Annotated in this window: 44 protein-coding genes, 4 tRNA genes and 2 other RNA genes (1 of these 50 running past the window's edge); 32 read left to right on the forward strand and 18 right to left on the reverse strand. The window is 36.6% G+C overall.

The window, feature by feature from the left end:
• The first annotated feature begins 297 nt into the window (after positions 1 to 297).
• The 7 genes from ABYT26_RS04265 to ABYT26_RS04295 all read left to right on the forward strand — a co-directional run bounded on the left by ABYT26_RS04265 (position 298) and on the right by ABYT26_RS04295 (position 12,067).
• Positions 298 to 954 carry a transcriptional regulator gene (locus tag ABYT26_RS04265; protein WP_372751660.1) on the forward strand — a complete coding sequence of 219 codons (657 nt, stop codon included), beginning with the start codon at positions 298 to 300 and terminating at the stop codon, positions 952 to 954.
• Positions 955 to 974: 20 nt separating this feature from the next.
• Positions 975 to 2,492 (forward strand): alpha/beta hydrolase, encoded by a 1,518-nt coding sequence (locus ABYT26_RS04270; protein WP_372751661.1) that lies wholly within the window; start codon positions 975 to 977, stop codon positions 2,490 to 2,492.
• Between the two features lie 75 nt (positions 2,493 to 2,567).
• Positions 2,568 to 4,091 carry an alpha/beta hydrolase gene (locus ABYT26_RS04275; protein ID WP_372751662.1) on the forward strand — a complete coding sequence of 508 codons (1,524 nt, stop codon included), beginning with the start codon at positions 2,568 to 2,570 and terminating at the stop codon, positions 4,089 to 4,091.
• 46 nt (positions 4,092 to 4,137) lie between these two features.
• Positions 4,138 to 5,667 (forward strand): alpha/beta fold hydrolase, encoded by a 1,530-nt coding sequence (locus tag ABYT26_RS04280; protein ID WP_372751663.1) that lies wholly within the window; start codon positions 4,138 to 4,140, stop codon positions 5,665 to 5,667.
• Positions 5,668 to 5,735: 68 nt separating this feature from the next.
• Positions 5,736 to 8,849, forward strand: coding sequence for a WD40/YVTN/BNR-like repeat-containing protein (locus ABYT26_RS04285; protein ID WP_372751664.1), 3,114 nt, complete (start codon positions 5,736 to 5,738; stop codon positions 8,847 to 8,849).
• A gap of 33 nt (positions 8,850 to 8,882) precedes the next feature.
• A complete protein-coding gene (locus ABYT26_RS04290; protein WP_372751665.1) occupies positions 8,883 to 10,451 on the forward strand; it encodes a sulfatase in 1,569 nt (522 codons plus the stop codon).
• Positions 10,452 to 10,495: 44 nt separating this feature from the next.
• Complete coding sequence (locus tag ABYT26_RS04295; RefSeq protein WP_372751666.1) at positions 10,496 to 12,067, forward strand: sulfatase; 1,572 nt, start codon at positions 10,496 to 10,498, stop codon at positions 12,065 to 12,067.
• 335 nt (positions 12,068 to 12,402) lie between these two features.
• Here ABYT26_RS04295 and ABYT26_RS04300 read toward each other — a convergent pair whose 3' ends face one another.
• Complete coding sequence (locus ABYT26_RS04300; protein ID WP_372751667.1) at positions 12,403 to 13,632, reverse strand: type II toxin-antitoxin system HipA family toxin; 1,230 nt, start codon at positions 13,630 to 13,632, stop codon at positions 12,403 to 12,405.
• Positions 13,633 to 13,634: 2 nt separating this feature from the next.
• Positions 13,635 to 13,910 (reverse strand): helix-turn-helix domain-containing protein, encoded by a 276-nt coding sequence (locus tag ABYT26_RS04305; protein ID WP_372751668.1) that lies wholly within the window; start codon positions 13,908 to 13,910, stop codon positions 13,635 to 13,637.
• A 264-nt stretch (positions 13,911 to 14,174) separates the two neighbouring features.
• Here ABYT26_RS04305 and ABYT26_RS04310 point away from each other — a divergent pair, with 264 nt between their 5' ends.
• The 6 genes from ABYT26_RS04310 (at position 14,175) to ABYT26_RS04335 (ending at position 21,179) form a co-directional block, all read left to right on the forward strand.
• A complete protein-coding gene (locus ABYT26_RS04310) occupies positions 14,175 to 14,741 on the forward strand; it encodes a TetR/AcrR family transcriptional regulator (RefSeq protein WP_372751669.1) in 567 nt (188 codons plus the stop codon).
• Positions 14,742 to 14,894: 153 nt separating this feature from the next.
• On the forward strand, positions 14,895 to 15,974 hold the full coding sequence (locus tag ABYT26_RS04315) for an efflux RND transporter periplasmic adaptor subunit (protein WP_372751670.1): 1,080 nt from the start codon (positions 14,895 to 14,897) through the stop codon (positions 15,972 to 15,974).
• A gap of 4 nt (positions 15,975 to 15,978) precedes the next feature.
• The gene (locus tag ABYT26_RS04320) at positions 15,979 to 19,020 is read left to right on the forward strand and encodes an efflux RND transporter permease subunit (protein ID WP_372751671.1); all 3,042 of its coding nucleotides are present in this window, start codon (positions 15,979 to 15,981) and stop codon (positions 19,018 to 19,020) included.
• A gap of 18 nt (positions 19,021 to 19,038) precedes the next feature.
• Positions 19,039 to 19,551 carry a hypothetical protein gene (locus ABYT26_RS04325; RefSeq protein ID WP_372751672.1) on the forward strand — a complete coding sequence of 171 codons (513 nt, stop codon included), beginning with the start codon at positions 19,039 to 19,041 and terminating at the stop codon, positions 19,549 to 19,551.
• Between the two features lie 9 nt (positions 19,552 to 19,560).
• The gene (locus ABYT26_RS04330; RefSeq protein ID WP_372751673.1) at positions 19,561 to 19,815 is read left to right on the forward strand and encodes a hypothetical protein; all 255 of its coding nucleotides are present in this window, start codon (positions 19,561 to 19,563) and stop codon (positions 19,813 to 19,815) included.
• 11 nt (positions 19,816 to 19,826) lie between these two features.
• On the forward strand, positions 19,827 to 21,179 hold the full coding sequence (locus ABYT26_RS04335; protein WP_372751674.1) for a TolC family protein: 1,353 nt from the start codon (positions 19,827 to 19,829) through the stop codon (positions 21,177 to 21,179).
• A 241-nt stretch (positions 21,180 to 21,420) separates the two neighbouring features.
• Here ABYT26_RS04335 and ssrA read toward each other — a convergent pair.
• Positions 21,421 to 21,821: a transfer-messenger RNA gene (ssrA, locus tag ABYT26_RS04340) on the reverse strand.
• A gap of 312 nt (positions 21,822 to 22,133) precedes the next feature.
• On the opposite strand from ssrA, the gene ABYT26_RS04345 reads away from it, so the two are divergent.
• A complete protein-coding gene (locus ABYT26_RS04345) occupies positions 22,134 to 23,366 on the forward strand; it encodes an NAD(P)-dependent oxidoreductase (RefSeq protein ID WP_372751675.1) in 1,233 nt (410 codons plus the stop codon).
• A gap of 83 nt (positions 23,367 to 23,449) precedes the next feature.
• Here ABYT26_RS04345 and rpe read toward each other — a convergent pair whose 3' ends face one another.
• Together rpe and ABYT26_RS04355 are read right to left on the reverse strand one after the other, a co-directional pair.
• Positions 23,450 to 24,100, reverse strand: a complete 651-nt coding sequence (gene rpe / locus ABYT26_RS04350; RefSeq protein WP_372751676.1) for a ribulose-phosphate 3-epimerase — start codon at positions 24,098 to 24,100, stop codon at positions 23,450 to 23,452.
• Positions 24,101 to 24,216: 116 nt separating this feature from the next.
• Positions 24,217 to 25,083, reverse strand: a complete 867-nt coding sequence (locus ABYT26_RS04355; protein ID WP_372751677.1) for an RNA polymerase sigma factor RpoD/SigA — start codon at positions 25,081 to 25,083, stop codon at positions 24,217 to 24,219.
• Positions 25,084 to 25,395: 312 nt separating this feature from the next.
• Between ABYT26_RS04355 and rho the strand changes: the two genes are divergently transcribed.
• The 13 genes from rho (at position 25,396) to ABYT26_RS04420 (ending at position 46,397) form a co-directional block, all read left to right on the forward strand.
• Positions 25,396 to 27,207, forward strand: a complete 1,812-nt coding sequence (gene rho, locus ABYT26_RS04360) for a transcription termination factor Rho (protein ID WP_372751678.1) — start codon at positions 25,396 to 25,398, stop codon at positions 27,205 to 27,207.
• Positions 27,208 to 27,490: 283 nt separating this feature from the next.
• Positions 27,491 to 28,678 carry an AAA family ATPase gene (locus ABYT26_RS04365; protein WP_372751679.1) on the forward strand — a complete coding sequence of 396 codons (1,188 nt, stop codon included), beginning with the start codon at positions 27,491 to 27,493 and terminating at the stop codon, positions 28,676 to 28,678.
• A 53-nt stretch (positions 28,679 to 28,731) separates the two neighbouring features.
• Complete coding sequence (gene nifJ, locus ABYT26_RS04370; RefSeq protein WP_372751680.1) at positions 28,732 to 32,274, forward strand: pyruvate:ferredoxin (flavodoxin) oxidoreductase; 3,543 nt, start codon at positions 28,732 to 28,734, stop codon at positions 32,272 to 32,274.
• A 303-nt stretch (positions 32,275 to 32,577) separates the two neighbouring features.
• Positions 32,578 to 33,591 carry a dihydroorotate dehydrogenase-like protein gene (locus tag ABYT26_RS04375; protein ID WP_372751681.1) on the forward strand — a complete coding sequence of 338 codons (1,014 nt, stop codon included), beginning with the start codon at positions 32,578 to 32,580 and terminating at the stop codon, positions 33,589 to 33,591.
• Between the two features lie 323 nt (positions 33,592 to 33,914).
• Positions 33,915 to 36,632, forward strand: a complete 2,718-nt coding sequence (ppdK, locus tag ABYT26_RS04380) for a pyruvate, phosphate dikinase (RefSeq protein WP_372751682.1) — start codon at positions 33,915 to 33,917, stop codon at positions 36,630 to 36,632.
• Positions 36,633 to 36,754: 122 nt separating this feature from the next.
• The gene (locus ABYT26_RS04385) at positions 36,755 to 37,306 is read left to right on the forward strand and encodes a PepSY-associated TM helix domain-containing protein (RefSeq protein ID WP_372751683.1); all 552 of its coding nucleotides are present in this window, start codon (positions 36,755 to 36,757) and stop codon (positions 37,304 to 37,306) included.
• 182 nt (positions 37,307 to 37,488) lie between these two features.
• Positions 37,489 to 37,911 carry a Holliday junction resolvase RuvX gene (ruvX, locus tag ABYT26_RS04390; RefSeq protein ID WP_372751684.1) on the forward strand — a complete coding sequence of 141 codons (423 nt, stop codon included), beginning with the start codon at positions 37,489 to 37,491 and terminating at the stop codon, positions 37,909 to 37,911.
• A gap of 28 nt (positions 37,912 to 37,939) precedes the next feature.
• Entirely contained in the window at positions 37,940 to 38,494 is a 555-nt protein-coding gene (def, locus tag ABYT26_RS04395) for a peptide deformylase (protein ID WP_372751685.1), read from the forward strand.
• A gap of 165 nt (positions 38,495 to 38,659) precedes the next feature.
• On the forward strand, positions 38,660 to 39,691 hold the full coding sequence (locus ABYT26_RS04400) for a DUF6588 family protein (RefSeq protein WP_372751686.1): 1,032 nt from the start codon (positions 38,660 to 38,662) through the stop codon (positions 39,689 to 39,691).
• 123 nt (positions 39,692 to 39,814) lie between these two features.
• Positions 39,815 to 41,887 carry a ComEC/Rec2 family competence protein gene (locus tag ABYT26_RS04405; protein WP_372751687.1) on the forward strand — a complete coding sequence of 691 codons (2,073 nt, stop codon included), beginning with the start codon at positions 39,815 to 39,817 and terminating at the stop codon, positions 41,885 to 41,887.
• Between the two features lie 170 nt (positions 41,888 to 42,057).
• Positions 42,058 to 43,398: a Trk system potassium transporter TrkA gene (gene trkA, locus ABYT26_RS04410; RefSeq protein WP_372751688.1), complete on the forward strand. Its 1,341-nt coding sequence runs from the start codon at positions 42,058 to 42,060 to the stop codon at positions 43,396 to 43,398.
• 75 nt (positions 43,399 to 43,473) lie between these two features.
• Positions 43,474 to 44,922, forward strand: a complete 1,449-nt coding sequence (locus tag ABYT26_RS04415; RefSeq protein WP_372751689.1) for a TrkH family potassium uptake protein — start codon at positions 43,474 to 43,476, stop codon at positions 44,920 to 44,922.
• A 137-nt stretch (positions 44,923 to 45,059) separates the two neighbouring features.
• Positions 45,060 to 46,397, forward strand: coding sequence for a TrkH family potassium uptake protein (locus tag ABYT26_RS04420; protein ID WP_372751690.1), 1,338 nt, complete (start codon positions 45,060 to 45,062; stop codon positions 46,395 to 46,397).
• A gap of 12 nt (positions 46,398 to 46,409) precedes the next feature.
• Here the strand turns inward: ABYT26_RS04420 and ABYT26_RS04425 are convergent, their stop codons facing one another.
• Positions 46,410 to 46,877, reverse strand: a complete 468-nt coding sequence (locus ABYT26_RS04425; protein ID WP_372751691.1) for a hypothetical protein — start codon at positions 46,875 to 46,877, stop codon at positions 46,410 to 46,412.
• Positions 46,878 to 47,377: 500 nt separating this feature from the next.
• Between ABYT26_RS04425 and ABYT26_RS04430 the strand changes: the two genes are divergently transcribed.
• Positions 47,378 to 47,653, forward strand: coding sequence for a hypothetical protein (locus tag ABYT26_RS04430; protein ID WP_372751692.1), 276 nt, complete (start codon positions 47,378 to 47,380; stop codon positions 47,651 to 47,653).
• A gap of 67 nt (positions 47,654 to 47,720) precedes the next feature.
• Here the strand turns inward: ABYT26_RS04430 and ABYT26_RS04435 are convergent, their stop codons facing one another.
• The 7 genes from ABYT26_RS04435 to ffs all read right to left on the reverse strand — a co-directional run bounded on the left by ABYT26_RS04435 (position 47,721) and on the right by ffs (position 49,988).
• Positions 47,721 to 48,332, reverse strand: coding sequence for an L-threonylcarbamoyladenylate synthase (locus ABYT26_RS04435; RefSeq protein ID WP_372751693.1), 612 nt, complete (start codon positions 48,330 to 48,332; stop codon positions 47,721 to 47,723).
• A 192-nt stretch (positions 48,333 to 48,524) separates the two neighbouring features.
• Positions 48,525 to 49,181: a fructose-6-phosphate aldolase gene (gene fsa / locus ABYT26_RS04440; RefSeq protein ID WP_372751694.1), complete on the reverse strand. Its 657-nt coding sequence runs from the start codon at positions 49,179 to 49,181 to the stop codon at positions 48,525 to 48,527.
• A 166-nt stretch (positions 49,182 to 49,347) separates the two neighbouring features.
• A tRNA-Thr gene (locus ABYT26_RS04445) sits at positions 49,348 to 49,421 on the reverse strand.
• A 90-nt stretch (positions 49,422 to 49,511) separates the two neighbouring features.
• Positions 49,512 to 49,583 (reverse strand) — tRNA-Thr (locus ABYT26_RS04450).
• Positions 49,584 to 49,620: 37 nt separating this feature from the next.
• Positions 49,621 to 49,694: transfer RNA gene (locus ABYT26_RS04455), tRNA-Thr, on the reverse strand.
• 91 nt (positions 49,695 to 49,785) lie between these two features.
• Positions 49,786 to 49,859, reverse strand: a tRNA-Thr gene (locus ABYT26_RS04460).
• Between the two features lie 30 nt (positions 49,860 to 49,889).
• Positions 49,890 to 49,988: signal recognition particle sRNA small type (gene ffs, locus ABYT26_RS04465), an RNA gene on the reverse strand.
• 249 nt (positions 49,989 to 50,237) lie between these two features.
• Here ffs and ABYT26_RS04470 point away from each other — a divergent pair.
• The 4 genes from ABYT26_RS04470 to ABYT26_RS04485 are packed head-to-tail and all read left to right on the forward strand — an operon-like array spanning position 50,238 to position 53,563.
• On the forward strand, positions 50,238 to 50,801 hold the full coding sequence (locus tag ABYT26_RS04470) for a DUF4199 domain-containing protein (RefSeq protein ID WP_372751695.1): 564 nt from the start codon (positions 50,238 to 50,240) through the stop codon (positions 50,799 to 50,801).
• Between the two features lie 9 nt (positions 50,802 to 50,810).
• Positions 50,811 to 51,758: a glycosyltransferase family 2 protein gene (locus tag ABYT26_RS04475; RefSeq protein WP_372751696.1), complete on the forward strand. Its 948-nt coding sequence runs from the start codon at positions 50,811 to 50,813 to the stop codon at positions 51,756 to 51,758.
• 19 nt (positions 51,759 to 51,777) lie between these two features.
• On the forward strand, positions 51,778 to 52,551 hold the full coding sequence (locus ABYT26_RS04480) for a methyltransferase domain-containing protein (RefSeq protein WP_372751697.1): 774 nt from the start codon (positions 51,778 to 51,780) through the stop codon (positions 52,549 to 52,551).
• 4 nt (positions 52,552 to 52,555) lie between these two features.
• On the forward strand, positions 52,556 to 53,563 hold the full coding sequence (locus ABYT26_RS04485; protein ID WP_372751698.1) for a glycosyltransferase family 2 protein: 1,008 nt from the start codon (positions 52,556 to 52,558) through the stop codon (positions 53,561 to 53,563).
• Between the two features lie 38 nt (positions 53,564 to 53,601).
• On the opposite strand, the gene miaA is transcribed toward ABYT26_RS04485, so the two are convergent.
• From miaA to gap, 5 genes are all read right to left on the reverse strand, one after another.
• Positions 53,602 to 54,513 carry a tRNA (adenosine(37)-N6)-dimethylallyltransferase MiaA gene (gene miaA / locus ABYT26_RS04490; RefSeq protein WP_372751699.1) on the reverse strand — a complete coding sequence of 304 codons (912 nt, stop codon included), beginning with the start codon at positions 54,511 to 54,513 and terminating at the stop codon, positions 53,602 to 53,604.
• Positions 54,514 to 54,622: 109 nt separating this feature from the next.
• On the reverse strand, positions 54,623 to 55,198 hold the full coding sequence (locus tag ABYT26_RS04495; RefSeq protein ID WP_372751700.1) for a hypothetical protein: 576 nt from the start codon (positions 55,196 to 55,198) through the stop codon (positions 54,623 to 54,625).
• A 4-nt stretch (positions 55,199 to 55,202) separates the two neighbouring features.
• Entirely contained in the window at positions 55,203 to 56,276 is a 1,074-nt protein-coding gene (locus ABYT26_RS04500) for an acyl-CoA reductase (protein WP_372751701.1), read from the reverse strand.
• A 282-nt stretch (positions 56,277 to 56,558) separates the two neighbouring features.
• Positions 56,559 to 56,861: a DUF2752 domain-containing protein gene (locus tag ABYT26_RS04505; protein WP_372751702.1), complete on the reverse strand. Its 303-nt coding sequence runs from the start codon at positions 56,859 to 56,861 to the stop codon at positions 56,559 to 56,561.
• A 93-nt stretch (positions 56,862 to 56,954) separates the two neighbouring features.
• On the reverse strand, positions 56,955 to 57,671 hold the 3' portion of the coding sequence (gap, locus tag ABYT26_RS04510) for a type I glyceraldehyde-3-phosphate dehydrogenase (RefSeq protein ID WP_372751703.1). 291 nt of this gene lie beyond the right edge of the window; only the last 717 of its 1,008 coding nucleotides appear in the window; the start codon falls outside the window, past its right edge; the stop codon is at positions 56,955 to 56,957.

Raw genomic sequence — 57,671 nt, forward strand, 5'->3', positions numbered from 1 at the left:
ACTCAATTGATTATCCAAATAATGGATTCATTTTGGCTATTGGTGAAGATGAGATGGAAGTTAATGATAATATGGTGCAAAATGATGGCTATTAAAAGCTGTAAATAGTTAGTAAAGATAAAAGCCCTGCCCACTGGGTGGGGCTTTTTCATCCCTTATAAATTAGTTTGTTATTTTTGCTGTCAGGATTTTGTTAAATTCATAGATAATTTAACCTTCTCAACTAAAACAACGAATTTTAACGAAGTATATTCTTACAAATTAATAATGAATTTATAGGTACAGAAACACATAATTATGAAAGAACAAGAAATAAACCCTGCTTTAAAGCCATATGTCTCAGTTGCAAATATGATCGGATCTAGTTTTGGGAATAATTGTGAAGTTATTCTTCACGATTTGTCCATCCCTCAAAAATCAGTGGTTTATGTGGTTAATGGACATGTTACTGGGCGTAAAGTAGGACAGCCTTTCGATCATCTCTTGAGTATAGTCTTATCATCAAAAGATTTTAAGGATGATTATCTTTCAAATTATGAAACAGATACAGCCGATGGAAGGAAAATTAAAGCTTCTACCGCATTTATTAGAGACGATAAAAATTATGTTATTGGAGCTTTGTGCATCAATTACGATATCTCAATGATGGAATCCATTCAGACCTTTATTAATGATTTTAAGTTAACCGCGGCAACTATCGAAAGAGAATCAAAACCAGATGCTTACGAAAGTGTTACGGATACAACTAACCAATTAATTAAGCGAATTATAGGAAATGCAGACATCAAGTGTCTGAAGAGAAAAGGGAAAATTTCCCTTATTCAATTCATGAAAGAAAAAGGTGTTTTTCAGATAAAAGGCTCCATTGACATGGTTGCCGAATTAATGAATATCTCGAAAGTTACTGTTTATAGCTATCTCGACGAAGTGAAAAAAGAGAAAGTAAAAGTATAAATCAAAAAATAATTCATAAAATGAAAAAACAAATATTGTTTTTGATGCTGATACTTGGTATTAGTTGCATATCTCATGCACAAAAAACATCATTTCACACTTCAAAAGCCCCAGCTCCTGAAGCTGGAACTATGTTTATTTATCCGGAGCGGATCCATTTAGAAAATGGGGATTTTTATAATGCCGAACGAGCAAGCATGTTTGTGCCTCTTAATCGATCTGTTGAAAATAGTGATGTAATATCATTAGATGTATATCGTTTTAAAGCAACTGAAAAAGCAGATCCGAATACTCCACCTATATTTTTTCTTCATGGAGGGCCTAATTTTCTAGGATTAGAAGATATGCTGGACGAACCTGGTTTTTTTGAAAAAAGATGGAAGTTCATGCTAGATGTTGCCGATGTTGTTGTGGTAAGTCAACGTGGAATTGGTCCATCAAAACCAACAACCCTAATCGAGAATAAAATTCCGGCTTTATCTCCTGATAAGGCTTACAATGAAGAAGAGGCAGTTGAGCAACTTCAAACTATGCTTACCAAGGGAAGAAAAACATGGGAAGACCTAGGGGTTGACCTTAACGGATTTACTGTATTTGAAGCGGATGAAGATATTAATGACGTGAGAAAAGCTTTTGGCTATGATAAAATTACGATTTGGGGCGGAAGTTTCGGATCGCATTGGGGAATGACATTAATGCGTTCACATCCTGAAATCATCGAGAGAGCCATCTTAAGAGGTATGGAAGGGGTAGATCATACCTATGATCACCCTGGACACACATGGAATGTGTACAAACGTATGGCTAAAGAAGCAGAAAGTTCTGAAGAGCTAAAAGGATACATTCCTGAATGTGGACTTATTAGAGCGGTAGAAATTATCGTAGAACGTCTTACTGAAAATCCTGTAACTGTAAAAGTTAAAAATCCTGTTACCAATAAAATGCAAAAAGTTTTATTTGATGGACATTCGGCTAAACAACTTTCTCGTGGATATTCAAATAGCTTAGAAGCATGGCCATCGGATATTATCACCATGTATAATGGAGATTTTACAAAAGCTGCTGAAAAAGCGGTGAAAAAATATAATAATAGTGGACGTAGTTTTAAAACTGCAAGTTACTATATGCTAGATTGTGGTTCTGGAATTACCGCGGAACGACTAAAAGAATATATGGCAGATCCTGCTAATAAAGTTCTTGAAACAGGTTGGGGATATAGAAATGGTTGTCCTTGTTGGGAAAGTGATAATGGGGATGAATTCAGAACAAATTTTGAGACAAATATTCCTACTTTAATTGTTCAGGGTACTTGGGACAGAAGTACTCCCTATGAGAATGCTCTTGAGTTAGCACCTTACTTTAAAGATTTAAAGTTTGTTACCTTAAAACGAGGACCTCATGGAGCAATTCGAGCCGCTTATGATTATTCAGAAGAATTTAAAGCAGGAATTTTGAAATTTGCCGAAAGTGGTGATAGTTCTGGTTTGGATGACGAAATGGAGCTTCCTAAGTTAAAGTGGGTTATCCCCGAAAAATAATACAAGATTAAAGATGCGCTCCTGAGTTGATAACTAGGGGCGTGTTGTTTATATAATCACCTAAATGTAGAGAGAATGCACCAAGTAAAATATATGTTATGTATTATCCTAATCTTTAGTAGTAGTACTTTAGTATTTTCTCAAAAGACCACATTTCATACAGCAAAAGCATCAGCTCCTGAAGCTGGAAGCATATTTATTTTTCCGGAGAGAATTCTTCTGGAAGATGGTAGTTTTTTTAATGCTGAAAGAGCTAGCATGTTCGTTCCCATCAATCGTTCGGAAAAAAACAGCGATGTTATTTCATTGGATGTTTATCGTTTTAAAGCTTCCGAAAAAGCAAATCCTGATACTCCTCCTATATTTTTTCTTCATGGTGGACCTGCTTTCCAGGGACTTGAATCCGCATTTAGTGTGCCGGGAACTTTTGAGAAGTACTGGCAATTTATGACCGATGTGGCCGATGTTGTAGTTGTGAGTCAGCGTGGAATTGGGACTTCGAAACCAACCACTATTATTGAAAGCAAAAAACCTTCTACAACCTTTGATAAAGCCTATAACGAAGAAGCTGAAATAGAAGCACTACAGAAAAAACTTACAAGTGAACGAAAAGTTTGGGAAGACTTTGGTATTGATTTAAAAGGGTTCACAGTGCTAGAAGCTGCCGAAGATATAAATGACGTAAGAAAAGCATTGGGTTACGATAAGATTACTTTGTGGGGTGGTAGTTTTGGTTCGCACTGGGGAATGACACTTATGCGTCAACATCCCGAAATTATTGAGCGGGCCATTTTAAGAGGAATGGAAGGAGTTGACCACACTTACGATCATCCCGGACACACCTGGAATGCTTACAAAAGAATAGCCGAAGAAGCCGAAAATTCGTCAGAATTAAAAGGTTTGATTCCTGAAGGAGGACTGATTGCTGCCGCCGAAACCATTGTAAAAAGACTAAGTGAAAACCCGGTAACAGTTGAGGTTGAAAATCAATATACCGGAAAAACAGAGAAGGTACTAATTGATGAGCATTGGGCGAAGCAGTTTTCCAGAGGGTATACCAGTAGAAGTGAAGCTACTTGGCCGGCAGATATCATTACCATGTATAATGGTGATTTTTCAAAAGCGGCACTAAAAATTATTGAAAAAGCCTACAAGCAAAATTCCCGCCCCTTAACGGCCAGCTATTACATGCTCGATTGTGGCTCAGGAATTACTCCGGAACGTTTAAAGGAACATTTGGCCGATCCGGCAACCAGGGTGCTTGAATACGAATGGGACTATAGAAATGCCTGCCCTTGCTGGGATAGCGATTTGGGTAACGAATTCCGTACAAATTTTGAAACCGAAATTCCAACTGTAATTGTTCAGGGAACCTGGGACAGAAGTACACCCTACGAAAATGCCCTGGAACTGATGCCATATTTTAGGAACCTGAAGTTTGTTCACCTAAAACGCGGACCGCATGGCGCCATAAGAGCTGCCTACCTCTATTCTGCTGAATTTAAAAAGGCGCTTTTGAAATTTGCCGAATGTGGCGATAGTTCAGATTTAAAAGACCATATGGAATTACCAAAGGTAAAATGGGTGGTACCGGAGTAAATAAAAGCTTGTAAAGAAGAACAGAACAGTAAAAAAACAAATCATTATGATTTCAAAAAAAATAGCACTATTAATTGGATTGGTATTTTGTTTGGGGGCTGTAAGTAAAGCTCAAAACCTTACCATACACACTGCAGTTGCGCCTGCACCTAAAGCAGGTACAATGTTTATTTTTCCGGAAAGAATGTTGTTGCCCGATGGTGAATTACTGACTGCGGAAAGAGCAACGATGTTTGTTCCCTTAAATCGTTCGAATAAAAATACGGATGTGATTGGCCTTGATGTTTATCGTTTCCAGCGTAATGAAAAAGCAAATCCGGAAACGCCACCAATTTTCTTTCTTCATGGTGGGCCAAGTTTTCAAGGCGTGCCATCTCGGTTAACATCGCTGGATGCTTTTCAGAAAAAATACGGTTACCTGTTAGATGTGTCTGATGTTGTAATTGTTAGTCAACGAGGAATTGGTACTTCAATGCCAAAAACTATTGTAAATAAAAACGATTACAAAACAGCGCCAGACGAAGCGTACAATGAGGAAAAAGCCGTTGCACACCTAAAAGAATTGCTTACAAAAGAACGTCAGGTTTGGGAAGATTTTGGGGTAGATTTAAAAGGCTTTACTGTCTTAGAAGCTGCCGAAGATATTAACGACGTTCGAAAAGCATTGGGCTACGATAAAATTTCGCTGGCGGGCGGAAGTTTTGGTTCGCATTGGGGGTTTACGCTAATGCGTGAACATCCGGAAATAATTTCGCGTGTTGTGTTTACAGGTTGCGAAGGTCCAGACCATACCTACGATGATCCTGGTTACGCATGGAACGTTTTTAAAAGAATGGCCGAAGAAGCCGAAGAAGCGGAAGAATTGAAAGGCTTAATTCCGGAAGGTGGTTTAGTGGCTGCTGTAAAAACAATTATCAAGCGTGCAAAAGAAAAACCTTTTACCGTAGAAGTAACAAATCCTGCTACTAATAAAGTTCAAAAAGTACTTATTGATGAGCACGTGGCTAAAAAATTAGCGAGAGGTTATTCAAACGACTATACAGCATGGCCGGCAGATATTATCAAACTTTATAATGGAGAATTTGATGAAGCTGCCAAATCTATTGTAGATAAATACAACAAAGGAACGGCTAAATATAGAACAGCAAGTTACTTTATGCTCGATTGTGGTTCTGGAATTACTCCCGGGAGATTGGCGAAACAGTTAGCCGATCCAGCCAATGAAATTCTCGGAAAAATGAATTGGAATTACATTAAAGGCTGCGATTGTTGGGACAGCGATTTGGGAAATGATTTCCGCCAAAATTTCGAGTCGGAGATTCCAATTGTAATTATTCATGGTACCTGGGATAGAAGTACTCCTTTGGAAAATGCACAAGAGCTGGTGCCTTACTTTAAAAATGCAACTTTTATTCCGCTAAAACGTGGCCCACATGATTCTTTAAGTGCAGGAATAGATGTTTCAAAAGAATTTAAAACGGCTCTACTGAAATTTCTTGAAACAGGAGATGCTTCAGGAATAGATACGAATATGGAGCTTCCTCCTGTAAAATGGATAGTACCCGAATTGAAGTAGTTTTTTTGAGAAAAAATAGAATATCTAATCTTCATAAATTAGTTTTAATTGTTAAACAATGCCTTAGTATGAAAAGTACCAATATTTCAAAAATGAATAAGGTTCTGAAGGCTACTCATAGAATGAGTGGGATATTTATTCCACTCATTTTTCTTTTTGTAGCGCAGTCTTTATATGCCCAAAATACAAGTGAGGAAATCAATTCTGATTTATTTAAAAATCTGGAATGGACGAATATAGGACCTAAGCGGGGAGGTAGATCCATTGCTGCAGCTGGTAGTTCGAAACGACCAAACGAATATTATTTTGGTGCTACCGGTGGTGGTTTATGGAAAACTGTTGATGGTGGAAATTCCTGGAATCCGGTAACCGACGGAAAAATAAACAGTTCTTCAGTTGGTGCACTTGCTGTTTGTCAGTCTAACCCTGATATTGTTTACATGGGAATGGGGGAAGCTCAGCTGCGCCAGAATGTATTGCAGGGAGATGGAGTTTATAAAACTACCGATGGAGGAGAAACCTGGGAACATTTAGGATTGGAAGAAACACAGACCATAAGTCGTGTTCGAATTCATCCTACCGATCCCAATCGTGTATATGTTGCAGCACTTGGTCATCCTTTTGGTGAAAATAAAGAAAGAGGAATTTATCGAACGAAAGATGGTGGTGAATCATGGGAACAGGTTCTTTTTAAGGATAATAAAACAGGTGCTATTGATTTGTCTATGGATCCCAATAATCCTGATGTGTTGTATGCAACCATGTGGGAGGTTTATCGCAAGCCATGGCTTCTTTGGAGTGGTGGCGAAGGTTCTGGTTTATACAAATCGGTTGATGGTGGAGATACCTGGACCGAACTAACCAGAAAACCAGGTTTACCTAAAGGTATTTGGGGAAAAAGTACGGTTTCTGTTTCTGGTGCCGATTCCAATCGCGTTTATGTAAATATTGAAGCCGAGAACGGTGGTTTGTATCGTTCCGATGATGGTGGAGAAACATTCGAATTAATTAATAATCATAGGGATTTGTGGCAGCGTGCCTTTTATTTCCTGCGTATTCAGGCCGATCCGGTTGACCGTGACCTAGTATATATTCTTAGCTTTAAATTGATTAAATCGGAAGATGGCGGAAAAACTTTCCACTATTTACCACCTAGTCATAACGATCATCATGATTTATGGATTGACCCCGAAAATCCGAAACGTATGATTAATGCCAATGATGGTGGAGCTGTGGTTTCTGTAACTGGCGGTCAAACCTGGACGGGTTTTCGTTATGCAACTGCTCAAATGTATCGCTTGAGCGTTACCAACGATTTTCCTTATCACGTAGCAGGGGGGCAGCAGGATAATTCTACTGCAGTTGTTCCCTCTGATGGAGGTTTCCTTAGAAACATGAGAATAGCACCAGGCGAAATGATGTATGCTGCCGGCGGAGGTGAGAATGGTTTTGTAGTTCAACATCCAACGAAATTGAATATTTTTTATTCTGGAAAAACAAATGCTTTAGAACGATATGATAGAAATACGGGTCTGATTACCGATGTGCAACCTTTCCCAAGAATTGTTATGGGAGAAGCTGCTAAAGTAATGCCGGAACGTTGGAATTGGAATTATCCGATTGTTGTATCAAGTGCCGAACCTGATGCTTTATTTGTTGGTTCGCAGTACCTTTGGAAATCAAAAGATGAAGGAAAGACCTGGGAAAAAATTAGTCCCGATCTTACCCGCGCTGATGAAGTAACCATGGGTGATTCAGGTGGTCCGATTGTTTTTGATCAGGATGGTCCTGAAATATATGCGACTATTTATAGCATTGAGCCTTCTCCTCTTAAAAAAGAAGTTATCTGGGTAGGTTCTGATGATGGATATATTAACCTAACGCGCGATGGCGGTAAAACATGGGTGAATGTAACGCCTGAAGGTTTACCAAAAGATAGTAAAGTAAGTGGAATAAAAGCATCTTATCATAATGCCGCAGTAGCTTACGCAACAGCGCGTAGATACGAAATGGATGATCGAAATCCGTATGTATATAAAACGGAAGATTACGGAAAAAGCTGGACTAAGATTGTGAGTGGAATTAAACCAAATGATTTTGGTCATTCTATTACTGAAGATCCAGTAAAAGAAGGCTTGGTTTATTTGGGAACAGAAAATGGCGTTTATGTTTCTTTCAACGGAGGCAGCAAATGGCAAAGTCTTTCGAATAATTTGCCGGTTACGCCCGTAATGGGAATCGCGGTTAAGCAAAACGATCTTATTATTGCAACGCACGGTCGCTCGTTTTGGAAAATCCAAAATATTGAACTGCTTCGTCAGCTTTCCGAAGCAAACATCAGTAAGGAACAATTTCACTTGTTTACGCCGGCCAATGCAATCAGAAGAGCAACTCCAGCAACCATCGACTTCTTTGTTAAGGAAAAAGATAGTCAGGTAAAGCTCGATATTGTGGATGATAAAGGCGATTTTGTGCTTCAGGTAGTGGATGAAAAATTTACGAACTCAGGAATGTTCAGATTAAACTGGAACCTTCGCTACGAAGGCGCTACAAGTTTCGAAAATATTATTCTGGAAGGTGGTAAGCCAGACAGAGGACCGTGGGCTACTCCAGGAACTTATTCTGCAGTTTTAACTGTAAACGGACAAACGCAAAGCGTGAAATTCGAAGTGGAAAAAGATCCTAGATTGACTGATGTTTCAGTTGAGGATATGAAAGCACAATTCGATTTGGCTGTGAAGATCAGAACTTGTGAGAGTGCAGCTAACGAAGCGGTAATCCTTTACAGAAAATTAAAATCGGATATCGAAAATAGTTTAGAATTGTCTGCGAATAAAAGCCTTCAGAAGCAAGCGGCTTTATTTTTAGCAGATCTTACTTCGGTGGCCGATAAATTTTATCAGCTGAAAAATCAAAGTCCAAAAGATAAAATCGCATTTCCAATTCGTTTAAATGACCGTTTAACCGGATTGAGAAGTCATTTAGAAGTAGGTGACATGAGACCAACGGTAGCTTATTTGAAAGTGTACGACGAGCTTTCTGCAGAATTAAAAATGCACCTTGATGAGTTAACTGATGTTTTGGAATCTGATTTGCCAAAACTGAATAAAAAGCTGAATCAGTTAAACTTGAAGACTGTTAGTGCTGTTCAAACTAAGAATATGATCGAGTTTCAGGATTAACAAGATTAAATGAATCAATAAACAGAAATAAATATGAAACGATTTCAACTGTTTAGAACACTGCCGCTCTTTTTTTTAGGAGCGGTACTGTTTACTTCCTGTTCATCAAAAGATGGAAGTAAGGATGAAAAAATAGTACAACCCAATATCCTATTTATTCCGGTAGACGATTTGCGCCCGGAACTTGGTGCTTATGGCAACGATTATATCCTAACTCCCAACATCGACCGAATGGCCAAACAGGGGATTACTTTCACTCGTGCCTACTGTCAGCAATCGGTTTGTAATCCTTCCCGAGCTAGTTTTATGACTGGGCTTCGTCCAGATTCTCTGCGTGTTTGGGACAACCATACTAAATTCAGAAATACGCTTTCCGATGTGCTTACTCTTCCTCAGTATTTTAAAGAAAATGGCTATCACACGGTTGGTTTTGGGAAAGCTTTCCACAATAATGATCCCGATACCATTTCCTGGTCTGAAGTTCCGGAGCATCTCGATGGTTTCCCATTCGATCCGGATGCTGTTTATTTAACCGATGAAAATATCAAAATTCAACAGGAAAAAATTGAGAGGTTGAAAGCAGCCGGAAGATCAAAGATTGATCAGTTAGGTCATTGGTATGTGAAAGCAAAAGCGACTGAAATAGCCGATGTAGAAGATGACGCATATTACGACGGTGCGCAAACAACCCGTGCAATTGAGGTGATGGAACGATTGGCAAAACAGGATGAACCTTTTTTCCTATCGGTAGGATATTACCGACCACACTTGCCCTTTAATGCGCCAAAAAAATATTGGGATTTATACAAACGTGATGAAATTCCATTGGCCGAAAATCAATTTGTACCCGAAGGGACTCCTGCATTCTTGGTTCATGGTGATTCTGAACTTCGCAAAAGTTATACCGATTGTCCCGACCTTCCTTTGCCCATTGATGGTCCCTGGGCTGAAGAGCGTCAGCGCGAGATTAAGCATGGTTATTGTGCCAGTGTTTCGTACACCGATGCACAAATTGGAAGGCTGCTTAATGCTTTAGACAGCTTGGGATTGAGCGAAAATACCATTGTGGTGCTTTTGGGTGACCATGGTTGGAAACTGGGAGAACACAATGGTTGGGGGAAGAAAAGCAATTATGAAATCGACTGTCGGGTACCTATGATTTTTAGTGGAGCAGGAGTAAATGCCAAAGGCAGGAAATCGAAGGCATTGACTGAGCTTGTAGATGTATATCCTACCTTATGTGAACTTTCTGGTCTTGAAATTCCGGAATCTTTACAGGGTACAAGTATGGTTCCTTTGCTGTCCGATCCTGATCAGGAATGGGATCAGGTAGCTTTAAGTCAGTTTTTACTTGGGCGTGATCGTCGTACTACTAACATCGATGAAGAACAGATGGGATATGCTATGCGCACCGATCGTTATCGTTATGTGGAATGGTACAAATGGATCGCTCAGGATAGTACGAAAGGCGCCTATTTACGTACCGAGTTGTTCGATCATGAAAATGATGCTCAGGAGAATACAAATCTGGCTAATGATCCTAAATACAAGGAACTAGTTGATTCTCTTTCCGAACAACTTAAACAAGAATATTTTAAATAAAAGGGGAAATAATCCGAGTTTAAAATCTAAAAAAACCTAAACAGATGAAACGAACCAGAGTACATTGGAATTTACTGGTAGCAAGTTTAGTTTTGCTATCTAGCTGTGCATCTCCGTCGAAAGATCAGGGAAATGGAAAAACCAAACAACCCAATATTCTATTTATTCCGGTAGATGATTTGCGCCCGGAATTTGGTGCTTATGGAAGCGATTATGTAATCACTCCGAATATGGATCGATTGGCCGATCAGGGCGTAACTTTCACCAGAACCTATTGTCAGGAAGCAGTTTGTAACCCTTCTCGTGCTAGTTTACTTACCGGTTTACGTCCCGATTCAATTAAGGTGTGGGATTTGCAAACAGAGTTTAGAAAAACCATGCCCAATGTGGTTACCTTACCGCAATATTTTAAACAAAATGGTTACCATACGGTAGGCTTGGGAAAAGCATTTCATAATAACGATCCTGATACGATTTCCTGGTCGGAAGTGCCACAACATCTTGCAGGCTTTCCTTTCGATCCAGATGCGGTATACTTAAACGATGAAAATCTGAAGATTCAAAAAGAGAAAATTGAAGCTTTAAAAGCAGCAGGAAAATCAAGAATCGATCCATGTGGACACTGGTATGTGAAAGCAAATGCAACAGAAATTGCTGATGCCGACGATGATGCCTATTACGATGGTGCACAAACAACTGAAGCAATCGAGATTCTTAAAAGGTTAAAATCAGAAGAAAAACCATTCTTCCTTTCGGTAGGATATTACCGTCCTCACCTTCCTTTTAATGCACCCAAGAAATACTGGGATATGTACAATCGCGATTCAATTCCTTTGGCCGAAAATCAGTTTGTACCCGAAGGCGTGCCAGGATATCTTATCCATGGGGAAGCCGAATTGAGAGGATATTCCGATACTCATGATTTGCCATTGCCAAGTGAGGAGCCCTGGGATGAGGATCGCCAGAGAGAAATTAAACACGGTTACTATGCGAGTGTTACTTATACCGATGCTCAAATTGGTCGTCTTTTAAAGGCTTTAGATGAATTGGGATTAGCAGAAAATACTTTGGTTGTTCTTTGGGGCGATCATGGATGGAAACTAGGAGAACACAACGGCTGGTGCAAGCAAACTACCTACGAAATTGATACCCATGTTCCAATGATTTTCAGCGGTGCTGGTGTGAAAGCAAAAGGCAAGGAGACTAATGCTCTTACCGAGTTTGTTGATATCTATCCTACTTTATGTGATATGGCTGGTATCAAGATTCCAGATTACCTACAAGGTACCAGTGTGGCCCCTCTTTTAGAGAATCCTGATTTGGAATGGAAATCTGCAGCATTCAGTCAATTTCTTTTAGGTCGCTACGGACGTACAAAGACGATTCCATTCGAACAAATGGGTTATGCCATGAGAACCGACCAATTCCGTTATGTGGAATGGTACAAGTGGGTTGATGACAAGAAAGGTGAATATCTGCGAACTGAATTGTACGATCACGAAATAGATCCTCAGGAAAATAAAAACAGAGCCGAAGATCCAAAATACAAAAAGACAATTGAAGAATTGGCTAAACAATTAAAAGCGGGTTGGAGAAATGCCAAACCAAAAAATTAAATAGTAGCTTTTAGTGTAGAATTTAAAGAGGAGAAGTACCCAAATTGTTGGGTGCTTCTTTTTTTTGCTTCTGGCATTCATGTATTGGTTTTATTTGCCTTTAATTGATTTTAAAAACAAACAAAAAAGAATCATAGTAAGTGGAGTTCTAAGAAGTCAAGATTCTTGAATAAATAATTGTAAAAGAGAGCGTTTCTTGGTTTTCGAATAAGGGGCTGGTGGTGGAATCGAAATTAATTTTGAAGTTGGAACCCTTTTAAGGATGCGAAAGTTTGATGAAACATTCTTATTCAATTGAGAGGGAGATGGTTCTCAGGATGATTAGTTTCTCATTTCTAAAATCTTGATCTAATGGTTTTCAAACTTGTTTCTATGGTTTTTATTGAGGCTTTGGAAACTCCACATGATTTAGCATACATTCTCCAGGCATCGATAATATCTTTTATCTCATCGATAATGAAATTTGCTTTGTTGATCGAGAATAAATTTGCTAATTCCAGTAATTCTTTCCTTCCCGGATCTACATAGTTTTTAGCGCAAGCTGTACTATGGAATCCCTGAGAAGATGAAGAGAATGTCAAGTCATATGCAGGTGCAAGCGACCATATTCCTTTAGCATCCATTAGGAAGGCAAAGTTTTTAGAATGATCATCGCGGTTATGTGCCAGAACATTAAAAACAGCCCTACGAAACATTTGTTCAGCCGCTTGCGCGTTATTTGTTAGCTTTTTTGCCTGGAAGATTAGATTCCCATAGTCAAGAGTGCTGTGTTCATAGTCATCATGAAGAAGTCCTGCAGCTGAGAGCATATGAAGTTTATCATTCCCAGACCTATCAAATCGTTTGGTTCCAAAATAGCTGTTCCCAGCATCACTGCTAAACACTCTACACTCAGACATTTCAATTCCTGAATCTACAGCCATTTTAGAATAGGCTAGTTCCGTATTGGCGATATCCCTAGAATCTTCACTTGCTGCAAATTTAATAATCCAGTGTTCATATCCTTCTGGAAGATTTGCAATGCCACTGATGAGAGAATCTGTTTTTGGATTGTATCCTGCATAAATTTTGGGTCGTGCTCCACCAGGACTTCCTCCTCTTCCGAAGATCTCATCAATTACGACACTACTTTCGCCTTTGAGTACATCAGAAATATTGTTATTTAGTTTATCTAGATTCATTTCTATCGCTTCTTGGTTCGACTCAACACTCGGTTTGTACTGTAGTGCTCCCAGGCTATTTTTTCCGGCAAAAGTTAGGTGATCTAAGGCATTTAAAGATTCGATAGCAATTTGATCAGCACTGAGACGCTTCCTGATTAGCAAGTATCCCCAGGCATCTGGTAAAGAGTCAGCGAATACACCAAATAGACCACTGAATGGTTTTTCTTTAGTCGTCTGAGGATTATCGTCAAATATTAATTGATTGGGCGATAGATTCGCTCCCGATTTTAAATAAGCATCACTATATTTAAACAATATTCTCCGACCATCTATAATCAGCTGACCTACTAATTCTTCCTGTTCAGAAAATTGGATGTACACGTTAAGTTTACTTGTCGCCATAATCAATAATCAAATAGGTCTTTTTTCTGTTTTATATCGTTGGGTAGCAATATTGATTCAAAGTCTGTCAGACGATGCAGAACCTCACAGATCTTTAGGAGTGATTCAAGAGAAATAATACCTGTCGACTCGAATTTCCGAATACTAGCGTAGGCTACTCCAGATCTTTCTGATAATTTCTTCTGAGACATCTTCTCCTGTTTTCTTAAGGTTATGATCTTTTTTGATAAAAGAATCATTACTTCTTTAGGTGAATTTTGATCTCCATACTCTCCCATATCTACTGTCCATTTAGAATATAAAGATAGGTAATTTGCATGTGAATTGCTATTGTAGTAGCAATTTCTTACTAAAAATGGAACATATTGCTACTGGGATAGCTGTTTCTGGCGAATCATTCTTTGGGATTTGGATGATTGATAGTGCTTTTGTTCAAGGATGAATAAAATAATGTAAAAAATTCGAAAATTACTTGGAATGATAAAATTACGAACCTATTTTTGCGCCAAATAAACTAAAATAATACATAGAGTTTACTACTTATGAAGTTTGGAAACGAGAATATAGAGAAAATTGTTTTTGAAAGCACTAAAAATATTTTACTCAAACGAGGTGTGAAGGGGTGGAATATGGATGATCTGGCAAAAGAATGCGGAATGTCTAAAAGAACACTCTATAAAATAATAGGTAGTAAGGAAGATCTATTGTACAAATGTTATGAGGAGACATTCAATTCATATACAGAGAATTCCAGAGAGTTTATGAAGCAGGATGTTGATTATTACACATTGCTTGATAATTTGACGGATCAGATTGCAAATGGAATTGATGAGTATGTGATTGCCAATTCGATGAGTATTAGAACAGAGTATCCGCAAATATCAAAAATGATTGATGAGAAAATTAATATTCAACATGAATTAATAATTGCATTTATTGAAAAGGGATGTAGTAAAAATTTATTAAGAGATCATGTGAATCCTAAAAACATTAACCATATCGTTGAGGCTTTAATGAATTATAATATTACAAACAGTAAGGATAAGGCTGATTTTGAGGTCAAAATAAAGGAGCAGTTAAAATTTTTATTTGAAATAATAAAAAAATAGAGATAGTTAATATGCTTAGAAACTCTGGGTAGACTTGTGCATGGAAATGCAATAAGTGCCCATATTTTTTTGAATATAGATAAACTAAAGAAACGTATATGGTTTACTCAGAGTCTACTGTAAGTTAATTAAAAAAACACTAATGTTTAAGTAATGAGGTATTTAAAAGGAATCAGCTGTTTGCTGATAGGAATGTTGATTTTTGTTGCTTGTAAAGAAAAAGCCAAAGAAAAAGTACATGTGAGATCAGTAAAGGTGCTGAATGCAAGTATTAAAGAAAGTAGATGCAATGTGATTACTGTACCTGCAAGTATTAATGAAAAGCGGGAAACCAAGCTAGCGTTTCGAGTAAATGGACCCTTGGTAAAGTTAAACGATATCATTGGTGATTATGTGCCAAAAGGACAGGTCATTGCTAAGATCGATTCTCGTGATTACAAAATCGCCGTTGAATCGACTCAGGCAGCTTATAAATTAGCCAGTGCAGAATATGAGCGCTATAAAACTTTGCTGGAAAGAGAAAGTGTATCTGCTAGTACATATGATCTTATGGAGTCAAACTATACTGCTGCAAAAACTGCGTATGAGTCGGCTAAAAATGCATTAGAAGATACTGATCTGAAAGCTCCATTTTCTGGATACATTAGCGATGTATACGTGAATAATTTTGAAGAGGTAAATCCCGGACAACCTATTGTTTCGTTTATTGACCTTTCAAAATTTGAAGTAAATGCATGGATTTCCTTAGAGGATTTAGATAAAATTAATGATAGAACTCAATATGCATGCCTGGTAGAAGTAGGAAATAAAAAAGTTAGAGTTCCGGGAACATTAAAAGAAATAGGACACAAAACCAGTATGTCAAAACAATCCTACCCAATATCAATATTGATTGATGTACCGGAAAATCTTAATCTACGTGCAGGAATGACAACCCACCTGGAGATCACCGAAAATGGAGTTAATTCTGTAGCTTCTATGGAAATACCAGTTACTTGTGTATTTACGAAGGGAAGCAAAACATACGTATGGTTATTTAACGAAAGTTCAAATACAGTTTCTGCTAAAGAAGTGGTCAGCGGAAAAATAGTTGCTAACGATATGATAGAAATAAAAAGAGGATTGAAGGGTGGAGAGAATATTGTTAGCACGGGAGTTAATTACCTGTTTGAAGGCCAAAAAGTAAAGAAGTACGAAGGATTTTCAAGAACAAACGTAGGGAACAAATTGTAAGAAAATGAATTTAACAGAATACTCACTGAAGAACAAGATAGTAGTGTACTTCTTGTTACTGATTGTGCTGGTGGGAGGAGTATCTTCCTACTTTAGCATGGGTAAACTCGAAGATGCCGTGTTTACCATTAAAACGGCTTTGGTTGTCACACAATATCCGGGCGCATCTCCTCATGAGGTGGAACAGGAAGTAACCGAGGTAGTAGAGCGTGCAGCTCAAAGTATGGACAATATCGATGAGATATTTTCGAGTTCATACGCAGGTCTCTCTATTGTTGAAATTGAACTGGAAGAAAAGTTGCGCTCAAAAGAAATGCCCCAGGTTTGGGATATTCTTCGTAAAAAACTAAAAGATGCGGAAGGAGATCTGCCTTCAGGAGCAGGAACTCCCCAAGTAATTGATGACTATGGAGATGTATATGGAATGTTTTATGCGATTACCGGCGATGGCTTTACTTACGAAGAACTAAACGATTATGCTCAGTATTTAAAGCAGGAATTGCTACCGGTTGCCCAGGTTGGTAAAATTACCTTGTTCGGAAATCGTACCGAAGTAGTGGATGTGATCATCAAGGAATCAAAAAAATCGGAGCTGGGAGTTAATCCGGGTATTATTGCTCAGGCATTTAATTCACAGGCTGAGATTGCTGCTGCTGGTAATATTGAAATAAACGACCGCTATATAAGAGTCTCAGGGAACAATGCTTTTAAAAGCCTTGAGGAAATTAAAAACACCATTGTTCAGGTTGGAGAAGAACAGTTCTACTTAAAAGATGTAGCCGAAATTAAAAAGTCTTTTCTGGAACCGGCGCAAGGTCTGATGAAAAGAAATAAACAGAATGCAATTGGTTTAGGTATTTCTACCACCAAGGGGGGAAATGTATTGACACTAGCTGAGAATATTAATGCCAAGTTAGATGTTATCAGACCTAATTTGCCTTTAGGACTGGAAATAACATCTGTATACAGTGAGGCCAAAGAGGTGGAGAAAGCCAACGATGGTTTTATCGTAAACCTGATCGCATCGGTAGCTATTGTTGTTATTGTATTGTTATTATTCATGGGCTTACAATCTGGAATTTTAATTGGTAGCAGCTTAATTTTCTCTATTCTGGGAACCTTAATTATCATGAACATGATGGATATAAGTCTGCACCGCACATCACTTGCCGCTATTATTATAGCCATGGGAATGCTGGTAGATAATGCCATTGTAGTAACCGACGGTGCTTTGGTTTCCTTGCAAAGAGGAATGAACCGCAGAAAAGCCATCGTGGATATTTCTAGTTCAACTGCAATACCATTACTGGGTGCCACTTTTATTGCCATACTGGCTTTTCTACCAGTTTTTCTTGCCCCTACTTCAGCCGGCGAAATATGCCGGGATCTATTTCTGGTTTTAGCTATTTCTTTAACATTGAGTTGGTTGTTTGCGATGACACAAACTGCCATAACCAACGAAAGATTCCTAAAAGCGCCTAAAGAAATAAAAGATCCGTACGGAAGTAGGTTCTACCAGGTGTTTAAAAGTTTTCTGATAAGTTCACTAAAACGCAGGTGGATGTCTTTAGCGGGTGTAATTGCATTTCTGATTATTTCAATATTTGCTTTTGTCAACTTAAAACAGGCATTCTTTACCCCTATGGAAAAATCATATTTTGTTATTGATTATTGGTTGCCTGAAGGGAGTTCTGTTAGTAAAGTTGAAAATGATTTGACAATTGCGGAAAAACAACTTTTCGAGAACAATCCCGAAATTGTGAATATAGTTACCAGTATCAGTCAAACACCACCACGTTATATATTAATGGCTCATGCTGAAAATTATAATACCAGCTTTGGTCAATTTTTAGTTGAAACACACAATTCTGAGGAAACCGATGAGTTGGTTCCGAAGCTTACAGAATACTTTAACGATAATTATCCACAGGCCCGTGTTAGGGTACAAAAGTACCTCGCAGGACCACCAATTGACTATAAAGTAGAAGGACGTTTTATTGGCCCCGATCCAGCAGTATTAAGGGATTTATCGGAGCAAGCCAAAACAATAATGCACAACACACCTGAATGTGGTGATATATGTGATGATTGGCGCAACAAAGTGTTAACCTGGGCTCCTCACTATTCACAACTAAAAGGTTCTCGTTGTGGTATATCCAGAAGCGATTTGGGAAATACGATCCAACAATTAACCAGTACAGGTTTAAGCATCGGTCTTTACCGCGAAAATGAAGAAAAATTGCCGGTCATGCTAAAAGTAGACCAGAAGGCTAAAAACAGTATGGATGCAATTGAGAATACAAGTGTCTGGTCGCAAACAGGTGCCTATTCTGTACCTCTAAAAGAAGTGGTTGACAGTATTTCCTTATCATGGGAAAACAGCGTTATCAAACGCTATAATCGTCAGCGTGCCATTACTGTACAATGCGATCCTGCCGATCCGGATATGACAGGCACAACACTATTAGCTAAAGTGAAAGACCAAATTGAAGCCATTCCGCTACCAGCAGGTTATAGCCTAATGTGGGACGGAGAGCTGAAACCTTCTGTGGAGTCTCAGGAAGGTACTGGTAAATTCTTTCCAATGGCCATGCTTTTAATGATCTTTATTATTGTGATGCTTTTTAATAGCGTACGTCAGTCGTTGGTTGTAATTGCCATTATTCCATTATCGATTATTGGAGTTGGAATAGGACTATTTGTAACAAATAGTGCCTTTGGTTTTATGGCTATTGTAGGATTTTTAGGACTGATAGGTATGGTGCTTAAAAATGCAATTGTACTGATGGATCAGATTAATATAAATCTTGAATCTGAAGGCATGCAAGCTTTTCCTGCTGTTGTAGATGCGGCCGTTAGTCGTTTACGTCCGGTATTCTTGGCAGCCATTACTACAATTTTAGGGATGACTCCAATTATTACAGATGCAATGTATGGTTCTATGGCAATTACTATCATTTTCGGCTTACTGTTTGCAACAGTTCTTACTCTGATTGTAGTGCCTCTGCTTTATGTGATTTTCTACAGAATCGAAGTAAGTGAATAACTTTAAAAACAACTAAAAATGCAAATTGATATAACTGATAAATATTTCTATTGTGAAATAAAAGAGCGTATAACAGTTCTTTATTTAGATTATAGTTTGATTTTGGAACAGGAAACCTTTGACCATAGAAATCAGCTTTTAGATTTATTAGATCAAATAAATAGTAGTGATGAGATTAAAACATTGGTGATAAGTAATGATCATTCTGATTTTAGTCTGGAGAAATATAAAGAGAAATGGAATACTCTATATGAGGATAAAAATTATGAGGACAATATTCTACGAGTATTCAGAACTTTTAATCAGATACTCCTTCAAATCAAATCGATGAATAAGATTGTTCTTTCAGTCTACTTTAAGCCGGTTAATGTTATGTTGTTTAGTATGAGTATGGCTGCAGATTTAAGATTTGTTTCGCGTGATTTTTATATAGACAATGACAACTACAACTTTGTAAATATTCCTAAGGGAGGGGCAACATTTGTAGAATCGAATCTGATGTATATAAATCCGGTGAAAATGCTTTTTTAGTACGATAAGGTGCACTCATCCGATTTGCTAAAAAAACATATTATTGACGAAGCGATCAATCAGGAGGAGTTAATGGAAAGGGTTCATAATATCGCTACACGCTACTCTAAGTTCGATTATATTGAGTTTGAAGCGGTAAAAATAGTTCAGCAAAGCAGAATTCCGAAACTCGATATTCGTTTGCAGAAGGAAAATGACTATTTATTGACTTGTATTAGAAAAAAGAAAAATATAAATGATCGGAAAATAACCCGTATCAAATAATTACAAATCCAATGAACAATATTATATCAAAAATATCAATGGTCCTTTTATTTGGGCTGTTGATGATTTTTAAAATAAGTGCACAAGAAGTTTTAACGCTTCAGCAATGCAAGCGAAAGGCTGTAGATCATAATCAAAAGGTTAAGTCTGCTTTATCTGACTTAAAGTCGAGTGAGGCTTCATTAAAGCTTAGCAAAAGATCTATGCTCCCAGTTTTGGATTTATCTTCTTCGTATACTTATCTAAGTGATCCGAATCAAATGATTGTTCCGGGCTATGAATTGCCAACTGTAGATGGTGATCCCAGTGGAGTATATTCGCCCGGAAGTACAACCGATCTGGCTTATGAAAATTCGTACACAGCAAGTATTGGAATGAGTTTGCCAATTTATATGGGAGGTAAATTGAGATACGCAAATACGCTCTCATCTCTCTCTTTAGCATTGGCTGAGGATAATGTAGATTTAACCAAATCAGAATTGTTGCTAGATGTAGAAACGAAATATTGGAGTTTGGTATCTTTGAGGGAACAAAAAGGGGTGGTAGAAAAATCCATCGAGCTTTTAACCGATGTGTTAAAAGAAGTTCGTAATAGATATGAAACTGGTGTTGTTACCAAAAATGAAGTTTTAAAGACTCAGGTAGAATTAAACAATTCGAAGTTGTCACTGATTGAGATTTCGAATAATTTGGAGTTGGCAAAAATGAGCTTAAACCAAAGAATTGGGAATGGAATATTATCGTCGATTCAAATTCAGGATTCCATCATTTTTATTCCAGAGAAACTGTCTTCTATTTCATTTAGCGAAAATCATTTGAGGAATCGCCCAGAATTAAAAATGCTAAACAATCAGGTAGAGGTATCAAAGGTTGAAAAAAAGCTAGTAAATGCAGATTATAAACCACAGATTGTGTCTTATGCAAATTATCTTTCTCAAAATCCTAACCATTATATGGAGCAAGAAAATGAGTTCACATTTAATGCAGGGGTTTCTGTGAGTGTTCCCGTTTTTCATTGGGGTGAGAAGCGGCTTAAAAATGTGCAGAATAAAATGGCCATTCAAAAAGCTGAGCTTAATTTAGATGAGAGTACCGAATTAATTGTATTGGAAATTAGACAGGCTATTTTTCGTCTGAAAGAGTCTTTGGTAAAATTGAATTTTACAGAAACATCTATGGAACAAGCTAACGAGAATTTAAAACTGGAAACAAATCGTTTGATGGAGGGAGTAACAACAACAAGAGACTTGTTAGATGCTCAACTGCAATGGCAGGAATCTCATGCCGATTATATTAATGCAAAAACAGAGGTGAAAACCAATGAAGCTAAATATTACAAGGCAATTGGTGATCTGAAAATTTAATCTTTGTTGCGACGTAATTTTTCTATTTTGAGAATGGTGAATTAGAAGTTTGTTATCTAATGAATGCCAGTAGCATAAAGAATGTATTTTTTTAAAGTTTAATAAGCAGCTTCTTATTTGTTAAGGGCTGCTAATTTTTTGTTCGAATATTAGTTGTTTTAAAAATGAATAGAAAAATTAGAATAAAAAAACCGGTCAAACCTATTGGTTTGACCGGTTTTGATTTAATTTGACTATTGTCTAGTGGAGCTGCAGGGAATCGAACCCTGGTCCAAACACGCGATCAATAAGCTTTCTACATGTGTAGTGATTTATTAGTTTTCGAATAAAGTTTAGGAAAGCACACCTGAGACCTTATCTTATCTTCTTAATTTCATCTGTTCCCCGAAGTTTGAATCAGACTAACCCTGAATTGATAGCATCCAATTACTTACCGGATCAAGGTGGAACCATAAGCTGGATGTCTCGTCTCTACTCCTAGAGTAGTGATAAAGCTAATCTACTATAATTCGATTAAGCAGCAAGAGCGTAGTTATTTTCGCCAATTAAAAAGTGTGATATCCGATATTTACGAGCTGGAATAACAACGCTCGACATGCTTACTTACCAATTCATCATGCTGTCAAAATCCACGTCAGCCCCTTGAATCGGCGTAAAATTAATAAAATTCATTCGGTTCGCATGATCTTTTTCATAGAATCCTTCTAAAATTACTTAAAATTCTAATTGTGTTTTTGTAATGGGCAGTAAATCAGTGTGTATTGATGTTTTTTGTGGAGAGATAAAAATTAGAATAAGAAAAATCCACAAAAGACATTTGCTATTGTGTTCCCATTCATAAGTGAAAGTATAAATCCGTAAGCTTATGTATGAAGAATTTTTCATAATTATTAGTATCTTACTATTCACTTATTATCAAGCAGGAATAATATTTAACGTTTAAAAAAGCATCAAATGAACAAGGAAATTAAGATAGGGGTACTTCGGGAAACTAAAAATCCACCGGATAGGAGGGTTGCAATACCACCAGTTACATGTAGGCAAATAGCAAATAAGTATCCCAATGTTAGTATTTCGATTCAGCCAAGCGATATTCGGTGTTTTACTGATGCTGAATATCGGGAACAAGGCTGTTTTCTAACGGATGATTTGCGTGATTGTGATATACTTTTTGGGGTGAAAGAAGTTTCTATTCCTACTTTAATTCCCAATAAAACTTATTTGTTTTTTTCTCATACAGCCAAAAAACAGGCCTACAACAGAGAGTTTTTGCGAAAAATTATGGAGCGAAATATTACTCTAATCGATTATGAATATCTAAAAAATAGGAATAATAAAAGATTGGTTGCTTTTGGTCATTGGGCTGGGGTAATAGGTGCATATAAAGCTTTGCGGGCAAGGGGAATGCGTACTGATTTTTTTGATCTTCCACCAGCTAGCAATTGCAAGGACATGGAAGAAATGTATCAATATTTGCAAAAAATAGTTCTAAAACCCATAAAAATATTGGTTACTGGTGGTGGTCGTGTAGCAAAGGGAGCTATGCAAACAATACATGCTTTACGTGTGAAAGAGGTTACGGCTGATGATTTTTTGCACAAAAGCTATCGTGAGCCTGTTGTTTGTCGAATTGATCCGGAAAATTATGTAGAACGTAAAGATGGAGGTGCTTTTTCTTTTCAGGATTTTTACGATAATCCAGAAGCTTATCAATCATCATTTAAGCCTTATACTAAAGTGACAGATTTATTCATAGCCTGCCATTTTTGGGATCCCAAATCGCCAAAATTTATAACCGCCGACGATTACAAAGAAAAGGATTTTAAGATTTCGGTTATTGCCGATATTAGTTGTGATTTAAATGGGCCAATCGTATCAACACTTAGAGCGTCCACAATTGATTCATCCTTTTATGGTTACGACCGTTTTAAAGGAGAAGAAACGATTCCTTTTGTGGATAACAGAAATGTAACTGTTATGGCAGTAGATAATCTTCCAGGAGAATTACCTAGAGATTCTTCTATTGATTTTGCGGAAGCTTTGTATCAGAATGTTTACGATTGTCTTTTTGTAGATGATCCAGATGGAATTATTGAAAATGCGACTATCGTTAAAAATGGTAGATTGACATCTAAATTTGCTTATCTGAAGGATTTTGTTGAAGGAAAAGATGGGGATTCACTGTAAAAAAAAGGATCAACTTGTTAGTAGACTAGCATACCAAGTTAAGTGCTAATTTCTTTCTTTTAAAGGAGAATTGCCATCTTTATTTAAAGGTTCTTTAGCCTTGATATTGTTTGGCTTGGATCATCTGCACCAAAAACAAAACTACCAGCAACCAAGGCATTCGCTCCTGCTTTTATTAAATTTTTTCCTGTTTCCAGATTTACACCTCCATCAACTTCTATAATTGAGCTTGCATTTTTTTCTTTAATGAGCTTCGCTAGTTTCTCAACCTTAGAGTAAGTGTTTTCAATAAAGCTTTGCCCTCCAAAGCCAGGGTTTACACTCATTAGTAAAACTAAATCAATATCTGAAATAATATCTTCCAAAACCGATACAGGAGTGTGTGGGTTTAGTGAAACGCCAGCTTTCATGCCATTGTTATGAATGCTTTGAATGGTGCGATGAAGGTGTTTACAAGCTTCATAATGAACAGTTAGTAGATCTGCTCCAGCCTTTTTGAAAGCTTCAATGTAACGATCTGGATCGATAATCATCAAGTGAACATCAAGAGGCTTTGTAGCGATTTTGTTTATTTGCTCTACAACTGGTAGGCCGTAGGATATATTAGGCACAAATACTCCATCCATAATATCTAAGTGAAACCAATCAGCTTCACTGTTATTAACCATTTCGATATCGGCTTTCAAGTTGGTGAAATCAGCCGCTAGTAAAGAGGGTGAAATTATTGTTTGCATCTGTTTGTAGAAGATTTGTTTAAATGTCTTGCAAAGATACACAAATAAAAAAAGGATAAGCGGATGAAATAGAAATTACCACCGATTCTTACCCTTTTTACACCCTAAAATTTATACTATTCTCCTAAATAAGTTTTTAATATTTTGCTGCGGAAAGCGGTTTTCATTCGTTTAATTGCTTTCTCTTTAATTTGGCGAACTCTTTCTCGTGTTAGTCCAAATTCTTTTCCAATTTCCTCTAAAGAATAAGGTGGTTTCCCGTTTAAACCAAAATACAAACGAATAATTGATGCTTCGCGTTTTGATAGTGTTGATAATGAGCGATCTATTTCTTTGCGAAGTGAATCCCTAAGAAGTTTTTTGTCAGGACTTATTTCATCATTACTCAAGAGAATGTCGTAAAGGGTGTTCTCTTCGTCTGGATTTATTGGCGCATCCATTGATATGTGTCGGCCAGAAGCTTTTAATGCTTCCTTAACATCTTTAGGACTCATTTCTAGAATAACAGCAATTTCTTCAGGGGATGGTTCTCTTTGATATTCTTGTTCTAATTGAGCAAAAGTTTTATTGATTTTATTAATAGAACCAATTTTATTTAACGGTAAACGTACAATCCGGGCTTGCTCAGCCAAAGCTTGTAATATCGATTGCCGAATCCACCAAACTGCATAAGATATGAATTTAAAACCTCTGGTTTCATCAAATCTTTGGGCTGCCTTAATCAACCCTAAATTCCCCTCGTTAATTAAATCAGGAAGGCTTAATCCTTGATTCTGGTACTGTTTGGAAACAGAAACGACGAATCGTAGATTGCTTTTAATGAGTCTATCAAGAGCTTTTTTATTTCCTTTTTTTATTTCTCGGGCAAGTTTAACTTCTTCATCTGCCGAAATAAGATCTACTTTTCCAATTTCATGCAGATATTTGTCCAACGAAGGAGTTTCTCGGTTTGTTACCTGTTTGGTTATTTTTAGCTGTCTCATAGTGGATTTAAATGGTATTTATATACGTTAGAACTACTAGCGTTTATACTTAAATATAGCAAAATCATTTTGAAAAAGAAATTTGACTGCGATTTAATGGGTTTATTTTGAGAGAGGTAAACTTATTTCCCCCATTTGCTTGTAATTTTAATAATAAAAGCAATTATTTTTTGCGGATTATAACTAATTCCGTAATATTGCAATTGAATTCAGATTAATTATTCTCATTTAAGAGGTCGAAAGATCAGGTTCCCTATTGTTCTAATACAATATCTATCTAAAAAATCACCCAAAAAATATAAAATATCATTTATGTACGATATTCTTGAATTAAACAAGAAACTTGTGCCTGAATTACGAGAGATCGCTAAAGAACTCAACGTCAAGAAGATTGAGTCTTTTAAGAAACAGGATTTAATTTACAGGATCCTTGATCAACAGGCAATTGTAGCTTCAGAAAGAAAAGCACCAGAAAAAAAGCTTTCCGGAAATAAGTCGAAGAGTTCTTCGGCAGAAGGTAAAGCTGATGAGGGACGATCTAGATCCCTTTTGCACAAAAGAAAAAAAGCAGAACAGCCAAGCAAAGAGGCTGCTGTCGATAGTGCTAATAAAGAGGATGTTAAGACAGGTAAAGAACCTGTCAGAAAACTTCGAAGAGAAAAAAGAGTTTCTACAGAAAAAGTTGAACGAGTAGTTGAGAAAAAGGAAGTCAAAGCAGAAGCTTCTGCTGATGTATCTTCCTCTTCTGAAGAAAACTCAGTGAAAACCGAGCGAAGCCCAAGACCACCAAGAACAACAAGACCAGCAAGAATACCAAGAGCTGAGCGTCAGGATAAGCCTGAGGGATCGGAAGTAAAAGAAGAGCAGGTTAAAGTTGAAGGTCAGGAAGCTCCTGTGAAATCAGAAAAATCTGAGAAGATTGAAAGATCAGGAAAAGCCGAAAAATCAGAAAATCCCAATCGAAAAAGATTTGAAAAACGCGAAAAAGAAAAATTATTCGAGTTTGATGGAATAATTGAGAATTCGGGTGTTTTAGAAATTATGCCTGATGGTTACGGATTCCTTCGTTCTTCAGATTATAATTATTTGAACTCTCCAGATGATATTTATGTATCGCAGTCGCAAATCAAATTGTTTGGTTTAAAAACTGGAGATACAGTAAATGGAACAATTCGCCCACCAAAAGAAGGTGAGAAATATTTCCCACTGATAAAAGTAGCTAAAATTAACGGAAGATTGCCTGAGGTAATACGAGATCGTGTTCCTTTTGATCATTTAACTCCTTTATTTCCTGATGAAAAATTTAATTTAACAGGAAAAGGAATGAATTCTATGGCAACTCGTGTTGTGGATATGTTTGCTCCAATTGGTAAAGGACAAAGAGGTTTAATTGTAGCACAACCAAAAACAGGAAAAACTGTTCTTTTAAAGGAGATTGCAAATGCTATTGCGGCTAACAATCCAGAAGCATATATGATCATTTTATTGATTGATGAGCGTCCGGAAGAAGTTACCGATATGGCACGAAGCGTAAATGCTGAAGTTATTTCTTCTACGTTTGATGAGCCTGCTGAGCGTCACGTGCGTGTTGCAAATATCGTTCTCGAAAAAGCCAAGCGTATGGTTGAGTGTGGACACGATGTTGTGATTCTTTTGGATTCAATTACTCGATTGGCACGTGCTTACAATACAGTTTCACCAGCTTCTGGTAAAGTTCTTTCGGGTGGTGTTGATGCGAACGCATTGCATAAACCTAAACGTTTTTTCGGAGCTGCTCGTAATATCGAGAATGGCGGATCGCTTACTATTTTAGCGACAGCCTTAACCGAAACAGGTTCTAAAATGGACGAGGTGATCTTTGAGGAATTTAAAGGAACTGGTAATATGGAACTACAATTGGATCGTAAGTTGTCTAATAAACGTATTTACCCAGCGGTTGATATCACGGCTTCAAGTACTCGTCGTGAAGATCTTCTTTTGGACGAAAATCAATTGAATCGAATCTGGATTTTGAGAAACTACTTGACGGATATGAACTCAATTGAAGCAATGCAGTTCCTTCAGGATCGTTTGCGAAAAACAAGATCAAACGAAGAATTTTTAATTTCAATGAACGATAAGTAGTTTACTTTTTGTTCATAAAAAACATAAAAAGGGTAGCGATTTCAGTCGCTACCCTTTCTTTTTGGCTTAAAAAACAAAGGCTAATTTAGAATAGTTTTTGAATGGGAGAAATTATGAGTTTCAAATGGGAGGTTGAACTTAATTTCTTATTATGAGTGGTTTAGAGTTGTGTTCGATCTTATTTTAAATAAGTATAAATTGCAAAATGAAAAGATTTTTGTAATCTCTAGATTGCAAAATGCGGTATTTATTCCATAAATTTGCGAAGTAAATTCGAAAAGAAATGAACACTCTAGTACAGACTCATAACAGTTTGTTGAAGCATAAGAAAGGCACAATTAGACGTGAGTTGGCTGATGAAATAGATTGGTCGCAGCGTTTAATAGCCATTAAAGGATCCAGAGGAGTTGGGAAAACAACCTTTTTACTGGATTATATTCGTGAGCATCATGCAAACGATAAAACTTGCTTATACATTAATCTGAATAACTTATTCTTTACAGAGAAAGGACTAGTGCCATTTATTGATGAATTTTATAAGAGAGGTGGAAAAATATTACTACTAGACCAAATTCATAAACTTCCTGGTTGGGATAAAGATTTACGAACTTGTTACAAGCAGTATTCTGATTTGAAAATTATTTTTACTGCTTCTTCAATTCTTCGAATTAAAACCAATGAAGTTCTTAAAGATTTGGTTCATGTTTACTATTTGAATGGTTTATCGTTTCGAGAATTTTTAAATTATGAATCAGGCAATCAATTTCCACGCTATACTCTTGACGAATTGTTGAAGAATCATGAAAGTATTGTAGATGAGATTTTGTCTAAGGTTCGTCCTTTGGCTTATTTTGGTGATTATTTAAAGTTTGGGTATTATCCTTGTTATCAGGATGAGAAAAGCTTTATGGATAATCTTCTAAAAATGATCAATTTAATGTTGGAGTTCGATATTACCTATCTGAACCAAATTGAATTGAAATACCTATCAAAACTAAAGAAACTTCTATATATTATATCTTGTAATGTTCCTTTTCAGCCTAATGTGAGTAAGCTTGCAAACGATGTGGAAACTTCCAGAGCAACTATTATGAACTATTTGCGCTATTTAAAAAATGCTCGATTAATTCGTTTGTTGAATTCTCCGGAGTGTTATAAGGATGTGTCGAAAAAACCCAATAAGGTGTATTTGCACAATACCAATTTATTGTATGCAATCGCCCCCGAAAATGTGAGCGAAAGCAATCTTCGCGAAACATTCTTTTATAATCAGGTTGGTCCTAATAGGAAAATATTTAGTACCGATAGAGGTCATTTTTTAGTCAATAATAAGTATAATTTTGAAATCACTGGCATTGAAAATGAATCTGATCTAAAATATAGAACAGAAGATTTTTTTGTTGCTGCTGATATGATAGAACGTGGAGAGGGAAATAAAATTCCTCTTTGGTTGTTTGGATTTTTATATTAGAGAAATAAATAGAAAATAGAATACCAATAATAAAATTTAATCGGAGGAGTAAAATGGCAAGAGAAAAAAAATTCATTACCTGTGATGGTAATGCAGCTGCCGCTCACGTAGCATATATGTTTAGTGAGGTTTCTTGTATTTACCCAATCACACCATCTTCGCCTATGGCTGAATATGTTGACGAGTGGGCTGCACAAGGGCGTAAAAATCTTTTTGGAGAAACAGTTCAGTTAGTAGAAATGCAATCGGAAGCTGGTGCAGCAGGTGCTGTTCACGGTTCTTTACAAGCTGGTGCATTAACAACTACATACACTGCTTCTCAGGGATTGTTGTTAATGATTCCTAATATGTATAAAATTGCTGGTGAGCTATTACCATGTGTATTTCATATTAGTGCTCGTGCTCTTGCAGCTCAAGCGTTAAGTATTTTTGGTGATCACTCAGATGTTTATTCTGCACGTCAAACTGGTTTCGCTATGTTAGCGTCTAGTTCAGTTCAGGAAGTAATGGATCTTTCTGCAGTATCTCATTTAACTGCTATCAAATCCAGAGTTCCTTTTATGAACTTTTTCGATGGTTTCCGTACTTCTCACGAAATTCAGAAGATCGAAGCTGTTGATATGGAAGATATGAGAGGTCTTGTAGATCAAGAAGCTCTTCAGTCTTTCCGCGATCGTGCTTTGAATCCTGAAAATCCTGTAACTCGAGGTACTGCTCAGAATCCTGATGTCTATTTCCAGTCTCGTGAAGCTGCTAACCCATTTTACAATGCAGTGCCAGATATCGTAGCAGATTATATGAAGGAAATGACCAAAATTACAGGAAGAGAATACAAGCCTTTCATGTATTATGGTGCTCCTGATGCTGAAAATATCATTATCGCAATGGGATCTGTAAACGAAACCATTAAAGAAGCTATTGATTTTAAAATGGCAAATGGTGAAAAAGTTGGACTTGTTTGTGTTCACTTGTATCGTCCATTCTCTGCTAAGCACTTCTTAAGTGTAATTCCTGAGTCGGTAAAACGTATTTGTGTTCTTGATCGTACCAAAGAGACTGGCGCTAATGGTGAGCCATTGTATCTTGACGTAAGAGAAGTATTTTACGGGAAAGAAAATGCTCCTATCGTAGTTGGAGGTCGTTATGGTTTAGGTTCTAAAGAGGTGACTCCATCTCAAATTGTTGCGGTTTACAAAAACCTTGCAATGAACGAGCCTAAGAATCAATTTACTTTGGGTATAGTTGATGATGTTACTTTTACATCTCTTCCTATGTTGCCTGAGGTTAAAATGAATTCTGAATCTCTATACGAAGCAAAATTCTATGGTTTGGGTTCTGATGGTACTGTTGGTGCTAACAAAAACTCAATCAAAATTATTGGTGGTTCAACCGATAAATATTGTCAAGCTTATTTTGCATACGATTCTAAAAAATCAGGTGGATTTACAGCTTCTCATCTTCGTTTTGGCGATGAGCCAATTCGTTCTACCTATTTAGTAACTACTCCTGACTTTGTTGCATGTCACGTTCCTGCTTACGTATATTTGTACGACGTATTAAAAGGATTGAAAAAAGGTGGTTCATTCCTATTGAACTCAATTTACGATGCTGAAGAAACTGTTAAGAATCTTCCTAATAGCATGAAAAAGTATTTAGCTGATAATGAGATTAAATTCTACATTATTAACGGTACAAAATTGGGTGAAGAATTAGGTCTTGGTAACCGTACCAATGCAATCATGCAAGCTGCTTTCTTTAAAATTACTGGTGTAATTCCTTTCGAGAAAGCTGCTGAAGAAATGAAAAAAGCGATTGTGAAATCGTATGGTAATAAAGGGGAAAAAGTGGTTAACATGAACTTTGCTGCTGTTGATGCGGGTGGAGCTAATGTGGTTGAGGTTGAAGTTTCTGCTGATTGGAAAAAATTGGACGATACAACCGATGCTGCTGTTGTTTCTAATAATCGTCCTAAGTTCGTTACTGATCTATGTGATCCAATGAACGCTCAAAAAGGTGATGATCTTCCTGTTTCTGTATTTGCTGGTCGTGAAGATGGTACTTTCCAAAATGGAACTACTAAATATGAAAAACGTGGTGTTGCTATTAATGTTCCTGAGTGGCAAGAAGAAACTTGTATTCAGTGTAACCAATGTGCTTACGTTTGTCCTCACGCTGCAATTCGTCCTTTCCTTTTAACTGATGAAGAAGTAGCTGCTGCTCCTGCTGGAACTGCTGTAAAACCTGCAACAGGTAAAGATCTTAAAGGTATGAATTTCAGAATTCAAGTTGCCGTTGAAGATTGTACTGGTTGTGGTAACTGTGCTGATGTTTGTCCTGCTCCAAAAGCAAAAGCTTTGGTGATGAAACATTTGGAAACTCAAACTGCTGAGAAAGAAAAATGGCACTATATGGACGAAAAAGTGGGTTACAAAGATTTGTTGCCTAAAAACAATGTGAAAAATTCACAGTTTGCTCAACCTTTATTCGAGTTCTCTGGTGCTTGTGCTGGTTGTGGTGAAACTCCATATATCAAATTAATTACTCAATTGTTTGGTGAGAGAATGATGGTTGCTAATGCTACTGGTTGTTCTTCTATTTATGGTGGTTCTGCTCCATCAACTCCATATTGTAAAAATGATAAGAGTGGTAAAGGTCCAGCTTGGGCTAACTCTTTATTTGAAGACAATGCTGAGTATGGTTTTGGTATGAACGAAGGTGTTCGTAAAATGCGTAATCGTATCCAACTTCGTATGGAAGCTGCAATGGATGCTGTAAATGCTGATACTAAAGCTGCTTTTGCTGAATGGTTAGAAAATAAAAACAATGGCGAAGCTTCTATTGCTGCTTCTGCTAAAGTTGAAGAAGTTCTAGCTAATGAAACTCATGCTGTAGCTAAAGAGATTCTTGATATCAAGAGTTACTTAGTTAAGAAATCTCAGTGGATTTTTGGTGGAGACGGTTGGGCTTATGATATCGGATTCGGTGGATTAGATCACGTATTGGCTTCTGGTGAAGATGTAAACGTTTTGGTAATGGATACTGAGATTTACTCTAACACTGGTGGACAAGCTTCTAAAGCAACTCCAGTTGGTGCTGTAGCTAAATTTGCTGCTGCTGGTAAGCGTATTAGAAAGAAAGATCTTGGTATGATTGCCATGTCTTACGGATATGTTTATGTAGCTCAAGTAGCAATGGGAGCAAATCAAGCTCAATACATGAAAGCTATTAAAGAAGCTGAGGCTTATCCAGGGCCATCATTGATCATAGCTTACGCTCCATGTATTTCTCACGGATTGAAAGCATCAATGGGAAAATCACAAGCAGAAGAGAAGAAAGCTGTTGAAGCTGGATACTGGCACTTGTATCGTAACAATCCTGCATTAGAGAATGAAGGTAAAAATCCATTCACTCTTGATTCAAAAGATCCTAAGTGGGAAAATTTCCAAGATTTCTTATTGGGTGAGGTTCGTTATACTTCATTGCAAAAATCATTCCCAGAGCAAGCTAAAGAATTATTCGTAGCTGCCGAAGAGAATGCGAAATGGAGATATAAAACTTACAAGCGTCAAGCTGCTTTAGATTATTCTGAAGAATAAAACGTAGTTTTTAGATTATTATATAAAAGGGATTCCATATTTGGAATCCCTTTTTTTATGCTTGAGAAAATAGTATTGGCTTAAAAAATAAGGTGTGAAAATGACAATTTATAGAGGAAGAGAGCGTGGCTTGTTATATTTTGCAAATTTTATTTTATTAAAATAAGATACTTAAGTCCTTTATTAATGGGTCTTTTTCTATTTTGTATTGATAATCAATAGATTAATTTTGGTGTTTGGGTTGACTATATCAAGTTCATTTCTTAAATTTAGTAATACTAAAAAAAATTAATCCAAAATTATATGGCAAATCTAAATGTAAAATTCATGGGGTTAAATTTGAAGAATCCCATTATCGTAGGAGCTTGTACTCTGTCAGCAACAGTAGAAGGAGCTCAGGAACTTGAACGAGCTGGAGCTGCAGCAATTGTGTATCGATCTCTTTTCGAAGAACAAATTCAGTGGGAACGAGCTCAATTAGCTAACGAATTAGATGAATATACAGATAGAAATGCGGAGATGACTTCTATTTTTCCCACGATGGAACACGCTGGTCCAAAAGCTCATATTCTTAAATTATCAGAAGTTAAAAAAAATGTGAAAATTCCCGTAATTGCGAGTTTGAATTGTGTTTATGATGTTACTTGGTTTGATTATGCTAAACAGTTGGAAGAGGCTGGAGTGGATGCTTTGGAGTTGAATTTTTATCAAATGCCTGAAAGTGTTGATAAATCAGCTAAGGAAATCGAAGACGAAAAGGTGAAAATTGTTGCAACACTTAAAAAGAGATTGTCAATTCCTTTTAGCATCAAATTAAGTCCATATTATACAAATAGTTTGCACTTTATAAATCGCTTAGATCAGGCAGGAGCCTCAGCTTTTGTCTTGTTTAATCGATTATTTCAACCCGAAATTAATATCAGAACTGAAAGACATCTGTCCAATTTTAATTTAAGTCATCCAGGCGATTTTAAATTAGGTTTGCGATATGTAGGCCTATTACATCGAAAAATTGCGGGTGGCTTGTGCGGATCAAATGGTATCTATACCTATGAGGATGTTCTGCAAATGTTGCTGAGTGGTGCCGATGTAGTTCAAATGGTGAGTGCTTTGTATAAAAATAAGCCTTCTTATATTTCTCAAGTTCTTTCCGAAATTGAAAAATGGATGGATGAAAAAGGCTACAAAAGCATTGAAGAGTTTAGAGGCAAATTATCCGATAACGAATTAAAAGCCTCCGATGTGTATTATCGAGCTCAATACCTCGATTATGTTCTTCATCCCGAAGAGGTAGTTAATAAGTATCCAATGAGATAAGTTGAATTAAATAGTAAGAAAAAGCTAGGCCTTGGTCTAGCTTTTTTATTGTTTATGATTCTGAATTAGATGAGTTTTTCCCTACGCAAACGTTTTAAGAATAAATGTCTAAATCATTTTAAAAAAGCAACTTAGATTGTCTGTTTTTGTTTTCTTTTTTGGAAAAAGAACATTACTTTTGTGTACAATTTTCAGGGGCAAGTAGAGAAAATATGCGTTTGGAAAATATTTTAAGTTGAAAATTATAAGTTAATATATGATTGTTATTGAATGCTTTAGTTGTTAAAAGCAGGAGATATCATTAAAACTAAAAAGCGATAATTATGAGTACTAAGTACGTTTATACTTTTGGTGACGGTAAGGCCGAAGGTAAAGCAGACATGAGAAATTTGCTTGGAGGTAAGGGTGCCAACCTTGCTGAAATGAACCTAATCGGTGTTCCAGTTCCTGCTGGTTTCACTATCACTACAGATGTTTGTACTGATTACAACAAGCTTGGAAAAGATGCTGTTGTAGCAATGATCAAAGATCAAGTTGTAGCTGCTGTAGCTGATACAGAAAAAGCAATGAACGCAAAATTTGATGCAAAAGATGGTTTTCCATTGTTGCTATCGGTTCGTTCTGGTGCTCGTGCTTCTATGCCAGGTATGATGAATACTGTTCTTAACCTAGGTATGAATGATGATACTGTGAAAATTGTAGCAGAACATTCAGGAAATGAAAAATTTGCTTACGATTCATATCGTCGTTTCATCCACATGTATGGTGACGTAGTTATGGGTGTTGAAGCAGAGGAAGGAAAGCACAATCCATTTGAGGTTGTTCTTGATGAAATGAAAGAATCTAAAGGGTATAAAGTTGATACTGAATTAACAGTAGAAGACCTTAAAGCTCTTGTTGAAGGTTATAAAGCGGTTATTCGTGAGCACGCAGGTGTTGATTTTCCAACAAATCCTTGGGATCAACTTTGGGGTGCTGTTTGTGCTGTATTCGATTCTTGGGATACTGAAAGAGCAATCCTTTACCGTAGAATGGAAGGAATTCCTGACGATTGGGGTACTGCTGTAAATGTACAGGCAATGGTATATGGTAACATGGGTGAAACATCTGCAACAGGAGTATGTTTTTCTCGTGATGCTGCTACTGGTGAAGATTTATTCAACGGTGAGTACCTAATCAATGCACAAGGTGAAGACGTTGTTGCTGGTGTTCGTACTCCTCTTGAAATTACTACTATTGGTTCTAAACGTTGGGCTGAGCGTAACGGTACTTCTGAAGAAGATCGTAAAGCAAATTTCCTATCTATGGAAGAAGCAATGCCTGAGCTTTACAACGAATTGAATACAATCCAACAAAAATTAGAAGATCACTATACCGATATGCAGGATATGGAGTTCACCGTTCAACAAGGTAAACTTTGGATGTTGCAAACTCGTTCTGGTAAACGTACTGGTGCAGCTATGGTTAAAATGGCTGTTGATATGTTAGAGCAAGGTCTTATCGATGAGAATACTGCTATTCTTCGTCAAGAGCCTAACAAATTAGATGAGCTTTTACACCCTGTATTTGATAAAGCAGCTTTAGAGGCGGCTACAGAAATTTCAAAAGGTCTTCCAGCTTCTCCAGGTGCTGCTACAGGACAAATCGTATTTTCTGCAGAAGATGCTGAAGCATGGGCTGCTGAAGGTAAAAAAGTAGTTTTAGTACGTCGTGAAACTTCTCCAGAAGATTTGAAAGGGATGTACGCTGCTGAAGGTATTCTTACTGAGCGTGGTGGTATGACTTCTCACGCGGCTGTTGTTGCTCGTGGTATGGGTAAATGCTGTATTTCTTCTGCTGCTGGTGTTCTAGTAACAGGAACTTCTATGACTATCAACGGTGTTGAATACAAAGAAGGTGATTTCATCTCATTAAACGGTACTACTGGTAAAGTTTACGAAGGTAAAGTTGCTACAATCACTCCTTCATTAGATGGTGATTTCGGAAAAGTAATGGATTTGGCAGAGAAAAATAGCCGTATGTACGTTCGTACAAATGCTGATACTCCTGCTGATGCTAAAGCTGCTCGTGAATTCGGTGCTAAAGGTATTGGTCTATGTCGTACAGAGCACATGTTCTTCGAAGGCGATAAGATCTGGAATATGCGTGAAATGATTCTTGCTGAAGATGTTGAAGGTCGTAAAGCTGCTTTGGCTAAATTGCTTCCTGTTCAAAGAGAAGATTTCTCTGGTATCCTTGAAGCTATGGACGGTTTCGGTGTTACTATTCGTCTACTGGATCCACCATTGCACGAATTTACTCCTAACGATGCTGAATCTCAAGCTGAAATGGCTGAAAAATTAGGTATCGATGTATCTGTCGTTAAAGCTAAAGTTGATTCTCTTCACGAAATTAACCCTATGTTGGGTCACCGTGGTTGTCGTCTAGGTAATACTTACCCAGAAATTACAGAGATGCAGGCTCGCGCGATTATGGAAGCTGCTTGTGATTTGAAAGCTAAAGGAAAAGATCCTAAGCCAGAGATCATGGTTCCATTGATCGGAACTTTAAAAGAATTCCAAATTCAGGAAGGTATTATCAGAGAAACTGCAGCTGCTGTTTTCGCTGAAAAAGGTGTTGAAGTTGATTTCATGGTAGGTACTATGATTGAAATTCCTCGTGCTGCTCTTACAGCTGATCAAATTGCTGCTCACGCTGAATTCTTCTCATTCGGAACAAATGACTTGACTCAAATGGGATTCGGTTATTCTCGTGATGATGCTGCTAAATTCTTACCTATCTATATTGAAAAAGGAATCTTGAAAAATGATCCTTTCCAAGTATTAGATCAAGAAGGTATCGGACAATTGGTACGTATGGGTTGTGAAAAAGGAAAATCTGCTCGTCCTAATATCAAATTAGGTATCTGTGGTGAGCACGGTGGTGAGCCATCTTCTGTTGAGTTCTGTAACTCAGTAGGTATGGATTACGTTTCTTGTTCTCCTTTCCGTGTACCTATTGCACGTTTAGCTGCTGCTCAAGCTAACTTGAAGCAAAACTAAGAGAAGTTTAATTCTCAATATATAGAAAGGCTGTCTCGTAAGAGACAGCCTTTTGTTTTACAAAGGAATAGGTATGTTTTTTTTTAATCTTCATATTTTAGGCTTTGGTAAAAATAAATCAAATGATGAATTGGAATTTAAAACTACGAAATTGGCATCGCGATTTTTCCTATTTTTATGTGGGGCTATTAATGGCTTTTTCTATTTCCGGGATTGCCTTGAATCACCGTCAGTCCTGGAATCCTCGTGAGTATATTTATCAAACCACTAAAGTGAAAATTCTTTTGCCCCATAACAGAAAGCAAATCTCGGATGAATTCTTCCAAGATTGGTTGGAAGAAAATAATATCAATCTAGAATTTAGAGGGAGTGCCTGGCGAAGAGGAGGCTATAACTTGTATTTCAAGGATGCTTATGCCTTTATTGATCCATCAACAGGAGAAGGGGAAATAGAACGCTTTCACGTGAGACCTCTTTTGGGACAAATGGTCGATTTGCATAAATCGAATAGCAATGTGTGGCTTTGGTATTCAGATATTTTTGCCATAAGTCTTCTTCTTATCTGCATTACAGGATTATTTATTGCTAGAGGTAAGAATGGATTTAAAAATCGAGGATGGAAGTTTGCCTTGTTTGGCGTACTTATTCCTTCTCTTTTATGGTTTTATATTTAAACTTTAGTATTGTAAGTATAACTTTTCCTACAGAAATAAGCTAAAAAATTCTTTCGATCTGTCGATTTTAACGACTTTCACGGCATGATTTGTATCATTATTGACTCATTAATAATCGAAAAGAGAAATATTTAATCAGTTTCTTATATCTTTGCAATTCAAAATAAATATAAATAAGAAAGTTGGCACGAATTTTAGCGATTGATTACGGGAGAAAAAGAATTGGACTTGCAGTTACAGATCCAATGCAAATTATTGCCAATGGTTTAGATACCGTGGCGGCAAAGGACATTCTTGATTATTTGGAAAAGTATCTGCAAAAAGAAGAAATAGAATGCTTTGTTGTTGGTTATCCAAAGCAATTAAATAATGAGGATAGTGAGTCGATGAAATATTTAAAACCATTTCTAGGCCAATTAAAAAAGAAATTTCCTGATATGAAGGTTGAGTTAGTGGATGAAAGGTTTACTTCCAAAATTGCCTTTCAGTCTATGATTGATGGTGGTTTAAAAAAGAAACAGCGTCAGAACAAAGCTATGATTGATAAAGTGAGTGCGACAATTATTTTACAATCCTATATGGAAACAAAAAGGAATTTATTTTAGGATTGAATATAGAAAAAGAAGTGTAAAGATGATATTACCCATTACCATTTATGGCCATCCGGTATTAAGGAAGGTTGCGAAAGAAATAGACAAAGATTATCCGGATTTGGAAAAGTTCAAAGAGGATATGTGGCAAACAATGTACTTTGCCGATGGAGTTGGTTTAGCGGCCCCACAAGTTGGTCGAGCAATTAGAATGTTCGTAATAGATTGTTCTACTTTTGCAGAAGAAGAACCAGAATTGGAAGGTTTTAAAAAGATGTTTATTAATGCTCAAATTATCGAACGTGATGGCGAACCTTGGGCTATGTCGGAAGGCTGTTTAAGTATTCCCGGTATTAATGAAGATGTAACTCGCCCCGAAAGCATAAAAATTGAATATTACGATGAAAACTGGGAGTTTCATCAGGAAGAATATTCGGGCTTTGCCGCCCGTGTTATCCAACACGAATACGACCATTTAGATGGAATCTTGTTTACCGACCATTGTGCTCCTCTTAAAAAAAGATTGTTGAAAGGAAAATTGACAGGTATTTCCAAAGGAAAATTTAAAGCCAAATATCGATTTACATTGGCGAAATAGTTTTATGACCTTACCATTTTGGTAAGGTTTTTTTTATGAAATAGATTTGCTTTCTAGTGTATCTATTTTTTGATTTTATATGCTAATAGAAATTGGTCTTGCAAACAAAAGGTAAATTCCTGCGTACTACTTTTTTGATGTTTAACCGACTAAGTAAAACCTTTTATGATGAAAAAATTTATTCTACTATTTTTAATACTTACTCCTTTTCTGGGAAAATCTCAAGACATTGAGCAATTCCTGTTAGCGGGTACCGAAGACGCTTCAAAATTAACCGAAAATTATGTGAGACCTGTTTCCAAAGGGTTTATGTACGGATTAAATAATGGATGGTATTCCACAGCACGAACCCATAAAAAATTTGGTTTTGACATTACTTTTATTGCCAATTTGGCGAAAGTTCCTACTGAAGATGAAATGTTTGAATTTGTGGCGAGTGATTATAACAATATCACTCTTAAAAGCGGAGCTAGTTCTGCTCAGATTCAAACTTTAATGGGCGGAGATAACGACGAAATTTTACTTGCCCGAATTGAAACCGAAAGTGGTGAATACGATGTAGCGGAATTTAAAGTCCCAAATGGTATTGGCGATGATTTGCCAATGAATGCTGTCCCTTCAGCCACGTTGCAAGTTGGTATCGGTATCCCTGTGATCGATGCGGATTTAAAATTTCGATTTTTGCCCAAAGTAGGTACCTCTGATTTGGAAGTGGGAATGTTTGGACTTGGTCTTCAGAAGAATCTTAGTAAGATGCTAAAGATTAGTAAAACACCTCTTGATGTTTCAGCATTATTTGCTTATACTAAATTAACTTCTGAATATGATATTCAAGGCGATTCAGGTTTTGATGGTAGTGGACAATTAATGGAGTTTGTGACCAATGCGTATACTGTTCAGGCTATTGCTTCGGTGAACCTTAAATTAATCGAATTTTATGCAGCTGTTGGTTACAATACAGCCAAAATGGATGTGGATATTAAAGGAACTTACGAGTTGGACTATACCGATACTAATACAGGAACAAGTGGTGATGCGGGTACTTTAGTCGATCCTGTATCCATTGATTTTAAAGCAAATGGTGTTCGTGCAACTATTGGTACTCGTTTGAACTTAGGATTCTTTAAACTATTTGGGGACTACACTCTTCAAGAGTATAATACCATTACAGGCGGAATCGCTTTTAGTTTTAGATAGTATAAGATTGTAGCGGAAAATTTTTTGTACTTTACTCATAAAACCCTTATTCATGGAATAGGGGTTTTGTTTTTTCAACACATTTATCTTATATTCAATTGATTATAAATTGTATTATTAACGATGTTTAGAGAATTTCTTCGTCAAAATCCTTTTTTTCGATTTTTGCTTCCCTTAGTAATGGCAATAGCTCTGGCAAATGTGCTAGAAGTTTCCTCCAATATTGGCTGGGTTTTTTTTGTGTGCGGATTATTTGGCATTCTTTTATTCACCCTAGTTACTAAATATCGTAAATCATATTCTCTTCGTTCGTGGTTCGGCGTATTTGTCTTCTTTTTATGTTTTGGATTTGGAACAGTAAGATACAACGATGTGCAAACTAAAATGGATCTTTCAATTTCCGATTCAATCTGTTTTATAAAGGGAGAGGTGATTGAGCCACCAGTAGAAAAACTCAATAGTTATGCTTTAGTGTTGAAGGTTGAGAGCATAAAAAATGCTGATAATTGGCAGATAGTATCTGGTAACTCCATGCTTTATCTGCAAAAGGATGAAATGGCTAAAGAACTTACTAGTGGTGATTTATTGGTGTTGAGAACAAAATTGCAAAGGGTGCAAAATACAGGGAATCCCTATGAATTCGATTATTCGGCTTATCTAAAAATCAAGCACATATTGTATTCTGCTTATGCCGATTCCTTTTCCTGGAAAAAAATAGGGACTGATATTGGTTTTTCCATGAGGAAAATAAGTGGAAACTGGAGAGATCAATTATTGGATATTTATCGTGCAAATGGAATCGAAAATGAGAGTTTTGATATTTTGGCTGCTCTTACACTTGGCTATAAAACAGGAATAGATCCGGAAATAAAAAAGGCTTGGGCTGATGCTGGCGCTATGCATGTGTTGGCTGTATCGGGTCTGCACGTCGGTATTATTTACTTGATCGTGAATTTTATGCTTCGGTTTTTAATTCGATTTAAATATGGACGAGTGTGGCGCGCTGTTTTATTATTTCTAGCCCTGTGGATGTATGCTTTTTTAACTGGCATGTCGCCCTCGGTTATGAGGTCGGCAAGTATGTTTAGTTTTATTGTGATAGGAGAAATGCTTCAGAGAAAGGGCAGTATTTATAATTCTTTGGCTATTTCAGCTTTTTTTCTTTTGTTGATAGATCCTTTCTTGTTGTTTACCGTTGGGTTCCAATTTTCCTATCTAGCAGTGATTAGTATAGTCTTTTTTCAAGCAAAATTTGAACGCCTTATTTATGTAGGAAATCCGATTTTAAAAAAGCTTTGGCAGCTTACAACGGTTTCTCTTGCTGCTCAAATAGGTACTTTCCCTTTAGCAATTTTTTATTTTCATCAATTCCCTGCTTACTTTTTACTTTCAGGTTATGTGGTAATACTCATGGCTGGAATTCTTATATACCTTTCAGCCCTTTTACTTATTCTATCCCCATTTCCTCTTTTTTCTGAAAGTCTTGGCTATGTTTTGCGCAATTTTGTAGAGGGAATGAATTATCTGATTTTTAAAATTCAGGCTTTGCCAGCTTCCGTGATAAGTGATATCTCTTTCAGTAGCTATCAGCTGTTCCTAATCTACTGTTTGCTTTTTACTGGAATTACTTTGATTTTTTTTAAAAGAAAAAAAGCGATGTTTATTTTCGTTCTGCTCCTTATTTGCTTTCAGTTGCCAAATGCCTTGCGAATTGCAAGTCCTTCTAAATCCGAAATGGTAGTTTTTAATGCGAGGGGTCATAGTATTATTGCCTTTATCAACGGGAAAAATGCAAATGTTTTATCCGATGCTAAAATTCCAAAGGAAAGACGAGATCAGATAATTTATCCATTCATTCTGAATGAGAAAGTAGAAAATATAAGTTATGATACTCTTGCTCCTTTTGAGCTTAAAGTTGTTGATCAAAAGATTGTTGCAATTATAGGTGAACAGAATGTCATGATCAGTGAAATATTACAATTAGTCAAAGCTGATGTTATTGTTTTTCGCGATGAGGCTTTGTCTGGTAGGAATTTGGATGGCATGGAATTTTTAAATTGCAAACTAATTGTTGATGCCTCTGTTACCGCTAGAGATCTTAAAAAACAAAATTTTGCCAATAACTTAAGTCAATCATTTTTGCACGATGTCAGAAACAAGGGGGCATATATTTGTCTTTTATCTTCAGAAAATTAAAATTGATTGTTAAAGGAATCCTTTTGCTTAGGGAATTTGATTTTAGAATGCCTTTTGGTAATTTAGTGAGCTTGACTAATTGATATTTTTAATAAATAGTAGTAAGTTTTACTCGATTATGTGTTAATTTGCCGCTTCAAATTCCATTAATAAGTTAATCGATCAAAGTTATGAAGATTGTAATTGCTGGCGCTGGGGCAGTAGGGATCCACTTAGCAAAAATGCTAAGTAATCAAGACCATGATATTATTCTACTAGATAGCGATGAAGAAAAGTTAAAAGAGATTGATTCCCATCTTGATTTATTGACCATTGTTGGTTCAAGTTCATCCTTACATGACCTTAAAGAAGCTCAGGTTAAAAAAGCTGATCTTTTTATTGCTGTAACGCAATCTGAAGAGACCAATATTACTTCTACAATTTTAGCTAAAAAACTTGGGGCAGTGCGAACTATTGCGCGTATCGATAATCAGGAATATTTGATCCCGGAAAACAAAGAATACCTTAAAAGTTTGGGTATTGATGAATTAATTTACCCAGAGCGATTAGCTTCCAAGGAGGTAATTAGTTATCTGTCTCGTTCGGGTACACGCCAGTTGTACGAGTTTTCAGACGGAAAATTAATTTTGTATGGAATAAAAATAAGCAGCAAGTCGGTAATTATGGACAAAACAATGGCCGAAGTTGCTGAAATGACAGGTGATTTAGATTTTAGAGCCGTTGCCATTAAACGTGGCGATACCACCATAATTCCTCGTGGACACAATCGATTTTCGCGTGGCGATTTGGTTTTTGTGGTTAGTAAACCTGAGGAAATGGAGAAAGTAATGCTTCTTACTGGAAAAGAGAAGTATGAAATTAAAAATGCTATGATTCTCGGAGGAAGTCGTATCGGACAGAAAACGGCATTGGAATTAGGCCGGAAGATGAATCTAAAATTGCTTGAAATAGATAAAGATAAAAGCTTGAAATTAGCCGATCATCTGCAAGATACACTGGTGATAAATGGTGATGGTCGAGATAAAGAATTATTAAAAGAAGAAGGAATTCATAAAATGGATGCCTTTGTGGCCGTAACTGGGAATTCTGAGACCAATATTTTAGCTTGTTTGTTGGCAAAAAAAATGGGTGTGAAACGAACCATTGCCGAGGTTGAAAATATCGATTATATCGATTTAGCGGATAATATTGGTGTGGGAACCATGATCAACAAAAAATTGTTGGCTGCAAGTTACATCTATCGATTTACCATGGATGCAGATGTGCAACATTGCAAGTGGTTAACCGTTTCGGATGCTGAGGTAGTGGAATTACTTGCTAAGCCAGATTCAAAAATCACAAGAAGTGAAGTTAAAGATCTTGATTTTCCGGAAGATGCTAATATTGGTGGAATTATCCGAGGGAATGAAGCCATTATTGTAAACGGAGATACTCGAATTCTGGCTGCCGATAAAGTAGTTGTTTTTACTCTTCCAACAGCTATTAAAAAAGTTGAAAAATTCTTTAAGTAAAAACCTAATGCTGACTTTTTTCGATTTCTCAGACCGTAGGGTTTGATGAGGTAATTGAAAAATATCTATGATAGAATGCTGAATAGAAAGTTTGTTTTTTATGTGATGTCGGTCTTAATGATCGTAGAAAGTTTTTTCCTGATTATTAGTTCCGCAGTTGCATTACTTTACGGCGATGGTGATTTCATATTCTTTATTCAATCAGCCGCAATCTGTCTGTTTTTAGGAGGGATTATCTATTTCACTACTAAAGATTGTAGTCGGGAAATTGGGAAAAGAGAAGCTTTTTTAGTGGTAAGTTTGGTATGGGTGGTTTTTTCCATTTTTGGTGCTCTGCCATTTCTTTTAGGAGGCTATATTCCCAATTTTACAGATGCATTTTTTGAATCTATTTCTGGTTTTACAACTACAGGAGCTTCCATTGTAAATGATATAGAAGCCTTACCCCATGGCATTTTGTTCTGGAGATCATTAACTCATCTGCTTGGAGGAATGGGGATTTTGGTGTTGACAGTAGCTGTTTTACCTGTTTTTGGTATTGGAGGAATGGCTATGTTTAATGCCGAAGCTGCAGGAATAACGCCCGATAAATTGCATCCTAGAATTAAAGAAACAGCACAACGTCTTTGGGGTATTTATATGCTTCTAGTTGTAGTCGAAACATTATTTTTAGTTTTAGGGGAAATGAATTGGTTCGATGCCATTTGTCATTCCTTCGGAACTCTGGCTTCAGGTGGATTTTCGACTAAAAATGCGAGCATTGTTAATTACTCTCCATATACTCAATATGTATTAATTGTTTTTATGTTTTTAGCAGGAGTTAACTTTACGCTTCATTATTTTGCCATAAATGGAAAATTTCCGAAAATATGGAATAACCAAGAGTTTAAAGTTTACACTGGTTTGATCGTAATTGTAACTTCTATTATCACTGTAACCTTGGTTTATCTCGATCATGGAAACCTTGAGAACTCTTTTCGGGATGCCTTGTTTCAGGTTACTTCGGTAATTACAAGTACTGGATTTGTGAGTGCTGATTATACCCTTTGGCACCCTTATTTGGTTTTTCTGATTTTTGGATTAATGTTTACAGGAGCTTCAGTGGGGTCTACCTCTGGAGGTGTTAAAATTCTTCGTCATTTGCTTCTTTTTAAAAATAGCATCCTTGAATTCAAACGAATGATTCATCCATCGGCTGTATTGCCTGTTCGCTACAATAATGAAGTGGTTGGACAAGATATGATCTCAAAAATTTTGGCTTTTGTGATCCTCTATTTTATGGTGTTTTTTATTGGTTGTTTTGCAATGACCTTAATAGGCATGGATTTAATTTCGGCCATGGGAGCTGTAGCCACTACAATGGGTGGAATTGGTCCAGGTTTGGGATCTGTTGGGCCAATGAATAATTTTTCATTGGTGCCCGAAGTAGGAAAGTGGATACTTTCTTTTTTAATGATATTGGGTAGACTAGAATTATTTACCTTTTTGATTATTTTTGTTCCATCCTTCTGGAGGAATAAATAATATTTTTCATATCTAAGCTAATAGCAGTGGTTAAGCACAAAATAATTCTCAATATTCTTGGAAAACTTTTAGTTGGAGAAAGCATCTTTTTGTTTCTTTCCCTCTTAGTTTCAATCTTGTATCAAGAAGCAGATAGTATGGCTTTTGTAAAATCCATTCTAATTACCTTTTCGGTAGGAGCATTGAGTTTTTTTTTATCCAAAGGGGCTGGGAAAGACCTTGGAAAAAGGGAAGGATATATCATTGTGAGTTTGGTATGGGTCATTTTTTCCATTTTCGGTTGTCTTCCCTATCTTTTTAGTGGAGCCATTCCATCGGTAACAGATGCTTTTTTCGAAACCATGTCTGGATTTACTACCACAGGTTCTTCTATTCTTAATAATATTGAAGAATTGCCTCATGGAATTCTTTTTTGGCGATCAATGACCCAATGGATGGGTGGAATGGGAATTATTGTGATGTTCTTAGCCATTCTTCCTACTTTGGGAATTGGAGGCCGAGAATTGTTTATTGCTGAAGTTCCAGGCCCTGCACCCGATAAGTTAACTCCTCGAATTAAAGAGACTGCTCGTAACTTATGGGGCTTGTACATGTTGTTTACCCTTATTGAAACCATTCTTCTTTACGTAGGAGGAATGACTTTCTTTGATGCAATTAATCATTCTTTAACAACAATGGCAACGGGAGGATACTCAACAAAGCAAGCGAGTGCTGGATTTTTTACTTCTCCTTTTTTACAGTATGTTATGATCTTTTTCATGTTTGTAGCAGGAACGAATTTCACCCTTTCTTATGCTGCGATAATTGGAAAACCTATTAAAATGTTTAAAGATGAGGAATTTCGTTTCTACGCTTTGATGGTGATTTTATTTACATTCGTGATTAGTACCATTTTGGTGATAAGTGGAGGGTTTGGCTACGAAAAAGCTTTTAGAGATGCTCTATTTACGGTAGTATCCATAATAACCACTACTGGTTATGCCACCGCTGATTATCTTTTATGGACTCCTTTTTTAGGGATGTTGATTTTTGTCTTGTTTTTTGTGGGTGGCTCAGCCGGATCAACAGGAGGAGGTGTTAAAGTCATACGTATTTTGCTTCTCTTTAAAAATAGCTTCTATGAGCTCAAGCGTTTGGTGCATCCCAATGCAGTTATCCCAATTCGTTACAATGCTCATGTAGTTGATCAGAGAACGGTGACCAATACTTTGGCATTTTTTGTTTTTTACATCATTATTTTCATGATTTCTTCGGTACTGATGTCACTTTGGACACCAGATATCTATTCTGCATTTAGTGCAGTGGCAACATCATTAGGGAATATTGGTCCTGGATTTGGAGAAATAGGACCTATGGAGAATTTTTCAGCTTTGCCAGCTTTGGCCAAGTGGTTTTTGGCTTTTTTAATGATGCTTGGCCGATTGGAATTGTTCACCGTATTAATTCTATTTTCGCCTTCTTTTTGGAGACATTAAGAATGCCCAATTTTATTTGCTGGATGGAAAATTTATTTCCAATACCTTTTTGCGATATTCAAAAATCTCATGCAGCTTCCTTTTTATAAGTAAAGAATTCGCAATTGCCCCAAGAAAGCCTAGTGGAGGTTGATAGGACACAATATCTTTCATGAAAATTCCATCGGCTAAGGGCTCAATTATGTGCTGATGATGCCAAAGAGAATAAGGCCCAATTCTTTGTTCATCTACAAAATAGGAGCGATCTCGTACTTGCGTTATTTCCGTTACCCAAGTGGTTTTTATCCCCAATAAGGGGCTGACCTTATAACTAATAATCATTCCAGGATACATCTTTTCAGATAGATGATTAGATGTAATGTCGAATCCCATGTAGTCGGGAGTAATCTTTTTTAGGTTGTTCGGCGAGGAGATGAAATCCCAAATTTCATCAATGCTGGCCTTTATTTTTTGTTCTCGGTAAAATTGATAAAATGCCATATTATTTGTTTTGTAGTTTTTTAGATTTCTTTTCGAATGATCTACAGTTTGATCTATAGTGTCATTATTAAGGTCGTTTTTTTTAGTTTAGAGAGTTTTAAATCTATATGTTTAGCATTTAACTGCTATAATGTAAACAAGTAATTGAACGAAAAGTTCAAGCTATAAGTATGGTAAATTTCATTTTGTTTGTCGAATTGTACGATAGGAAGTGCTATATTCTTTTACTTGCCAGCTAGTATTTGTTTTTTAACCAATTTAAATTTATCTCATAAGCCGATATTGCGATCAAAGAAAAAGTAATTGTAAAAAAAATGATTGAATGATTATTCTAAAAAGGAATCAATTATTTTGGTTTGTTTAGATCTTTTTTTTATTTCTTGATTGATAAAAATATTTATTTCATGGAAGAATGATAACTTTTAGTATGGGAAAGCGTAAATAGTTTTGTTAAACTTTTAAAATAAATTAGTTTATTTCTTATCACATACTTCATTATCATGAAAAATATATCAGAATACAATCACCTTATCGAAAAAGAGTTGGCAATATACAAATTAGATTCAGGAAAAATTCTAGAGAAATTTGAACGAAAATTCAATAAAGGAAGTTTAGTTGCTATACATCATTTTAATAATGCAAGTCCAGAATTAATTGGGATGGTTAGAACAGAACTCGAAGAGGCTGGATTTAAGCCTGAATTAATTGGTAATAAACCTGGCGGCCATATCACTTTACGGGTAAGTTTATTGAAATCGACAAGTAGAGTGGCATAAGAATATTAGGAAATAAGGTCATCAGTAATTTTACTGATGGTATTGTTCATATTGGGAGTAAATATTCTTATAAGCTTAATTCCCCAATTCCTGGTCTAATAATTTCAAAGGAACCATTTGTGCAGTCGATAATGGTTGATGCGGTATTATTTCCGTAGCCACCATCGATGACCAAATCGACAACTTTTTTATATTTTTCTTGTATTAATTCAGGATCGGTAGTGTATTCAATCACTTCGTCGGGATCATGAATTGAGGTAGTTAGTATTGGGTTCCCCAATTCTTCAACAATCCGCAAAGGAATAAAATGGTTGGGAACACGAATACCAACAGTTTTCTTTTTGCTTTTGAATAATTTAGGCACATTACTACTTGCAGGGAGGATAAATGTGAAGGCTCCAGGCAAATTTTTCTTCATCATTTTAAAGGTGGGGTTATCGACCTTGGCATATTCGGCCAAACTGCTTAGGTTGTTACAAATCAATGAAAAATTAGCCTTGTCTGCTTGAATTCCTTTAAGCATTGCTATTTTTTGTATGGCTTTGTTGTTGTTAATATCGCAACCTATCGCGTAGACGGTATCCGTGGGGTAGATGATAATTCCGCCGTCCTTTAAAACACTAACGATCTGTTGAAATTCCCTGTGGTTGGGATTGTCAGAATACAATTTTAAAAGCATTTGTAGTGGTTTTGGGTTCTTTCTACGGTAAAGATAAAAGATTCTTTTAGATAGGTAATCAGCTGAGGCTTATTTATTTTCTTTTTGGCAAAGAGAAAAGAGTATACTTAGGGAAGAAATTTTTTTTTGAAAAAAAAGAGACTGTTCTAAAATACAAATTAGAAACAGTCTCATTCTATTATTCGGCTTTGTTTATCCGTTTAATTTGTTGTAATCTGCAAGAAATTGTGCCAATCCTTTATCGGTTAAAGGGTGGTTTAGTAAACCAACAATCGCACTAAGAGGACTAGTTGTAACATCAGCACCCGCTTCGATACATTGAACCATGTGCATGGTATGACGAACAGAGGCAGCTAAAACCTGAGTTTCGAAACCATAGTAACTGTTCATGTCTACAATCTGACGAATTAAATCAATTCCATCGGTACAAATATCATCTAAACGACCAATAAATGGTGAAACGTAAGTTGCGCCAGCTTTAGCAGCTAGTAAAGCCTGACCTACTGAGAATATCAATGTACAATTGGTTTTAATATCTTTTAAACTTAGATATTTAATTGCTTTTATTCCTTCTTTGGTACAGGGAACTTTAACAACTATTTGAGGATGAAGAGCAGCTAATTCCATACCTTCTGAAATCATTCCTTCAAAATCGGTTGCAATAACTTCTGCACTTACATCGCCATCTACAATTTCGCAAATATCAACATAGTGTTTTTTGATGTTATCTTCTCCTTTAATCCCTTCCTTAGCCATAAGAGATGGGTTGGTAGTAACGCCGTCTAGGATTCCTAAATCCTGGGCTTCCTTAATCTGATCAAGATTTGCTGTGTCGATAAAAAACTTCATTTTACGATTTTTAGTTTGTTATATGTTCAAAACGAAAATACATTAAATTCTTCGATGAACAAAGGATAGTATTCTTTTTGAACGCAAGAAATAAAACATAAAGATGCAAAAATAATTTCGCATCATTGAGATTCGAAATTGTGAAGTTGGTGGGGGAATAAAAAAGAGCCGATGGAGGGATTCGAACCCACGACCTGCTGATTACAAATCAGCTGCTCTGACCAACTGAGCTACATCGGCAATTGTTACTATTCTGAAGGTGAATATGTCTTCAGATAATTTTGTAAAGAACGAACGAGAACTCGAAAGTTTTTATCTGAATTTTTATTGAGCCATTGATGAGAATTGAACTCATGACCTCTTCCTTACCAAGGAAGCGCTCTACCCCTGAGCTACAACGGCAATAACAAAATTGTAAGAAAACATTCTTTCTTTGTAGAGCCGATAGGGGGATTCGAACCCGCGACCTGCTGATTACAAATCAGCTGCTCTGACCAACTGAGCTACATCGGCATTTTGTTATTTTTCAGAAGGAAGTAATAGTCTTCAAATAATCTTGTAAAGAACGAAAGAAAGCCCGAAAAGCTTTCTTTTAATTTTATTGAGCCGATGGAGGGATTCGAACCCACGACCTGCTGATTACAAATCAGCTGCTCTGACCAACTGAGCTACATCGGCATTTTATACACTATAAAAAGAAGTATAAAAAGTGGGCAAGCAACTACGTCGCACCGCTTCGACCACCTACCCTTGCTGCCTTCCGACCCTGGGGGGATTCAGTAGGAGCTGGTCGCGTAGTGCTTACCCGACGACAAAAGTAGAAAAATCTTGATTCCTCGCAAACAAAAACACGAACTTCTTAGCTATTTTTTAAGGGGTATGTAGCCAATGGTTTTATTCTCAGATCAATAATTTTTTTGAAAAGGATAATTTTTTTTGGAATTAATTTCAATCATACCTAAAGAGAGACAACTTGAAGAGAGAATTAAACTTTTGAGAGTAGGGCTTTCTTGTAAAAACGGATATCTTTGTGCTCGAAAAACAAAATTTATTTGCATGCAGTTATTAAAAAATCCATTTGTAAAGCACACATTTTTATTTGGAACCTTAGTAGGAGGAGCACTTATATTAGCAGCTTTGGTTGTTTACTTTAAAGGTATGTCGATTAATTTCGACCCCAATCTTCGATCTATCAACCTGTTTTTAATAGTAAGTGGTATTTTTTTCGGCGTAAAAAAGTATCGTGACGATGAATTAGGTGGAGTTATTAATTATGGACAAGCATTGGGCGCAGGAATACTTATCATTGCTTTTGCTGCTCTATTTTATTCTTTATTCATATATGTACTCACATCCTGGTTCGATTCATCGATTATTCAGGAAGCCATAGCCTTTGCTGAAAAAGGCCTTTACGAAATGGGCTACAAACAAAGCGATGTTGATTTGCTAATGGGAATTTATAAAAATATTACTCCTGGAATTTTTGCTTTTGGACAGTGGTTTAGTAAGGCATTATCGGGCGTTCTGTTTTCTTTAATTTTAGCTTTTTTCTTTCGACAGAATAGAAATTTGTTTCCTAAAAACCCTATTGATAAATTTAACGAATCGAATAATCAGTAAAATTTAACTATGGATATCTCTGTTGTAGTTCCTTTATATAACGAGGAAGAATCACTTCCTGAATTATTAGCCTGGATTGGGCGTGTAATGCAAGCCAATTCGTTTAGCTATGAAGTTGTGTTGATTGATGATGGGAGTAACGATACCTCTTGGTCGGTGATAGAGGATTTGCAAGAAAAAAATGATGCCGTTCGCGGCATAAAATTTCGTAGAAATTATGGCAAGTCGGCAGCTCTTTTTAGCGGGTTCGAAATGGTGACTGGTGATGTTGTAATTACCATGGATGCCGATCTTCAGGATTCTCCGGATGAGATACCGGAATTGTATAGAATGATTAAAGAGGAAGGTTTCGATTTGGTTTCTGGCTGGAAGCAGAAACGTTATGATCCTATCTCAAAAACCATTCCTAGTAAATTTTTCAATCGAACCGCAAGAGCTATGTCGGGAATTAAGCTGCACGACTTTAATTGTGGCTTAAAAGCTTATAAAAACAAGGTGGTTAAAAGTGTGGAAGTGTATGGTGAAATGCATCGCTACATTCCTATTTTGGCCAAAGAAGCTGGTTTTACCAAAATCACCGAAAAGGTGGTGCAACATCAGGAGCGAAAGTATGGTGTGACCAAGTTTGGCTTGAGTCGCTTTATCAATGGATTTCTCGATCTTCTTTCGATTACTTTTATTAGTAAGTTTGGAAAAAAACCCATGCATTTTTTCGGTTTGTTAGGTACCTTGATGTTTTTGCTTGGTTTCTTTGCTTCAGCTTGGATTGGTTTTCAGAAATTGTATAGCATGAGTTTGGGCGATATGCCGCCAAGAGTAACCGATAGTCCGTATTTTTTTATTGCGTTGGCAACCATGATTATCGGATCTCAATTGTTTCTGACTGGTTTTGTGGCCGAATTGGTCAGCCGAAGTTCTTCTGAACGAAATAGCTATCAAATAGAAAAAGAAATCTGATAATAGTACACCCATTCTCATGATTAAAAGTTTAATAAGATTACTCTTACAAATATTTCCTCGTCCGGTTTTAATTCGAATGAGTCTGTTTATTAATCGTATTGTGGCAGTCTTTTTGATCGGAAACAAAGTAGAATGCCCCGTGTGTGGAGGAAAATTTAGAAAATTTCTTCCTTACGGATATACCAAAGCTACTGGTCGCGACAATGCTCTTTGTCCCAAATGTCTTTCCTTAGAGCGTCACCGATTAATGTGGCTTTATTTGCAGGCAAAAACAGATTTTTTCACTAAGGAACTTAAAGTATTGCATATTGCTCCCGAGCAGTGTTTTTACAAGCGATTTAGAAAATTATCAAATCTAGATTATACTACTGCCGATTTAGAATCTCCCATTGCAGATGTCCATTTCGATGTGCAGGAAATTCCTTTTCCCGAAGCAACTTACGATGTGGTGATTTGTAATCATGTGTTGGAACATGTTACCTATGATGCCAAAGCAATGCATGAAATTTATCGTGTTCTTAAGCCGAGTGGATTCGCCATTTTGCAAGTTCCTATGGATTTTGAGAACCCTAAAACAATGGAGGATCCATCGGTTACTGATCCGAAGGAAAGAGAGCGTTTGTACCGACAGAAAGATCATGTTCGTTTGTATGGTTTGGATTATGCTGATCGATTAAAATCAGCTGGCTTTAAAGTTTTGGAAAGTAAGTATGCAAAAGAATTGAATGCTGAAATGGCCAAGAAATATGCTTTACCTATGAATGAAATCTTCTATTTCAATCAAAAATAATAGAATGAGCAAAGAGATTAAATTTTCAATAATCATTCCGGTTTACAACCGTCCGGATGAAATGAAAGAGCTGCTTGATAGTTTAGCGGTGCAAACTTTTAAAGATTTTGAATTGGTGGTGGTTGAAGATGGCTCTTCCATAAAAAGTGAAGAAGTATGCAATAACTATCGCGATAAAATTTCGATTTCCTACTATTTTAAAGAAAATCAGGGTCCAAGCATTGGACGCAACTACGGATTGGCAAAAGCAAAAGGGAATTACTTCCTTTTTTTCGATTCCGATTGTATTCTTCCTCCTCACTATATGGAAACTATTGATCAGGAATTAACGAACAATTTTGTGGATTGTTACGGCGGTCCTGATGGTGCAATGGAGGATTTCTCGGATTTTCAGAAAGCCGTTTCCTATGCCATGACTTCTTTTTTTACCACTGGCGGAATTCGGGGTGGGAAGAGTCAAGTTCATAAGTTTCATCCACGTAGTTTTAACTTGGGTTTTTCGAAAGCTGTGTATGAAAATACAGGCGGATTTCCTGTTACTACCATGCATCCAGGTGAAGACATGGTTTTTGCCATTGAGGTAATTAAGCGTGGATTTGAGACTCGATTGGTACGAGAAGCTTATGTCTTTCACAAGCGAAGAGTTTCCTTTAAAAAGTTCTATAAACAGGTTTTCGGCTTCGGAAAAACTCGCTACATTATTTCAAAACATTATCCCGAAACCTTTAAAATTTTCTTTCTGTTTCCCTCTTTATTTGTACTCGGTACTGTTGGTGTTATGCTATTGGGTGCAATTGTACATTCAATTTTTGCGTTTCCAGTTTTACTGTACACACTTCTGGTTTTTGCCGATGCCATTATCAAAAGTAAATCTGTTAGTGTCGGTTTTTTAGCCTTACTAGCTAGCTATGTGCAATTGTTTGCCTACGGAATAGGTTTTATGAATGCCGTTTGGAAATACAAAGTGCTTGGAAAAGATGAGTTTGGAGTGATGGGGAAGGGATTTTATTAGAGAAAATGTAATTCTAAAAGGAAATAAAAAAAGAGGCTCTAGGCCTCTTTTGTAATTCTATTTTCGATGTAGTGAATAACTTCTTCTTCCTGATCGGGATGAAACCATTCAATTTCTGCATCACGTCGAAACCAGGAAAGTTGACGCTTGGCATATCTTCTGGAATTTCTTTTGATGAGTTCGACTGCTTTTTCTAAGTCGATTTCTCCTGCGAAATATTCAAATAGTTCTTTATACCCAACCGTGTTTAACGAGTTGTATTCTCGATATTTGAATAATGCTTTGGCTTCTTTTTCCAAGCCTTCTTCCATCATTACATCCACTCTATGGTTAATTCGCTCATATAGTTCACTACGATCGCGGTTCAAACCGATTTTTACGATCTTAAAATCCCGTTTTTTTCTGGAATTGGTTCTTAGCTCAGAATAAGCTTTGCCAGTCATTAAGCACACTTCAACGGCATGAATCACTCGTTTTGCATTTTTCAGATCCACTTGATTGTAAAAAACAGGATCGAGTTGTTTCAATTCCATTTGCATGGCTTCGAGTCCTTCTTTTTCGTAGCGTTTAAAAGTTTGATCTCTCAGTTCCGGATCAATGGTTGGGATTTCATCAATGCCATTGCAAATGGCATCGATATACATCATGCTGCCGCCAACCAACAATACTTCATCTTTTTCTTTGTAAAGGTTCGAGAGTAATTCGAGCGTTTGCTGCTCGCATTCCCACGAGCTAAAATAGTCGTGAATGGAATGTGTGTGAATGAAGTGATGTTGCACGGCCTCCAATTGCTCCTTTTCCGGTACAGCAGTTCCAATGCTCATTTCGCGATATACCTGACGACTATCTGATGATGAAATTACCGTATTAAAATGCTTGGCAATGTTAATGCTTATATCAGTTTTCCCAACTCCAGTAGGACCAAGAATTACGATAAGAGTTTTAGACATAGCAGATTTATGAGAATTATATGTCGAATTTACTTTAAGAAACAATGAGTAATATTTTCTGGCTAATAGTGAAAATATTACTCATTATTAATTACTAATTTTTCATTGATTATAGAATATCTTCGTAGTCATCCAGGCTCTCGAATTCGGGTCCTTCGTTAAAATCATCATCAAAATCGGCTAGGTAATCATCGGCTGTTTTTTCTTTTTTAGGTGCAGCATCTAATTCACCAAGATCCAATCCCAAGCCATCAAAATTTTCTGCATCCATTTTAATTTGTTCGGGGGCATCACCTTTTGATAGGGAACATTTAGGATATTTTGTTTTTGCTTTCGATTTTCCTGTCTCGATCAACTCTACATTGAAAAAACGATCGGAGAAAAAATCAAACACATAAATCAGTTCAGGATTTTCTTTGGACACAAATTCACGCATCATAGCCACATCCATGGGTACAACGTTCATGTCGTCGTCTTCTTCGGTATTCATCTCAAAGAGCGCAATTTCTATTCCTCTTTGGCCATCGTTTCCGATTTGATAAAAGGATGCCATTTGTGAATTGTCGTATCCTGCACTTTCCTGAATTAGGTTGTGAAACTCTAAGTAGGTTTGTTCGTGATCGATTTCTATTTCGCGCACAAAATTGTCAACTTCGGGCGAGGTGATTTTAAATTTGAATATCATGTTTTTACTTTGATTTTAGTTGTGATAAAAATTCCATACTGTCTACATCATCGGCATAATCCCAAAGTTCAGGTTCTTGTGTTTTCCCAAAAGGAATTGCATTTTTTAGTTCTTTACTCACGATGCATTGAATAAGATCGGAATTGGTATTTAGTTTGATTTTCAGATCATTAATTTCGGAATAATATTCATAGTTTACAACACCTATGGGAGAGCTTATTTCCTGATTTTCTCTCAAAAGAAGAAAACCGTTATCCAGATGTTCTATTCTATTCATCAGAAGCAAGGAGCGCTGATAATCGTAATTGTTCATGTATTTATTGTGAGTTTTCACAAAAGAATAGTCATTCCAGCAATCCAAAAGGTGTGGGATATTGTAATTTTTAGGGAGATATAGTTTGGAAACATTTCGGCATCCTAAGCCAAAATACATGAATACATCTTTTCCTAAAGCTTTTAGCTCTTCATCGCTTTCGGTGCCCGAGAGTACGGCAAGCGAATTTCTGTTTCGGCGAATAATATGATCGTATTTGCTGAAGTAGGCTTCGAAATAGCGTGCCGAATTGTTGCTTCCAGTGGCAATAATGGCATCGAATTTATTTTCTCCACTGAGTCGTTCCGATTGAAAGTGAAGTAAAGCTTCAAATTCGGGATTGATGGCAATGAGTAAGTTGGCTACAAAGTTAAGTAGCTGATTGTCTTTCGACGATAATTTCCCAATGAAGCGGTGTCCAGATATCAGCACGCATAGCATATCATGAAAGCCGACCATAGGAATGTTTCCCGCCATAATTACAGCAACTTTTAGATTGGTATTCTTATCGGAAATTGAGTAGTTAGCCATCCATTTGGTGAGCTTTTCTTTTTTTAGAAAAGAGCAAATGCCATATATAGATGCATGAACATGCAATGGCGTGAACCATCTGTTTTCAAGGGAAACTCTGCTGAGTAAACTTTTAAATTCATCGTAGTACAAAGTATTTAAAGGGTGTTCTGTCTGTTTTGCATTTTCCGAAGAAAACTGAGACAGAAAATTACCTAAGTCTACAAATGCTTTTATTCTTTCGCTTTTGTTCATGCTATCAGTTAAAAAATCCCCACTCAACTTTTGATGTTAAAAGTTTTATTTGGGGAGTTTCATTTTATTCTTGTTGTGCAAAGATAAAAATTGTTCTTAAAGATTCTTTACGAATTTACTTCTTCTGCAAATTTCCTGAAAAAAGTGAAATTAGGGATGTTGTTTATGGTTTTTTGTAAGAGTAAATATCTTGTTGTTAGTTGTTTACTTTGTGTCTAGTTAAAGCGAATTTGTTTTGGACGAGAACAATGCGAAAGAGAAGGTGGCTAAGTATTCTTGCTGTTAGATATTTCCTACTTTTAGCAAGTACGGAATTAGTATGAGTAGAAAACAGATAATAAAAAGGGTTTTGAGGATTTTGTACCCCCAGGAAAAATTGAATTTTATGTGCAAAATCAGAAAAACCATGCTAAAAAGTATGGGCAAAAGAGCTGGATATAAGAGTATGGATGTTAGGATTTCTCCTTTTAGCAAAGCAATTAGTGAGCTTTGCATGCCGCAACCCGGACAAGTTATGCCGAAATATTTTTGAAAACTGCAAGCTATTGCATGCTTTTCAATCCAATTGATTAGTTGTTGCCACATTGATTGTTTTTAAGTGAAAGCTAAATTAGAAAACAATGGGCTAAAAAAAAAGCCCTCTAAAAAAGAGAGCTTTAATTTTATATCAGGAATGGATTATTTTACTGAATCCATATACTCAACTAATTCACATACTTTAGTAGAATATCCGATTTCATTGTCATACCATGAAACAACTTTTACGAAAGTTGAAGACAATTGGATACCTGCTTTAGCATCAAAGATAGAAGTACGAGTATCACCAGTAAAGTCGTTAGATACAACCATATCCTCAGTATAACCAAGAACACCAGCTAATTCACCTTCTGAAGCTTCTTTCATTGCAGCACAAATTGCTTCGTAAGAAGTTTCTTTTTCCAAACGAACAGTTAAATCAACTACAGATACATCTGGTGTAGGAACACGGAAAGACATACCAGTTAATTTTCCATTCAAAGCAGGAATTACTTTACCTACAGCTTTAGCAGCACCAGTAGAAGAAGGAATGATATTTTGACCAGCTCCACGTCCACCTCTCCAATCCTTAGCAGAAGGACCGTCAACAGTTTTTTGAGTAGCAGTTGTAGCGTGTACAGTAGTCATTAAACCTTCGATAATACCAAACTTGTCATTCAACACTTTAGCTACAGGAGCTAAACAGTTGGTAGTACAAGAAGCATTTGATACGAAAGTCATATCGTTTGAATATGATTTGTTATTAACACCCATAACAAACATTGGAGTATCATCCTTAGATGGAGCAGACATGATAACTTTCTTAGCACCTGCGTCGATGTGACCTTGAGCAGATTCTTTTGTTAAGAAAAGACCAGT

Source organism: Labilibaculum sp. (genome assembly GCF_041595635.1).
Taxonomy (GTDB): domain Bacteria; phylum Bacteroidota; class Bacteroidia; order Bacteroidales; family Marinifilaceae; genus Labilibaculum.

Coding starts and splice junctions, on each gene's coding strand:
- nifJ (WP_372751680.1), top strand. CDS start 28,732: ATGGCAAGAGAAAAAAAATTCATTACCTGTGATGGTAATGCAGCTGCC.
- ABYT26_RS04375 (WP_372751681.1), top strand. CDS start 32,578: ATGGCAAATCTAAATGTAAAATTCATGGGGTTAAATTTGAAGAATCCC.
- ABYT26_RS04500 (WP_372751701.1), bottom strand. CDS start 56,276: ATGAACAAAAGCGAAAGAATAAAAGCATTTGTAGACTTAGGTAATTTT.
- ABYT26_RS04280 (WP_372751663.1), top strand. CDS start 4,138: ATGATTTCAAAAAAAATAGCACTATTAATTGGATTGGTATTTTGTTTG.
- ABYT26_RS04320 (WP_372751671.1), top strand. CDS start 15,979: ATGAATTTAACAGAATACTCACTGAAGAACAAGATAGTAGTGTACTTC.
- ABYT26_RS04295 (WP_372751666.1), top strand. CDS start 10,496: ATGAAACGAACCAGAGTACATTGGAATTTACTGGTAGCAAGTTTAGTT.
- ABYT26_RS04310 (WP_372751669.1), top strand. CDS start 14,175: ATGAAGTTTGGAAACGAGAATATAGAGAAAATTGTTTTTGAAAGCACT.
- ABYT26_RS04270 (WP_372751661.1), top strand. CDS start 975: ATGAAAAAACAAATATTGTTTTTGATGCTGATACTTGGTATTAGTTGC.
- ABYT26_RS04430 (WP_372751692.1), top strand. CDS start 47,378: ATGAAAAATATATCAGAATACAATCACCTTATCGAAAAAGAGTTGGCA.
- ABYT26_RS04275 (WP_372751662.1), top strand. CDS start 2,568: ATGCACCAAGTAAAATATATGTTATGTATTATCCTAATCTTTAGTAGT.
- ABYT26_RS04425 (WP_372751691.1), bottom strand. CDS start 46,877: ATGGCATTTTATCAATTTTACCGAGAACAAAAAATAAAGGCCAGCATT.
- ABYT26_RS04315 (WP_372751670.1), top strand. CDS start 14,895: ATGAGGTATTTAAAAGGAATCAGCTGTTTGCTGATAGGAATGTTGATT.
- ABYT26_RS04485 (WP_372751698.1), top strand. CDS start 52,556: ATGAGCAAAGAGATTAAATTTTCAATAATCATTCCGGTTTACAACCGT.
- ABYT26_RS04305 (WP_372751668.1), bottom strand. CDS start 13,910: ATGGGAGAGTATGGAGATCAAAATTCACCTAAAGAAGTAATGATTCTT.
- ABYT26_RS04325 (WP_372751672.1), top strand. CDS start 19,039: ATGCAAATTGATATAACTGATAAATATTTCTATTGTGAAATAAAAGAG.
- miaA (WP_372751699.1), bottom strand. CDS start 54,513: ATGTCTAAAACTCTTATCGTAATTCTTGGTCCTACTGGAGTTGGGAAA.
- ABYT26_RS04470 (WP_372751695.1), top strand. CDS start 50,238: ATGCAGTTATTAAAAAATCCATTTGTAAAGCACACATTTTTATTTGGA.
- ABYT26_RS04265 (WP_372751660.1), top strand. CDS start 298: ATGAAAGAACAAGAAATAAACCCTGCTTTAAAGCCATATGTCTCAGTT.
- ABYT26_RS04405 (WP_372751687.1), top strand. CDS start 39,815: ATGTTTAGAGAATTTCTTCGTCAAAATCCTTTTTTTCGATTTTTGCTT.
- ABYT26_RS04385 (WP_372751683.1), top strand. CDS start 36,755: ATGATGAATTGGAATTTAAAACTACGAAATTGGCATCGCGATTTTTCC.
- ABYT26_RS04335 (WP_372751674.1), top strand. CDS start 19,827: ATGAACAATATTATATCAAAAATATCAATGGTCCTTTTATTTGGGCTG.
- ABYT26_RS04400 (WP_372751686.1), top strand. CDS start 38,660: ATGATGAAAAAATTTATTCTACTATTTTTAATACTTACTCCTTTTCTG.
- ABYT26_RS04505 (WP_372751702.1), bottom strand. CDS start 56,861: ATGTGGCAACAACTAATCAATTGGATTGAAAAGCATGCAATAGCTTGC.
- ABYT26_RS04480 (WP_372751697.1), top strand. CDS start 51,778: ATGATTAAAAGTTTAATAAGATTACTCTTACAAATATTTCCTCGTCCG.
- rpe (WP_372751676.1), bottom strand. CDS start 24,100: ATGCAAACAATAATTTCACCCTCTTTACTAGCGGCTGATTTCACCAAC.
- ABYT26_RS04300 (WP_372751667.1), bottom strand. CDS start 13,632: ATGGCGACAAGTAAACTTAACGTGTACATCCAATTTTCTGAACAGGAA.
- ABYT26_RS04415 (WP_372751689.1), top strand. CDS start 43,474: ATGCTGAATAGAAAGTTTGTTTTTTATGTGATGTCGGTCTTAATGATC.
- def (WP_372751685.1), top strand. CDS start 37,940: ATGATATTACCCATTACCATTTATGGCCATCCGGTATTAAGGAAGGTT.
- fsa (WP_372751694.1), bottom strand. CDS start 49,181: ATGAAGTTTTTTATCGACACAGCAAATCTTGATCAGATTAAGGAAGCC.
- ABYT26_RS04285 (WP_372751664.1), top strand. CDS start 5,736: ATGAAAAGTACCAATATTTCAAAAATGAATAAGGTTCTGAAGGCTACT.
- ABYT26_RS04495 (WP_372751700.1), bottom strand. CDS start 55,198: ATGATATTCAAATTTAAAATCACCTCGCCCGAAGTTGACAATTTTGTG.
- ABYT26_RS04420 (WP_372751690.1), top strand. CDS start 45,060: ATGGCTTTTGTAAAATCCATTCTAATTACCTTTTCGGTAGGAGCATTG.
- ABYT26_RS04355 (WP_372751677.1), bottom strand. CDS start 25,083: ATGAGACAGCTAAAAATAACCAAACAGGTAACAAACCGAGAAACTCCT.
- ABYT26_RS04435 (WP_372751693.1), bottom strand. CDS start 48,332: ATGCTTTTAAAATTGTATTCTGACAATCCCAACCACAGGGAATTTCAA.
- ABYT26_RS04475 (WP_372751696.1), top strand. CDS start 50,811: ATGGATATCTCTGTTGTAGTTCCTTTATATAACGAGGAAGAATCACTT.
- ppdK (WP_372751682.1), top strand. CDS start 33,915: ATGAGTACTAAGTACGTTTATACTTTTGGTGACGGTAAGGCCGAAGGT.
- ABYT26_RS04365 (WP_372751679.1), top strand. CDS start 27,491: ATGAACACTCTAGTACAGACTCATAACAGTTTGTTGAAGCATAAGAAA.
- rho (WP_372751678.1), top strand. CDS start 25,396: ATGTACGATATTCTTGAATTAAACAAGAAACTTGTGCCTGAATTACGA.
- trkA (WP_372751688.1), top strand. CDS start 42,058: ATGAAGATTGTAATTGCTGGCGCTGGGGCAGTAGGGATCCACTTAGCA.
- ABYT26_RS04345 (WP_372751675.1), top strand. CDS start 22,134: ATGAACAAGGAAATTAAGATAGGGGTACTTCGGGAAACTAAAAATCCA.
- ABYT26_RS04290 (WP_372751665.1), top strand. CDS start 8,883: ATGAAACGATTTCAACTGTTTAGAACACTGCCGCTCTTTTTTTTAGGA.